At 66.9% G+C, this 55,909-nt stretch carries 56 protein-coding genes and 4 pseudogenes (2 of these 60 cut by a window edge); 39 read left to right on the forward strand and 21 right to left on the reverse strand.

What is annotated here, in order from left to right:
• Positions 1 to 316 carry the 3' portion of a universal stress protein gene (locus IPG97_14420; protein MBK6857697.1) on the forward strand. Its footprint begins 98 nt before the window's first position, so 316 of the gene's 414 nt are visible here — the last part of the coding sequence; its start codon lies beyond the left edge, outside the window; its stop codon occupies positions 314 to 316.
• A 26-nt stretch (positions 317 to 342) separates the two neighbouring features.
• On the opposite strand, the gene IPG97_14425 is transcribed toward IPG97_14420, so the two are convergent.
• The 3 genes from IPG97_14425 to IPG97_14435 all read right to left on the reverse strand — a co-directional run bounded on the left by IPG97_14425 (position 343) and on the right by IPG97_14435 (position 3,092).
• A complete protein-coding gene (locus tag IPG97_14425; protein ID MBK6857698.1) occupies positions 343 to 1,182 on the reverse strand; it encodes an enoyl-CoA hydratase/isomerase family protein in 840 nt (279 codons plus the stop codon).
• Between the two features lie 74 nt (positions 1,183 to 1,256).
• Positions 1,257 to 1,631: a hypothetical protein gene (locus IPG97_14430; protein MBK6857699.1), complete on the reverse strand. Its 375-nt coding sequence runs from the start codon at positions 1,629 to 1,631 to the stop codon at positions 1,257 to 1,259.
• Positions 1,632 to 1,688: 57 nt separating this feature from the next.
• Positions 1,689 to 3,092 (reverse strand): acyl--CoA ligase, encoded by a 1,404-nt coding sequence (locus IPG97_14435; GenBank protein ID MBK6857700.1) that lies wholly within the window; start codon positions 3,090 to 3,092, stop codon positions 1,689 to 1,691.
• A gap of 146 nt (positions 3,093 to 3,238) precedes the next feature.
• On the opposite strand from IPG97_14435, the gene IPG97_14440 reads away from it, so the two are divergent.
• On the forward strand, positions 3,239 to 4,459 hold the full coding sequence (locus tag IPG97_14440) for a YcaQ family DNA glycosylase (GenBank protein ID MBK6857701.1): 1,221 nt from the start codon (positions 3,239 to 3,241) through the stop codon (positions 4,457 to 4,459).
• Here IPG97_14440 and IPG97_14445 read toward each other — a convergent pair.
• The 3 genes and pseudogenes from IPG97_14445 to IPG97_14455 form a co-directional block, all read right to left on the reverse strand.
• A complete protein-coding gene (locus IPG97_14445) occupies positions 4,456 to 5,286 on the reverse strand; it encodes an enoyl-CoA hydratase/isomerase family protein (GenBank protein ID MBK6857702.1) in 831 nt (276 codons plus the stop codon). The two genes, IPG97_14440 and IPG97_14445, sit on opposite strands and share 4 nt — an antisense overlap.
• A 212-nt stretch (positions 5,287 to 5,498) precedes the next feature.
• Positions 5,499 to 6,736 (reverse strand): annotated as a pseudogene (locus IPG97_14450) (amidohydrolase).
• A 229-nt stretch (positions 6,737 to 6,965) separates the two neighbouring features.
• A complete protein-coding gene (locus tag IPG97_14455; protein ID MBK6857703.1) occupies positions 6,966 to 7,871 on the reverse strand; it encodes a hypothetical protein in 906 nt (301 codons plus the stop codon).
• Between the two features lie 243 nt (positions 7,872 to 8,114).
• Here IPG97_14455 and IPG97_14460 point away from each other — a divergent pair, with 243 nt between their 5' ends.
• The 14 genes and pseudogenes from IPG97_14460 to IPG97_14525 all read left to right on the forward strand — a co-directional run bounded on the left by IPG97_14460 (position 8,115) and on the right by IPG97_14525 (position 19,734).
• Positions 8,115 to 9,455 (forward strand): ABC transporter substrate-binding protein, encoded by a 1,341-nt coding sequence (locus IPG97_14460; GenBank protein ID MBK6857704.1) that lies wholly within the window; start codon positions 8,115 to 8,117, stop codon positions 9,453 to 9,455.
• Complete coding sequence (locus IPG97_14465; protein MBK6857705.1) at positions 9,452 to 10,348, forward strand: ABC transporter permease; 897 nt, start codon at positions 9,452 to 9,454, stop codon at positions 10,346 to 10,348. The genes IPG97_14460 and IPG97_14465 overlap by 4 nt, the downstream gene beginning before the upstream one ends.
• On the forward strand, positions 10,345 to 11,145 hold the full coding sequence (locus IPG97_14470; GenBank protein ID MBK6857706.1) for an ABC transporter ATP-binding protein: 801 nt from the start codon (positions 10,345 to 10,347) through the stop codon (positions 11,143 to 11,145). Before IPG97_14465 ends, IPG97_14470 begins: the two co-directional genes overlap by 4 nt.
• A gap of 174 nt (positions 11,146 to 11,319) precedes the next feature.
• Positions 11,320 to 11,850: a DUF2269 family protein gene (locus IPG97_14475; protein MBK6857707.1), complete on the forward strand. Its 531-nt coding sequence runs from the start codon at positions 11,320 to 11,322 to the stop codon at positions 11,848 to 11,850.
• 95 nt (positions 11,851 to 11,945) lie between these two features.
• Positions 11,946 to 12,572 carry a cysteine hydrolase gene (locus tag IPG97_14480; protein ID MBK6857708.1) on the forward strand — a complete coding sequence of 209 codons (627 nt, stop codon included), beginning with the start codon at positions 11,946 to 11,948 and terminating at the stop codon, positions 12,570 to 12,572.
• A 168-nt stretch (positions 12,573 to 12,740) separates the two neighbouring features.
• Positions 12,741 to 13,143: pseudogene (locus tag IPG97_14485) on the forward strand (AMP-binding protein).
• A gap of 15 nt (positions 13,144 to 13,158) precedes the next feature.
• Complete coding sequence (locus tag IPG97_14490; GenBank protein ID MBK6857709.1) at positions 13,159 to 14,553, forward strand: AMP-binding protein; 1,395 nt, start codon at positions 13,159 to 13,161, stop codon at positions 14,551 to 14,553.
• Between the two features lie 17 nt (positions 14,554 to 14,570).
• Entirely contained in the window at positions 14,571 to 15,074 is a 504-nt protein-coding gene (locus IPG97_14495; protein MBK6857710.1) for a DoxX family protein, read from the forward strand.
• A 167-nt stretch (positions 15,075 to 15,241) separates the two neighbouring features.
• Entirely contained in the window at positions 15,242 to 15,802 is a 561-nt protein-coding gene (locus tag IPG97_14500) for a TetR/AcrR family transcriptional regulator (GenBank protein ID MBK6857711.1), read from the forward strand.
• A 188-nt stretch (positions 15,803 to 15,990) separates the two neighbouring features.
• Complete coding sequence (locus IPG97_14505) at positions 15,991 to 16,929, forward strand: TIGR03619 family F420-dependent LLM class oxidoreductase (protein MBK6857712.1); 939 nt, start codon at positions 15,991 to 15,993, stop codon at positions 16,927 to 16,929.
• A gap of 120 nt (positions 16,930 to 17,049) precedes the next feature.
• The gene (locus tag IPG97_14510) at positions 17,050 to 17,832 is read left to right on the forward strand and encodes an SDR family oxidoreductase (GenBank protein MBK6857713.1); all 783 of its coding nucleotides are present in this window, start codon (positions 17,050 to 17,052) and stop codon (positions 17,830 to 17,832) included.
• Complete coding sequence (locus IPG97_14515) at positions 17,832 to 18,290, forward strand: EthD domain-containing protein (protein MBK6857714.1); 459 nt, start codon at positions 17,832 to 17,834, stop codon at positions 18,288 to 18,290. Before IPG97_14510 ends, IPG97_14515 begins: the two co-directional genes overlap by 1 nt.
• Positions 18,290 to 19,093, forward strand: coding sequence for an SDR family oxidoreductase (locus IPG97_14520; protein MBK6857715.1), 804 nt, complete (start codon positions 18,290 to 18,292; stop codon positions 19,091 to 19,093). Before IPG97_14515 ends, IPG97_14520 begins: the two co-directional genes overlap by 1 nt.
• Entirely contained in the window at positions 19,090 to 19,734 is a 645-nt protein-coding gene (locus IPG97_14525; GenBank protein MBK6857716.1) for a hypothetical protein, read from the forward strand. Before IPG97_14520 ends, IPG97_14525 begins: the two co-directional genes overlap by 4 nt.
• Positions 19,735 to 19,846: 112 nt before the next feature.
• Here IPG97_14525 and IPG97_14530 read toward each other — a convergent pair whose 3' ends face one another.
• Complete coding sequence (locus tag IPG97_14530; GenBank protein ID MBK6857717.1) at positions 19,847 to 20,581, reverse strand: alpha/beta hydrolase; 735 nt, start codon at positions 20,579 to 20,581, stop codon at positions 19,847 to 19,849.
• Between the two features lie 231 nt (positions 20,582 to 20,812).
• Here IPG97_14530 and IPG97_14535 point away from each other — a divergent pair, with 231 nt between their 5' ends.
• Positions 20,813 to 21,400 carry a DUF1211 domain-containing protein gene (locus IPG97_14535; protein ID MBK6857718.1) on the forward strand — a complete coding sequence of 196 codons (588 nt, stop codon included), beginning with the start codon at positions 20,813 to 20,815 and terminating at the stop codon, positions 21,398 to 21,400.
• Positions 21,397 to 22,569: an amidase gene (locus IPG97_14540; GenBank protein MBK6857719.1), complete on the forward strand. Its 1,173-nt coding sequence runs from the start codon at positions 21,397 to 21,399 to the stop codon at positions 22,567 to 22,569. The genes IPG97_14535 and IPG97_14540 overlap by 4 nt, the downstream gene beginning before the upstream one ends.
• Positions 22,570 to 22,631: 62 nt before the next feature.
• On the opposite strand, the gene IPG97_14545 is transcribed toward IPG97_14540, so the two are convergent.
• From IPG97_14545 to IPG97_14555, 3 genes are all read right to left on the reverse strand, one after another.
• The gene (locus tag IPG97_14545) at positions 22,632 to 23,039 is read right to left on the reverse strand and encodes a type II toxin-antitoxin system VapC family toxin (GenBank protein ID MBK6857720.1); all 408 of its coding nucleotides are present in this window, start codon (positions 23,037 to 23,039) and stop codon (positions 22,632 to 22,634) included.
• Positions 23,036 to 23,269 carry a type II toxin-antitoxin system Phd/YefM family antitoxin gene (locus tag IPG97_14550; GenBank protein MBK6857721.1) on the reverse strand — a complete coding sequence of 78 codons (234 nt, stop codon included), beginning with the start codon at positions 23,267 to 23,269 and terminating at the stop codon, positions 23,036 to 23,038. Before IPG97_14550 ends, IPG97_14545 begins: the two co-directional genes overlap by 4 nt.
• A 120-nt stretch (positions 23,270 to 23,389) precedes the next feature.
• Positions 23,390 to 24,256: a crotonase/enoyl-CoA hydratase family protein gene (locus IPG97_14555; GenBank protein ID MBK6857722.1), complete on the reverse strand. Its 867-nt coding sequence runs from the start codon at positions 24,254 to 24,256 to the stop codon at positions 23,390 to 23,392.
• Between the two features lie 768 nt (positions 24,257 to 25,024).
• Here IPG97_14555 and IPG97_14560 point away from each other — a divergent pair.
• The 5 genes from IPG97_14560 (at position 25,025) to IPG97_14580 (ending at position 30,099) form a co-directional block, all read left to right on the forward strand.
• Complete coding sequence (locus IPG97_14560) at positions 25,025 to 25,219, forward strand: hypothetical protein (GenBank protein ID MBK6857723.1); 195 nt, start codon at positions 25,025 to 25,027, stop codon at positions 25,217 to 25,219.
• A 153-nt stretch (positions 25,220 to 25,372) separates the two neighbouring features.
• Positions 25,373 to 26,590: an amidohydrolase gene (locus IPG97_14565; GenBank protein ID MBK6857724.1), complete on the forward strand. Its 1,218-nt coding sequence runs from the start codon at positions 25,373 to 25,375 to the stop codon at positions 26,588 to 26,590.
• A 223-nt stretch (positions 26,591 to 26,813) separates the two neighbouring features.
• A complete protein-coding gene (locus IPG97_14570) occupies positions 26,814 to 28,262 on the forward strand; it encodes an aldehyde dehydrogenase family protein (protein ID MBK6857725.1) in 1,449 nt (482 codons plus the stop codon).
• Positions 28,263 to 28,269: 7 nt separating this feature from the next.
• A complete protein-coding gene (locus tag IPG97_14575) occupies positions 28,270 to 29,337 on the forward strand; it encodes a Zn-dependent alcohol dehydrogenase (GenBank protein MBK6857726.1) in 1,068 nt (355 codons plus the stop codon).
• Positions 29,338 to 29,445: 108 nt separating this feature from the next.
• A complete protein-coding gene (locus IPG97_14580) occupies positions 29,446 to 30,099 on the forward strand; it encodes a class I SAM-dependent methyltransferase (protein ID MBK6857727.1) in 654 nt (217 codons plus the stop codon).
• A 34-nt stretch (positions 30,100 to 30,133) separates the two neighbouring features.
• On the opposite strand, the gene IPG97_14585 is transcribed toward IPG97_14580, so the two are convergent.
• From IPG97_14585 to IPG97_14605, 5 genes and pseudogenes are all read right to left on the reverse strand, one after another.
• A complete protein-coding gene (locus IPG97_14585) occupies positions 30,134 to 30,775 on the reverse strand; it encodes a TetR/AcrR family transcriptional regulator (protein ID MBK6857728.1) in 642 nt (213 codons plus the stop codon).
• A gap of 5 nt (positions 30,776 to 30,780) precedes the next feature.
• Positions 30,781 to 30,927 carry a hypothetical protein gene (locus tag IPG97_14590; protein MBK6857729.1) on the reverse strand — a complete coding sequence of 49 codons (147 nt, stop codon included), beginning with the start codon at positions 30,925 to 30,927 and terminating at the stop codon, positions 30,781 to 30,783.
• Positions 30,924 to 31,367, reverse strand: coding sequence for a DUF393 domain-containing protein (locus IPG97_14595; protein MBK6857730.1), 444 nt, complete (start codon positions 31,365 to 31,367; stop codon positions 30,924 to 30,926). The genes IPG97_14590 and IPG97_14595 overlap by 4 nt, the downstream gene beginning before the upstream one ends.
• Before the next feature lie 27 nt (positions 31,368 to 31,394).
• The gene (locus tag IPG97_14600; GenBank protein MBK6857731.1) at positions 31,395 to 31,937 is read right to left on the reverse strand and encodes a hypothetical protein; all 543 of its coding nucleotides are present in this window, start codon (positions 31,935 to 31,937) and stop codon (positions 31,395 to 31,397) included.
• 188 nt (positions 31,938 to 32,125) lie between these two features.
• A pseudogene (locus IPG97_14605) lies at positions 32,126 to 33,858 on the reverse strand (ABC transporter ATP-binding protein).
• A gap of 165 nt (positions 33,859 to 34,023) precedes the next feature.
• Between IPG97_14605 and IPG97_14610 the strand changes: the two are divergent.
• The 5 genes from IPG97_14610 (at position 34,024) to IPG97_14630 (ending at position 40,289) form a co-directional block, all read left to right on the forward strand.
• A complete protein-coding gene (locus IPG97_14610) occupies positions 34,024 to 35,139 on the forward strand; it encodes a hypothetical protein (GenBank protein ID MBK6857732.1) in 1,116 nt (371 codons plus the stop codon).
• Between the two features lie 104 nt (positions 35,140 to 35,243).
• On the forward strand, positions 35,244 to 36,155 hold the full coding sequence (locus tag IPG97_14615; protein ID MBK6857733.1) for an SDR family oxidoreductase: 912 nt from the start codon (positions 35,244 to 35,246) through the stop codon (positions 36,153 to 36,155).
• A gap of 238 nt (positions 36,156 to 36,393) precedes the next feature.
• Positions 36,394 to 37,821 (forward strand): right-handed parallel beta-helix repeat-containing protein, encoded by a 1,428-nt coding sequence (locus tag IPG97_14620; GenBank protein ID MBK6857734.1) that lies wholly within the window; start codon positions 36,394 to 36,396, stop codon positions 37,819 to 37,821.
• A 23-nt stretch (positions 37,822 to 37,844) separates the two neighbouring features.
• Positions 37,845 to 38,813, forward strand: a complete 969-nt coding sequence (locus tag IPG97_14625) for a DUF1996 domain-containing protein (protein ID MBK6857735.1) — start codon at positions 37,845 to 37,847, stop codon at positions 38,811 to 38,813.
• 66 nt (positions 38,814 to 38,879) lie between these two features.
• The gene (locus IPG97_14630; GenBank protein ID MBK6857736.1) at positions 38,880 to 40,289 is read left to right on the forward strand and encodes a right-handed parallel beta-helix repeat-containing protein; all 1,410 of its coding nucleotides are present in this window, start codon (positions 38,880 to 38,882) and stop codon (positions 40,287 to 40,289) included.
• 298 nt (positions 40,290 to 40,587) lie between these two features.
• On the opposite strand, the gene IPG97_14635 is transcribed toward IPG97_14630, so the two are convergent.
• Complete coding sequence (locus IPG97_14635; GenBank protein MBK6857737.1) at positions 40,588 to 41,052, reverse strand: cupredoxin domain-containing protein; 465 nt, start codon at positions 41,050 to 41,052, stop codon at positions 40,588 to 40,590.
• A gap of 94 nt (positions 41,053 to 41,146) precedes the next feature.
• On the opposite strand from IPG97_14635, the gene IPG97_14640 reads away from it, so the two are divergent.
• The 4 genes from IPG97_14640 to IPG97_14655 are packed head-to-tail and all read left to right on the forward strand — an operon-like array spanning position 41,147 to position 44,784.
• The gene (locus IPG97_14640; protein MBK6857738.1) at positions 41,147 to 42,277 is read left to right on the forward strand and encodes a GNAT family N-acetyltransferase; all 1,131 of its coding nucleotides are present in this window, start codon (positions 41,147 to 41,149) and stop codon (positions 42,275 to 42,277) included.
• A 32-nt stretch (positions 42,278 to 42,309) separates the two neighbouring features.
• Complete coding sequence (locus tag IPG97_14645) at positions 42,310 to 43,533, forward strand: acyl-CoA dehydrogenase family protein (protein ID MBK6857739.1); 1,224 nt, start codon at positions 42,310 to 42,312, stop codon at positions 43,531 to 43,533.
• Entirely contained in the window at positions 43,530 to 44,318 is a 789-nt protein-coding gene (locus IPG97_14650) for an SDR family oxidoreductase (protein MBK6857740.1), read from the forward strand. The genes IPG97_14645 and IPG97_14650 overlap by 4 nt, the downstream gene beginning before the upstream one ends.
• Before the next feature lie 4 nt (positions 44,319 to 44,322).
• Positions 44,323 to 44,784 carry a MaoC family dehydratase gene (locus tag IPG97_14655; GenBank protein MBK6857741.1) on the forward strand — a complete coding sequence of 154 codons (462 nt, stop codon included), beginning with the start codon at positions 44,323 to 44,325 and terminating at the stop codon, positions 44,782 to 44,784.
• A 191-nt stretch (positions 44,785 to 44,975) separates the two neighbouring features.
• Here the strand turns inward: IPG97_14655 and IPG97_14660 are convergent, their stop codons facing one another.
• Complete coding sequence (locus IPG97_14660) at positions 44,976 to 46,175, reverse strand: lipid-transfer protein (protein ID MBK6857742.1); 1,200 nt, start codon at positions 46,173 to 46,175, stop codon at positions 44,976 to 44,978.
• Positions 46,175 to 46,648 (reverse strand): OB-fold domain-containing protein, encoded by a 474-nt coding sequence (locus tag IPG97_14665; protein ID MBK6857743.1) that lies wholly within the window; start codon positions 46,646 to 46,648, stop codon positions 46,175 to 46,177. Before IPG97_14665 ends, IPG97_14660 begins: the two co-directional genes overlap by 1 nt.
• 140 nt (positions 46,649 to 46,788) lie before the next feature.
• Here IPG97_14665 and IPG97_14670 point away from each other — a divergent pair, with 140 nt between their 5' ends.
• From IPG97_14670 to IPG97_14680, 3 genes are read left to right on the forward strand one after another with little or no spacing between them, the layout of a single operon-like run.
• Positions 46,789 to 47,955: a DUF2889 domain-containing protein gene (locus IPG97_14670; GenBank protein ID MBK6857744.1), complete on the forward strand. Its 1,167-nt coding sequence runs from the start codon at positions 46,789 to 46,791 to the stop codon at positions 47,953 to 47,955.
• The gene (locus IPG97_14675; GenBank protein ID MBK6857745.1) at positions 47,952 to 48,098 is read left to right on the forward strand and encodes a hypothetical protein; all 147 of its coding nucleotides are present in this window, start codon (positions 47,952 to 47,954) and stop codon (positions 48,096 to 48,098) included. Before IPG97_14670 ends, IPG97_14675 begins: the two co-directional genes overlap by 4 nt.
• 16 nt (positions 48,099 to 48,114) lie before the next feature.
• Entirely contained in the window at positions 48,115 to 49,317 is a 1,203-nt protein-coding gene (locus IPG97_14680; protein ID MBK6857746.1) for an amidohydrolase, read from the forward strand.
• On the opposite strand, the gene IPG97_14685 is transcribed toward IPG97_14680, so the two are convergent.
• The gene (locus tag IPG97_14685; protein ID MBK6857747.1) at positions 49,296 to 50,555 is read right to left on the reverse strand and encodes a hypothetical protein; all 1,260 of its coding nucleotides are present in this window, start codon (positions 50,553 to 50,555) and stop codon (positions 49,296 to 49,298) included. The two genes, IPG97_14680 and IPG97_14685, sit on opposite strands and share 22 nt — an antisense overlap.
• 109 nt (positions 50,556 to 50,664) lie before the next feature.
• Complete coding sequence (locus tag IPG97_14690; GenBank protein ID MBK6857748.1) at positions 50,665 to 51,429, reverse strand: SDR family oxidoreductase; 765 nt, start codon at positions 51,427 to 51,429, stop codon at positions 50,665 to 50,667.
• 120 nt (positions 51,430 to 51,549) lie between these two features.
• Between IPG97_14690 and IPG97_14695 the strand changes: the two genes are divergently transcribed.
• Genes IPG97_14695 through IPG97_14705 form a run of 3 tightly spaced genes read left to right on the forward strand, consistent with a single transcriptional unit; the run spans position 51,550 to position 54,046 of the window.
• A complete protein-coding gene (locus IPG97_14695; protein ID MBK6857749.1) occupies positions 51,550 to 52,311 on the forward strand; it encodes an enoyl-CoA hydratase family protein in 762 nt (253 codons plus the stop codon).
• Complete coding sequence (locus IPG97_14700; GenBank protein ID MBK6857750.1) at positions 52,308 to 53,264, forward strand: CoA transferase subunit A; 957 nt, start codon at positions 52,308 to 52,310, stop codon at positions 53,262 to 53,264. Before IPG97_14695 ends, IPG97_14700 begins: the two co-directional genes overlap by 4 nt.
• Positions 53,261 to 54,046 (forward strand): CoA-transferase, encoded by a 786-nt coding sequence (locus tag IPG97_14705; protein ID MBK6857751.1) that lies wholly within the window; start codon positions 53,261 to 53,263, stop codon positions 54,044 to 54,046. Before IPG97_14700 ends, IPG97_14705 begins: the two co-directional genes overlap by 4 nt.
• Before the next feature lie 40 nt (positions 54,047 to 54,086).
• On the opposite strand, the gene IPG97_14710 is transcribed toward IPG97_14705, so the two are convergent.
• A complete protein-coding gene (locus tag IPG97_14710) occupies positions 54,087 to 54,749 on the reverse strand; it encodes a hypothetical protein (GenBank protein ID MBK6857752.1) in 663 nt (220 codons plus the stop codon).
• 299 nt (positions 54,750 to 55,048) lie between these two features.
• On the opposite strand from IPG97_14710, the pseudogene IPG97_14715 reads away from it, so the two are divergent.
• Positions 55,049 to 55,909, forward strand: a pseudogene (locus IPG97_14715) (IS110 family transposase); it runs 194 nt beyond the window's last position.

Raw genomic sequence — 55,909 nt, forward strand, 5'->3', positions numbered from 1 at the left:
CCGGTGTGTGCTGACCTGGACCTACCTGGGTCAGAAGGGAAGCCAGCTCGGGCCGCTCACCACAGAGGATGATGCCCAGCGATTCCTCTCCGATTTCGTTGATCGGGTGGCAGGCGAGCGCAGCGGTCTGGTCGACCCGGTTACCGTCAACGACCTTCCGGCTCAGGGCCTGCTGGATCAGGCGGCATCGGGGGCGGCGCTGATGGTGGTTGGATCGCGAGGACTTGGTGGCGTGAAGGGCATCGTCCTCGGGTCGGTCAGCCGGACGGTGGTGGAGCGTTCACCGATCCCGGTGGTCGTGGTCCCCCACGCCTGAGCGGCCCAGCACGCGGCCGGGTCCGGTCACCAACCTCGGTAGACCGGTTGACGGCGTTCCACGAAGGAAGCGACACCCTCGTTGGCGTCGACCGTGTTCATGTTCATCTCCTGAGCCACAGCCTCCTCGTGGAACGCGGTGGCGCGGTCTGAGTCCAAGGAGCGGTTGACCAGCCATTTGGTCAGGGCCAGCGACCTTGTGGGGGCCTGGGCAAGGCGGTCGGCCCATTCCTCGACGGCAGCGTCCAGCTCATCGGCTGGCACGACCCGGTTCACCAGGCCCAGGGTGGCAGCCTCGTCCGCGGACAGATCGTCGCCGAAGAACAAGAGCTCCTTGGCCTTGCGGATGCCCACCATCCGAGGCAGGAGGTAGGCGCCACCGCCGTCGGGGACGAGACCTCGACGGACGAACACCTCGATGAAGCGGACGCCATCGGCGGCGACCACCAGGTCACAGGCCAAGGCCAGGTGGGCCCCGATCCCAGCCGCGGTTCCGCCTACCTTGGCGATCACCGGCTTCTCGCAATCGAGCACCGCGGTGATGAGCGCCTGCGCGCCCTCGCGGATCATTTTCGCCACCTCGCCGGTGGCCCGCTTGGGGGCATCGTCAGGCCGGGGAGCGGGGGGCCGTGGGGCTCGCAGGTCGGCGCCGGTGCAGAACGAGTCGCCCGAGGCGGAAAGGACCACCGCTCGCACGTGGAGGTCGGTGCTTGCCTCGGCCAGCAGCGCGATCACCCGGTCGCGCTGGTCGGGGCTGATGGCGTTCTTGACGTCAGGCCGGTTGAGGGTGATCCACGCCACGCCCCGGTCGTCGACGTGGTGAAGGACCTGCTCGGTCAGGGGAAGGTCGATCGAAGGGGTGGTCACGGCGCACTCTCCTTGGCTTGGGTGGAGGGAGCGTACGCCGTGACCTGACGACCCGTCAGATCAGGTGGTGGCGTTCAGAACTGGAACGGGTTGAAGCCGCACTCGGCTTCGATCACCTTCAGGAGACGCTGGAAGGCAGGCTGCATTGCGGTGCTGCGCTCCTGGATGCCAGCTGCGTCGGCCGGGTTCTCGTCGCGGTACTTCACGAAATCGATAACCAGTTGGAAGTCGGCCTGGAGCTCCTCGGGAGCAGCGGCCATCTGGGCCTCGGCAGACGCCAACTGCTCGGAGGTGGTGGCGTTCTGGCCTTCTCGAGCGGCTTCACAGAGCTTCTCGTACTCGGAGCGCACCCCGGAGGACTCTTCCTTGGAGTCCTTCGAGCAGCCGACCATCAAGACACTGGCGGCAAGTGCGGCAGAAAGCAGGATTCGGGGGGTGCGGTTAGCCATGGCAGTAGAGCTTGTCACACCAAGGGGGTCCCGCTATCGACACCGTCGTCCTCTCCGTCAGCGGGTGGGCGTCGGCGTTCCGGGGTCGATGAGCTGGCCCAACGCAACCCGGTCCACCTTCTGCATGGCGGTCAGTGGCAGTGACGACACCAGGACTAGGTCTTCGGGCAGCTTGAAGTGGGCAAGGTGTCCAGCACCGTGAGCTCGTAGATCTGCCAGTGCGGGAGGTTGGTCGGGGTCGACAGGGACGACGACGGCCACCCCCACCTCGCCCAACACGTCATCAGTTCGGGGCACCACCGCCACCTCGGCCACGGCCGGGTGAGTGCCGAGCACGGCAGCTACCTCAGCAGGGAAGACGTTGTAGCCGCCGCGGATGTACATCTCGCTGAGGCGCCCGGTCATGGTCACGTTTCCGCCGGCGTCGATGGACCCCAAGTCTCCGGTTCGGAGCCATCCGTCGACCAGGACATCGGCGGTCGCCTCGGGATCACCCCAATAACCCGAGGTGACGGCCCGGCTCTTCAACCACAGTTCGCCCACCTCTCCCGGCGGGACCGGTGACCCCTCGGGGTCGCGGGCCTCCACGTACATCCCCGGTCGGGGTCGACCCACCGTGTGGAGGGCGATCGCGTCGGGGTCGTCGGGTGATGTGGCCGTTCCCACCCCGCCGCCCTCGGTGGAGGACCAGCGGATGGAGTAGCCGGAGTTGAAGCGTTCCCGGGCGTCGGTGACCAACGCCGGTGGAGAAGCGGCACCACCCACCACCAGCAGCTTCACGCAGGCGAGGTCTCGTCGATCGAAGTCGGGATCGCGCAACAGCAGCGCGATCTGAGGGGCCACCGCCCCAATGGTTGTGATCCCGGTTCGTGCCACCAGATCCAGGACATCGCCGGCCCGCCACCGATCCAGTAGGTGGGTGGTGGTACCCATGCGCAGGTACCAGGCCAGCTTGGTGGTGAACCCGACGTGGGCGAACTGGGTGGAGCCGTACTGGGCTATGGGCGCTGATCCCCACCTTTCGCCCACGTCGTAGTTGGTTATGGCCGTCAACTGCCGGTCGGTGAACCACGCCCCCTTTGGTGTACCGGTGGTGCCGGAGGTGAACACGACGGCGACGGGTCGGTCGGGGTCGTTGGGCGGGGTGTCGGGCCGGTGTCCACGTCGGGCAAGCCCGGTTACGTCTTCGGGGGAGGCCAGCACCAGATCGGGTTCGACCCGGGCCAGGCATGCGTCCCTCTCGGATGCGGTCAGCCTCGGGTTCACGCCGGCGGTGGTGGCCCCGACCTTGGCCGCGGCGATCTGGGCCAGAACCCACCACGATGTCGAGCCGAGGGTCAGCGAGGCGATCTCGTCGGAGCGCTCGTGAAGCTCTCGGTAGGTGAGGTTGGTGCCGTCGTGGTCCACAAACGCTGGACGGTCACCGAAGCGATGAGCTGCTTCGGCGACGGTGGCGGCCAGGTAGCCAGCGCGGGTGGTTCCCGGGGCCAACCAATGCGTCGGAACCGAACCCGCGCCCGGTTCGGCCCGGGTAGGCCAGGTGGGGTCGGAGGTCACGACTCGACGGTAGCGCCGCTCGGGCCGGGGCTAGCCGCCAACATGGGGTGGTGACTCCCGGTGCACGTGGATCCGAATCGCTGTCGATCGGCCAAGCCCGTCGCCTGGCCCTGTCGGCCCAGGGATTTGCCGACCCGGCACCGACGGGTCGAGTCGACCGCCGTCACGGTCGCCGGTTGTTGTCTCGGGTCGGTGTCATCCAGATCGACTCCGTCAACGTGGTGTGCCGAGCCCAGGAGTTGGCCCTTTTCGCCCGCCTGGGCAGTCATCGTCGGAGCCTGCTCAGCGAGATGACCGAGCGCAGCGACATCTTCGAGTACTGGGCCCACGAGGCGTCCCACGTCCCGGTGGAGATGCATCCGTTGCTGAGATGGCGGATGGACGACGCCCGGGCTGGGATCGGGACCTGGGCTGGAGTGGCCGCCGTGGCGACCCAGGACCAGGGTTTGGTCGGCTCCGTGTTGGACCAGGTCGTGGACCGGGGTCCGATGACCATCGGAATGTTGGAGGGGGGCGGGCCGCGCACCTCGGGAATGTGGGGGTGGAGCCAGGGAAAGCTGGTCTTGGAGTACCTGTTCTGGAGTGGCCAGGTCACGGCTCGTAGAGGACCCAACTTCGAGCGGCTGTACGACCTGCCAGAACGGATGCTTCCGGCCGAGGTCCTGGCCGCGGCGACACCGACCCGACACGACGCCCTCCGGGCTCTGCTGGAACGGGCGGCGCGTGCTCACGGTGTGGGCACTGCTGGGGACCTGGCTGACCATTTCCGGTTGCCGGTCCGCCTCTGTCGGCCCTTGTTGCAGGAGTTGGTGGAGGATGGTCAGCTCGCAGCGGTGACGGTCGAGGGATGGCGTGAGGTCGCCTACCGCCATCGGGGCGTGGTGTTGCCCCGGACGGTGTCGGCACGGGCGCTGCTGTCACCGTTCGACTCGCTCATCTGGGAACGTTCCCGGACCGAACGCCTATGGGACTTCCGCTACCGCGTCGAGATCTACGTACCCGCCCACAAGCGGGTCCACGGCTACTACGTGCTGCCGTTCCTGTCGGGGGACAGGCTGGTGGCGCGGGTCGACCTCAAGGCCGATCGCAGCACCGGCAGTCTGCGGGTCCGGGCTGCGTACGCCGAGTCGGGCGTCGACCAGGGCGAGTCGGCGAGGGAACTGGCGTTGGAGCTGGGCGGGATGGCGCGGTTTCTCGGTCTGGACGAAGTGGTGGTGGAGCCAGTGGGTGACCTGGCGAAGCCGCTGGCCGCCGCAGTGAGTTCGGTCTAACGGATGCGGGGTTCGACTCGGCCGGCAGCGAAGGTCTTCTGGCCTTCGGCCAGGTCATCCTCGTTCATGCCCAAGTTCAAGAAGGTGTTGCCCAGGTCGAGCGCCTGACGACGGCTCAGCTCCCGGCCAGCCCACAGAGCGCGCAGCGTGGCCTGCATGGGGCGAGTCGGGGCCGAGGCGATCGTGTTCGCCAGCCAGCCAGCCCGTTCCTCCAGCTCGGTCGCCGGGCAGATCTCGCTGACCAACCCGATCTGGTGAGCCCTCTCGGCCGACATGCGTTCGTGGTTGCCGAGCAGGCTCAGCCGGAGTATCTCCCCGAAGGGCATGCCGCGGTGCAACATCAACAGCGGCTCGTAGACAGCGGGCATGCCGTAGGTGACGTGGGGATCGAAGAAGGTTGCGTGGTCGGCGGCCACGATGATGTCGACCTCGCCCAGCAGGTAGAAGGCGCCGCCGCAAGCCATGCCGTTGACGGCACACACCACCGGCTTCCAGAAGTCGTTGGCCTTCGGTCCCAGCAACTGGCCGGGGTCGTCGTAGGTGAACGGCGTGAACTCGTAGCTGGCCCCACCTTCGGCAGGAACGAAGTCCCGGTCTATGCCGGTGCAGAACGCCTTGTCTCCTGTGGCTGTCAGCACCACAGACCGAACCGAATCATCGGTGCGCAGATGGCGCCACAGACCCGACAACTCGTCGCACAGGACCTTGTTGAAGGCGTGGTAGCGCTCGGGCCTGTTGAGGCTGATCCAGGCCACCGCGCCGCGCTGCTCGTAGAGCAAGGTGGTCAGGTTGGCGGTCGGGTCGGCGGCGGCAGGGGTGTCGGTCATCGGGTGACGGTACCTTCGGGTTGGTCCGGCCTCGATCCATATCACCGGTGGTGTGGATCTCGAGCTCGGGTAACGGTCTGGGGACTGCGGTGGACCCCCTGGTGGACGCGACGGTGGCCGGGTCGTCGTTGACCCGGCCACCGTCGAGATTCTGCTGGTTCCGGCTGACGGTCCGGTGGACCTTCACCCGCTGTGGTGATCGGCAGGTCGGATCAGTTGCGGGGCCCGGCGGGCGCGCGCTCAGGCGTCGGGCGGTCCTTGTCGAGGTCGAGGTTGAGCAGGCGGATGGCGTTGCCCCGAACGATCTTGTAGATCTGCTCCTCGGTGAGGCCCTCCATCATCTTGGTGGCGACCTCCTTGGAGGTGGGCCACGTCGAGTCGGTGTGGGGGTAGTCGGTCTCGAAGGTGACGTTGTCCTCGCCGATTACGTCCAGCGCGGTGAGGCCGAAGTTGTCGCGGAAGAAGCAGCCGTAGATGTTGCGGTAGTAGTAGGTGCTCGGCGGCTCGGGGATGGTGTCCTTCACCCCTCCCCAGGCGCGGTGCTCGCGCCACACGTCGTCGATCCGTTCCAGCATGTAGGGGATCCAGCCGATCTGGCCCTCGCTGTAGGCCAGCTTCAGGTTGGGGAACTTCACCAGGTTGCCGCTGAAGATCCAGTCGGTCATCGAGGCCATCGAGTTGTTGAACGACAAGGACGCGGCCACGGCGACGGGGGCGTCGGGGGAGGTGGCGGGCATGCGTGATGAGGACCCGATGTGCATGTGGATGCCCATGTCGGTCTCCTCGCATGCGGCGAAGAACGGTTCCCAGAAGCCGCCGTGGATCGAGGGCAGCCCGAGGTGGGCAGGAACCTCGCTGAAGCACACCGCGGTCACGCCCCGTTCGGCGTTGCGCCTGACCTCGGCCGCGGCCAGCTCGGCGTCCCACAGCGGGACGATGATCAGGGGGATCAGGGCACCGTCGGAGTCGCCACACCACTCCTCGACCATCCAGTCGTTGTAGGCCTTGACGCACGCCAGGCCCATCTCACGGTCGGGGTGTTCGGTGAAGGTCTGGCCGCAGAACCGGGGAAAGCTGGGAAAGCACAGCGACGCCTCGGTGTGGTTCATCTTCATGTCCTCGACGCGGGCCTTGGGGTCGTAGCAACCCGGGCGCATCTCCTCGTAGGTCATGGGGGTCATGGTCATCTCGTCGCGGCTGTAGCCCACGGCGGCCACGTGACGCTTCTGGATGTAGACAACGTCGCCGAACACCCAGCAGTCGGCCGGGGTGCCGTCGGGGTCGAAGGTCTGTTCGTAGGCACCGCCGCCGATGTGCTTCATGTGGCCGATGCCGCGCCGCTCCACGCGGGGCCGTCGGCCCGGAACTTCTCGGGCAGCCAGGTCTGCCAGACGTGGGCCGGCTCGACGACGTGGTCGTCAACGCTGATGATCTTCGGCAACTCGCCCATGGGAATCCCTTCGATGGCGCAGCAGGTGCTGGGGTGGCCTCCGTCAGTTTCTGACGGTCCGTCAGATCTTATCCTGACGAACCGTCAGAGACCATCGCGTCGATGGGGGAGCGCAGGTCGAACTCACCAGGCAACCGTGTAGGGCGTCACGCTGGACCGCTGAAGATCGGCCGCCGCCGCCACCACAAAGCTGCAACCCGGACCTGAAGCCACGCACGACACGGGCCCATCACCACTCATCTGGGGGCACAACCGTTGGTAGCGCGGTGAAGGTGAAGCGAGCCACACCTTGTGGGTCGGCATGCCTGGTCATACCCTCCACGGTGCGCGAGATGACGGCGGTCATCGCCTCGGAGTCGACAGGACTGCACGTCGTGGTGGCAGCTCGAGCCGGAAACCCAGCGCAATGGGCCAACAGGATCGGCTCGTTGGGCCGGAACCCCGACGCCACAACTTCGACCGTTGATCCCGAGGCGAGCGCTTCGAAGGACGGAGGCACGGTGGGAAGCATCAGAGACTCGGCACGAACCGTGGCCGTAACCAGGTTGACCGGACCCAGGTTCGTTCGGAAGGCGAGGGGTTGGCCCCCTGAAAGGTCGTAGTCCCGGGCATCGGCAGCTACCAACACACAGTTGGTGCCCGGCGACGCGCAGTCATGGGCTCGGCCCTGCACGGTGATGACTCGGGGAACCGGGTAGGTCGCCGAGAACTGGCCATCTGGGCCCACCGCGAACCGGGCAGCTCGGACGGTGTCACAGGCCTTCACCCCGGCCGACTCCGTATCGACGGCCTCGAGGCAAACGGCCAGCCCCACCACGTGATAGGCCGGAAATGCAGCGCTGGTGACGGTAACGATCGTTTGATCGACAAGGTCCCGTGACGGTTCGACCGTGACCGCCACGCGAGCGGAGCCGGAGCCATCGCCGCGGGTTGGCTCGAACTCGAGTACCCGTACTTCGCAGCTGGACAACCACACCGCCAGGCTCCCCAGCACCAACAATCCGATGGCCAGCGCCCCGATTCCACACCCGAGAGCAGTCCCGGCCAGTCGCCTGGGACGGTGTGCACCAGCTAGGTCGCCACCAGATTCGTGAAATCCATGGCCCATGATCTCACCGCCTTTGTCGCTGGCCACGCTATGCCACCGGTCCCTGCCCTGGGTGTCACAACTACTGCTCGGCTCTCAGCCGTGGGAGGTTGGTGTCGTCGGACCTTCGTTGGTGGTGGCAGGGGGAGAGATCTGTGTCGGGTGGCTCACCGGTGGATCAGGTGCGGCGTCAACACCACACCCGACCCTCGAATCGATGTGCGGCCGTGGCACAGGACCGTTCACCGCCGTGATACTGGCTGGCAAACCCCTGTTCTTAGGTTCACCTCCATGAACCAAGAACCAGCCATCACTGAACGTTCGGCCGGGACCGGTCTCACCAACTCGTCTCTCGGCCGCCGTCGATTCATTCAGGGCATCACCGCTACAGGCGTCGCCGTGGCCGCTGGCGGGTTGGCGTCCGGGTGCGGTTCGTTGGACGACTCGAACAGCTCGAGCGGATCGACGGGAACCGCGGCGGGTGGGTCGGCATCGGGCGGCAACACCGCCAAGGTCACGCTCGGATTCATCCCGCTCACCGACTGCGCTCCGTTGGTGATCGCCAAGGAGAAGGGGATCTTCGCCGACCACGGAGTGGACGTGACGCTGGAGAACGGCAAGTCGTGGCCGGGAGTGCGAGACAAGCTGCTCAACGGTGAGTTCGCGGCGGCACACTGCCTGTTCACCATGCCGCTGTCAGTGGCCACCGGCGTCAGCAAGATCGAGGGTTCCAGTGACAAACCTCGAAGCCTGCGGGTGGCGATGATGCTGAACCAGAACGGGCAGGCCATCACCCTGGCCTCGGATCTGGCCGATGCCGGCTACGACGACCTCGACGCGGCCAAGGCGGTGCTGAAGGAACGCAAGCCCAAGAGCCTGGCCATGACTTTCCCCGGCGGGACCCATGACCTCTGGCTTCGCTACTGGTTGAAGGCGATGGGCATCGACCCGGCCGAGGCGGGAATCGAGATCAAGCCGGTGCCGCCGCCAGACATGTTCAACAACCTCAACCAGGAGAACGTTCGGGGCTACTGCGTGGGAGAACCATGGAACGCCCGGGCCGTACTCAAGGGCAAGGGTTTCACGGCCATCACCTCGCAGGACATCTGGGCCAACCACCCCGAGAAGGCGCTGGTGACCAGCGCCGGGTTCGCAGAAGAGAACCCCGAGACCCTCGAGAAGCTGATGCTGGCCGTCTTCGAAGCTCAGAAGTGGCTGGATGACCCGGCCAACGTGGCCGAGACGGCTCAGATAATCGGCGTCCCCAAATACGTGAATGCCACTCCTGAGGAGATCAAGGGTCGCCTGGCCGGCACCTACGACCTGGGCGGCGGTCACGGCGACAAGGAGTTCGGTGACCTGCGCATGAGGTTCTTCCGTGACGGGGAGGTCAGCTTCCCGGCCCCGGGGTACCTGGTGTGGGCGATGGCCCAGTACGTGCGGTTCGGTTACCTGCCAGAACTGCCCGACACGGCGCTGGCCGATGAGCTGATCCTCACGGACCTCTACGCCTCGGTGGCGGCCACGGCCGGGGTGACGGTGCCGGACACCGCCATGGCCCCGATCGAGGTCGCACTCGACGGCGTCACGTTCGATCCCACCAAGCCTGAACTGGAGGCGACCCGATCATGACCATCACCTCACCCGACGTCCCCATCGCTCCGATCGGTGTGGTGGACCGTCCTCGGTCCACGGTCGACGCCGAAGCCCAGCCACTCATCGAGCCTGACGTCCCAGCCCTCGGCAAGACCCGGGCCCGGTTCGAGCGCATCGGGTGCGGCCTGGCCGGCTTCGTCGTTCTGGGCCTGGCCTGGCAGTTCGCCTCGACCCGGGCCGAGGGCCTGCCAGGCCCGATGCCCACCTTCGAAGTGCTACATACCCTGCTGGCCGACGGACTCGCCCCCGACGGTCCGGCCGGCAAGGGGATCATCCTCCAGTTGGGCGACTCGTTGGCCAGAGTGGTCAAGGGCTTCGCCATGGCCGCGGTGATCGGTGTGCCGGCCGGGTTCGCCCTGGGAACCTCCAGGCGTCTTCACCAGGTGTTCGACCCGCTGGTGCAACTCCTCAAGCCGATATCACCGCTGGCGTGGTTCCCGATCTGCCTGACGATTCTGGTCAAGACCGAGCCCGCCGCCATCTGGGTGATCTTCCTCGCCGCCCTGTGGCCCGTCGTCATCAACACCGCAGCCGGGGCCGGGTCGGTGCCGACCGACCAGTCCGACGTGGCCCGGGTGTTCCGGTTCTCGCCCTACACCCGCATCCGCGAGATCGTCGTCCCGCACGCTCTGCCGTCGATCATCACCGGACTGCGACTGTCGATGGGGGTGGCTTGGATGGTCATCGTGGCCGCCGAGATGCTGGCGGCATCGAGCGGAATCGGCTTCTACATATGGCAGTCCTACAACGGCCAGGGTCTGGCCTACGTCCTGTCGGCTGTCATCCTCATCGGTGGCACCGGCGTCGTCCTCGACCTGGCCTTCCAGGCCCTCGGTCGTCTCGTCAACCACACGGAGGCACGGTCATGAGCTTGCAGATCGAAGGGGTTTGGAAGGGGTTCGCCCACGGTGGGTCCCGTCAATGGGTCCTGCGGGACGTGAACCTGGAGGTCCAACCCGGTGAGTTCGTGTCGCTGATCGGCCACTCGGGCTGTGGCAAGAGCACGCTGCTCAACGTGCTGGGAGGGCTCGGTACCGCCGACGCCGGTGAGGTGCGCCTCGACGGGGAGGTGGTGGCCGGACCCAGTCCTGACAGGGCCATGGTGTTCCAGAGCTATTCGTTGCTGCCCCGGCTCAGCCTGGTGCGCAACGTCCATGCCGCCGTCCGCTCGGCACGACGGGACTGGTCGGCCGAGAAGGTCGACAGCGCCGCCGAGCGGTACTTGCAAGGTGTCGGGCTGTGGGAGCACCGGGACAAGAAGCCCCATCAGGTGTCGGGCGGCATGCAGCAACGGTGCGCCGTGGCTCGGGCATTCGCCGTGGAGCCCCGGGTGCTGTTGTTGGATGAACCCTTCGGGGCGCTCGACGCCCTGACCCGGGCCCGTCTCCAAGCTCAACTGATCGACCTGTGGTCGAGTGAGTCCGAGACCGAGATGGTGGTGATGGTCACCCACGGCATCGACGAGGCCATCCTCCTGTCCGACCGGGTGGTGGTCATGTCCAACCCGCCCGGCCGTTCGGTCAGCGCGGTGATCCCAGTGGACATCCCCCGGCCTCGGGATCGGGTGTCGATAATCGACGACCCCCACTTCCGTGACGTGCAGACCGAACTGCTCGCTCTGTTGTACCGGGATCAGGCCCGAGAGGTGGAGGGTGCCGTGGCCTGACCCGGTTCGGGTCGGGGGTGGCGGCCGAGGCGGGCGCCGCCACCTCTTGCGGGGGTGGCGGTCGAAGTGGGCGCCGCCATTCCTTCACTGGGTTTGGCGGTCGAGGTCGACCACGGGCGCCAGAACTCCGGCTACGGTCGGCGCACACAGCGCTCGTGACGAAGGGACCCCGAGATGGTTTTGGCTTTGACCCCTGATTCCGGTCTGTACCAACTGGTCGTGTTCGCTCACATCCTCACTGCGATCGTGGGCTTCGGTTCCACCTTCGTGTGGCCGATGCTCAGCGCCAAGGTCCGCAAGAGCGGCGATCCAGCCCTGATGCTCAAGGTGAGCGAGATGATCGACGAAGCCGGCCACGTCCTTACGTCGCCGTTCATCTGGGCGTCGGGAGCCTTCGGGCTCCTGGCCGTCGTCTTGGCCTCGGGTATGGACGGGACCTACATCGAGTTCTCCGACATGTGGATCAGCATTGCCATGACGTTGTACCTGGTGGCGCTCGGTGTGTCGTTGGGGTTGCACTACCCCAACCTCAAGGCGATGCTGGCCCTCCAGCGAGAGATGGCCGCCGCCGGCCCACCCCAGGGCGGGCCACCCCCGCAGTTGGCCGAGCTGCAAGAACGAGGCAAGAAGGCCGCCATGTTCGGCGGAATCCTCCACCTCCTGTTCGTCCTCATCCTCCTGGACATGGTCTTCAAGCCCACCTGAGGCTGCCGCCTACTCCTCGGGTGACTCGCTGGCTCGCCCTGAACGGCGGGCCACCTACGGTGTCCTGACGCGGCGTCAGATACGCTCGGCGGTCCATGGCTGTTGACCTTGCTTCCCTTGTTGACCCTGCCCACACGGCCGTCGTCACCTCTGAAGTTCAGAACGGGGTGGTGGGGGAGCGTTCGGCCCTTCCCGCGCTGGCCGAAGCGGCTGGACCCATTGTGGAACGGTTGTCGGTGCTGCTGGACGCCGCTCGGCCCGCCGGTGTGCGGGTGATCCATGCCACCGCGGCTCGACGGGCCGATGCCGCCGGGTCCAACACCAACGCCCGCCTGTTCGCGGCGGTGAAGAAGTCGCCGGTGGCTCTGCTGCCGGGCTCTCCCGAAGCCGACGTGGTCCCGGCCCTGGGCCCCTCACCCGAGGACCTGGTGTTGTGTCGCCTCCACGGTCTCAACCCCATGGCCGGCACCGACCTGGACCCGATCCTTCGCAACCTCGGCGTCCGGACCCTGGTGGTTACCGGCGTGTCGGTGAACGTGGCCGTCACCAACTTGGTGATGGACGCCGTCAACCACGGCTACCAGGTGGTCCTGCCCCGAGACGCGGTGTGCGGCATCCCCGCCGCCTATGCCGATGCGGTGATCGACAACACCCTTTCCCTGCTGGCCACCCTCACCACCGTGGATGACCTGGTGGCCGCCTGGTCGGGAGTCGGTTCTTGAGCAAGATCGGGCGACATGCCGACCACTTCTTGCCCAAGAACGGTTTCGGCCTTGGCGCGGGTCGGAACTGGGGCGAGATCTGGTTGGCGGGCGACCACTTCTTGCCCGAGAACAGGTCGGATTCTTGCCCAAGAACGGGGTGGGGGCAGCTGGCGCTTGGAGGGTCGGATGACTACTGAGAATGAGAACAGCGACGGGGACGACCCACGGGCGGACCGTCGGTGGGTGACCATTCCGGCTGCGGTCGTGGACGTAGCGGCTCGGCTCGGTGACCGGGAGGCGATCGTCGACCAGGACGGGGCCGGGGGTTTCCGAACCTGGACCTGGGCCGAGGTGGCCCGAGAGACCGATCGGGCTGCCGCGGCCTTTCTGGCCGCAGGGGTCGAACGAGGCGACCGGGTGGCGGTGTGGGCCCCGAACTGTGCCGAATGGGTGATCGCCCTGTTCGGGCTTCAGAGCGTCGGGGCGGTGCTGGTCCCGCTCAACACCCGCTACAAGGGGGGCTGAAGCCGCCGACATCATCGAGCGGAGCCGGGCGCGGATCCTGGTCACCGTCGACGGGTTCCTGGGCAACCACTACCCGGCCATGCTCGCCGGGCACGACTTGCCTCACCTGGAGCGGATCGTGGTCCTGCGGGCCGAGCCTGAGACCGGTGCTGGTACCCAGGACGACCTGACTGGCAGTGCGGGCCAGGGCGACCAGAAGGGCCCGGAGGACCTGACTGGCAGTGCGGGCCAGGGCGACCAGGAGGGTCAGGGCGGTGCCGCTGGTCAGGGCGGTGCCGCGGGTCAGGGCGGTGCCGCGGGTCAGGCGGGCCGAGTGCCAACCGAGACCTGGGAGGAGTTCCTGGCTGCTGGCGAGGCCGGGGTCACCGTTGTCCAGGTGGCCGAGCGGCGCGCCGAGGTGCAGCCCACCGACACCGCCGACCTGTTGTTCACCTCGGGAACCACCGGCAAGCCCAAGGGTGTCATCTGCAACCACAGTCAGGTGCTGCGCACTGTTGCCACCTGGGCCAACGTCGTCGGACTGAACGAGGACGACCGGTACCTGGCCATCAACCCGTTCTTCCACTCCTTCGGGTACAAGGCCGGCATCGTGGCCTGGCTCGCCACCGGCTGCGTGCTGGTACCCATGCCGGTGTTCGACGTGCCCGAGGCCATGCGCCTCATCTCCGAGCAGCGCATCTCGATGGTCCCGGGACCGCCGACGCTCTACCAGACCATCCTCAACCACCCCGACCGGTCCCAACTCGACTCGTCCAGCCTCCGCTTGGCGGTCACCGGTGCCGCCAGCGTCCCCGTCGCCCTCATCGAGCAGATGCGCACCGACCTCGGCTTCGACACCGTGATAACCGCCTACGGGCTCACCGAGGCTTGCGGCTTCGCCACCATGTGCCGCCGGGGCGACGACGCCGTCACCATCGCCACCACCTCGGGTCGGGCCATGCCCGGGATCGAGGTGAAGGTGGTCGACGACGACGGTAACGAGATGGCTGCGGGGGAAGCCGGCGAGGTGGTGGTGCGGGGCTACAACGTGATGGCTGGCTACTTCGAGAACCCCGAGGCCACCGCCGAGACCATCGATGCCGAGGGCTGGCTTCACACCGGTGACGTCGGGGTGATGGACGAGCGTGGCTACCTCCGCATCACCGACCGCAAGAAGGACCTGTTCATCTCCGGCGGGTTCAACGCCTACCCGGCCGAGATAGAGAACCTCCTGCTGGCCCATCCCCACATCGCCCAGGTCGCGGTGGTCGGCGTGGCCGACGAACGCCTCGGGGAAGTCGGAGCCGCCTTCGTGGTGGCCGCCACCGGCACCACCCCCGACCCGGCCGAGATCGTGGCCTGGGCCCGCGACCACATGGCCAACTACAAGGTCCCCCGCATCGTGCGGGTGGTCGATGCCCTTCCGTTCAACGCCGGCGGCAAGGTGATGAAGTTCGAGCTCCGCGAGCTCCTGGACAGAGAGACGACGCAGTGACGAACTACGCCGACCAGATGGACAACATCATGTTGTTGGTCCGCATCTTCTTGGGCTTCACCCTGGCCTTCCACGGCTACTGGAAGTTCTTCAAGGGAGGCAAGATCGCCGGTACCGCGGGCTGGTTCGACTCCATGGGCATGAAGCCCAACGGCAAGGTCCATGCCTACCTGGCCGCCTCCACCGAGCTGGGTTGCGGGGTGCTGATGGCCGTCGGCTTCCTCACCCCGTTGGCCGCGGCCGGCTACGTGAGCCTGATGATCGTGGCGGCGTGGACCGTGCACCGGGCCAACGGGTACCGCAGCGGGATCGACGGCTGGGAGTACAACTCGGTTCTGGCCGTGTTCGCCGCCTACGTGGCCGCCACCAGCCCCGGACGTCATTCGATCGACCACGCCATGGAGCTCTCGTTCGCCTTCAAGCCCTACACCGCCTTCGGCATCGCCATCGGGGTTGGAGTCGCCGGTGCGGTCGGCCTGTTGGCTGCCTGCTACCGGCCGCCGGCCAAGGCCGCTGAGTAGGCGATGGCGGTGCCGGACCGATCCGCCTCCTATCCTGACGCCCCGTGACATCTGACGCCCCGTCAACTTTGCCCGACGACGAAGTCGAGCCCCGCGCCGCTGACGGGCGCGTCCCGGGACGGCGAGGCCTGGCCACCCGCCAGCGCCTCCTGGAGTGCACCACCGAAATGTTGCGCTCCAGCTCCTACCGGGATCTCAAGGTGGTCGACATCGCCCGGGAAGCGGGGACGTCGCCCGCCACCTTCTACCAGTACTTCCCCGACGTCGAGTCAGCGATCCTGGTGTTGGCCGACGACATGGTCGACGCTGGTGTGGAGCGCTTCGCGGCCGTCATGTCCGACAACTCGTGGAAGGGCCGCGTCGGTTACGAGGCGGCCGAGGCGTTGGCCGACGCCGTCCTCACCTTCTGGGACGAGAACCAACCGGTCCTCCGGGTGGTCAACCTGGCCACCGACGAAGGCGACAAGCGGTTTGCCACCGTGCGCACCCGGCTTCTGCGGGATCTGAACAACGCTCTGTCGGCCGCCGCTAAGGACCACCAGGCCAACGGCAAGGGGCAGCCCGACGTTGCCCCCGACGCTATCGCCGGCGTGCTGGTGGCCATGCTGGTGCATGTGGCCGCCTATCGGGTTGGTTTCGAGTTCTGGGGGGTGCAGGCCCCAGACCTGCGCACGGTCATGGCCCGCATCGTCTACTGGTCGATCACCGGAGTGAAACCTCCGGCTTGATTGGTCCACCGAAAGGCGAAGCCTTCCGGCGTCGCTGCTTCGAGGCGGTGGTCGGCACCAGTTCGAGGCACGGTGGGGTACCCCAGGGTGCTGGTGTGTCTGTGGGTGGAATCGGCATCCTCGACTGAGGTGACCTGAAGGGGCGTACGATCCGGGGCGATCCCGGACCCTCAGGCAAGACAGGAACCATGGCATTTTCCCCTACTTCGGGAACCCTGGCGGTGGGCATGCAACTGCCCATCCAGTCCAAGTCCACCAACTTCGCCGAAGCCTGGGAGGCAGACGCCGGGGCCGCCGAGTTGGCCCGAGTGGCCCGGGCCGCCGACGCGGCCGGGTTCGCCTACATCGCGGTCTGCGACCACACCGCCATCCCCTCCGAGAAGGCCCCGGTCATGGGCACCGAGTGGTGGGACACCGTCGCCACCCTGGGCTGGCTGGCGGGGATAACCGAGCGGACCCGGCTCCTCAGTCACATCTACGTCCCCGCCTACCGTCACCCGCTCCAGGCGGCCAAGGCCTTCTCCACCCTCGACGTGGTGTCGGGCGGCCGGGTCATCTTGGGTGTGGGGGCAGGGCACGTCCGAGAAGAGTTCGAGATGCTCGGCCTTCCCTTCGAGGAACGGGGCCGACTGCTCGACGAATCGATCGACGCGCTGCGAGCCGCCTTCGCCGAGGACTACCCGACGCTGCCCGGACCCCGCTGGCCCGCCGCCGACATGGGTCAGCACCCCCGTCCGATCCAAGAGGATGGCCCTCCCATCTGGATCGGCGGCTCCTCCCCGGCTGCGCTGCGGCGAGCGGCCGAGCGCGGCGATGGCTGGCTGCCCCAGGGGCCCGTCGATGCCGAGATCCTCGGCCGGTTGGCAGACCTGCGGGCCGCGGCCGGGCGTCACGAGCCCTTCACCGTCGGTGCCCTGCTGGGTGCCACCTACGTGGGAGCACCGAGCTGGGATCTGGGTCAGCCGGTTCTGAGTGGACCGGCCGAGAAGATCGCCCACGTGCTGGACAAGTTCGCGGGCCTGGGTGTTGATCAGGTGCAGGTCCGGTTGCGTTCCCGCAGCGTCGACGAACTGGTCGAACAGATCGAGCGGTTCGGATCCGAGGTGCTGCCCCTTCTGAGGGCGTGAACCTCACCTCGGACATGGATCGGGGGCGGTCTCGGGATGGGGCTGGGCACGTCTCGATGGCGGACGAGGGCTGGTAGCTGGTGATGACCATTCGGTACTGACAACGAGGGAGATGATCTGGTGCTGTTGGAAGGAAAGGTCGGGCTGGTATCGGGCATCGGGCCGGGCATGGGTCGAGACATCGCCTTGGCCTTCGCCCGCGAAGGTGCCGACGTGGCGCTGTTGGGACGGACAGAGGAGCGCCTGCGGTCAGTGGCCGAGGAGATCGAGGCGCTGGGTCGCCGAGCCTTGCCCGTGGTCTGTGACATCGCCGATGAAGCTGCGTGTGGAGCGGCGGCAGTAGCGGTGGCGGAAGGGCTGGGTCGGATCGATGTGCTGGTCAACAACGCCTACCACGGCGGCGACGCCAAACCGTTCATGGAAGCCGACCTCGCCGACTGGCACACCACCATGGAGGTCAACCTGTTCGGATCGCTGTACCTGACCCGAGCGTGCGTCCCCCACCTCGAGGCGTCGGGTGACGGGCGAGTGGTGATGATCAACACCATGTCGGTCCAGCGCATCGAACGGCGGTGGGGGGCCTATGTGGCCTCCAAGGGCGCGCTGGCCGCCATCACCAAGACCCTGGCTCGCAAGCTCGGAGCCAAGGGGATCAGAGTCAACGGGGTGCACCCGGGCTACATCTACGGCGACTCGGTGGAGTGGTACTTCAACCACCAGGCCGAGAAGCGGGGCATCACCTTCCAGGAGGTGTACGACGAGGTGGCGGCCGAGACCTGCCTGGGCTACCTGCCCCACTCCGAGGAGATCGCCGGGACCGTCGTGTACTTCGCATCCCCGCTGTCGCGGCCGGTGACCGGTCAGATGATCGGTGTCAACGCCGGTCACTGGTTCAACGGCTGATGGCCGAGTCACATGGCCCTGCCCGGCGTGGAGTACCCACCGCTGAGGACGGCCCTGTCCAGTTGGTCGCCTTCGTGAAGCGACGAGCAGGAACCAGCCGAGCCGAGTTCTTGGACCATTGGCGCAACCACCACGCGCCGCTCATCAGAGATACCCCTGGCCTGGCCCGCCACATCCAGCGCTATGAGCAGATGGCGGCCCGACCCGATGACCGATCGGGCTGGGATGGTGTGGCGGTGCAGCAGTTCGTGTCCTGGGACGCCTTCGTGGCCATGTTGTCGGACCCCGCAGCCGCCGCCATGCGAGCCGATGAGGACGCCTTCTTGGACCCCGCCTCCACAAAGGTGGTCTTCACCGCTGACCGAGTGGTGGTGATCGGCGAAGACGCACCCGCCTTGCCGACTGCCCCAACCGAACAGGACCTACCCGCGGCCCATGATTCAGCGGACGGGCCCTGATGACCGGCGAGCGAAACCCGCGGTTCTCTGGGGCCAGAGCCCTGGTCACCGGGGGAGGTTCAGGAATCGGGGAAGCGACCTGTCGCCTCCTATCTGCAGAGGGGGCCGAGGTGACGGTGCTGGACCGCAACGCCGAGTCCGCCAGCCGGGTGGCCTTCGACATCGGTGGCCGAGCCATTGCCGCCGATGTGGCCGACAGCGAGGCGATGAACCGGGCCGTGGCCGATGCCGCTGCCGTCATGGGTGGGCTGAGCATTCTGGTCAACAACGCCGGGGTCGGAATGGCGAAGCCCTTGGTCGACTACACCGACAAGGACTGGTCACTTCTCATCGGCGTGAACCTGACCGGGACCTTCAATGCCATCCGATCCGCGGCCCCGATCATCGTCGACAGCGGCGGTGGCGCCATCGTCAACAACACATCGCTCACCGGTCTACGCCCCACCCGCGGTGAGGGCCCGTACTCGGCGGCCAAGGCCGCGGTCATCAACCTGACCCAGACCGCGGCTCTGGAACTGGCTCCGCTGGTGAGGGTCAACGCCGTAGCCCCAGGGATGATCTCCACCTCGCTCACCGAGGTGGTGGTCGACAACCCGACGTGGCGGGCGGCGGCCGAGTCCGGTACCCCGATGGGACGAATCGGCGATGCCGACGAGGTGGCTCGGGTCATCGCCTTCCTGGCCGGCCCCGACGCCAGCTATGTCACCGGTCAAACGATCGTGGTAGACGGAGGCTCGGTGCTGCCCAGCCTCCAGTCCGATGCCCTGCTGAGGGCTTTCACCGATCCGGGAGCAACACAATGACCGCGGCTGACGAGCTCCGCCCCCTGCTGTTCGGCAACGTTCCCATGGACAACTGGCCCGCCGGGGACGACGCCACCGCGGAGCCTTGGACCACCTTCGTACGGGCCCGGCGCCACCTGGCCAACGGAGACCTGGACCTGGCCATTCGAGACTGGGGCCACATCTCCATGTTCGACATGTTCGAGCCCCGGCACCGCCTTCAGGCCTGGACGTTCCTGCGCGCCAACGGTATCCAGCCCGACGCCTCCATAGCCTGCACCGTCCTCGGCATGGTCGCTGAGATCGCGGTTGGTGCGGGCCACGACGCGCTGGCGGTGTACGCCGATGGCTCGATTCGCTACCTCAACCACGGCGGATCGGTTCTGGTGGTCGACAGCGCCCGCTACGACCTGGTCATGGGGGCATCGGCCCTCATCGAGGTGGGTCAGGAACTGGCCGACGAGCTCGGGCCCTGGGCTGGCCCCGAACTCCCACCACTGGACCCGGGGGAGTCGCGGTTCACCCTGCTGACCCCTGGTGGTCCGGTAATCGGTCAGGGGCCCGACGACGCCCTACGCGCCGACCCCATGGCCCAGCCGCTGTATGCCGCTGCCACCGCGCTGCTGATCGCGGTCCTGGACGAGGGGCCACCCACGGTTTAGCCCCGATCCGCCGATGGGCAGAGCCTACCGGCGGGGTTCGGTCGCCGGTGTGCTGGCCGACGCCTTCGCTGCTACGACCGGCAGAAGCCGATCGCTGCACCGGCGTGCCTTCTCAGCGGGCGCGAGCCCAGAACTCGGTGAGGAGGGCGGCGGCACCCGACGGGTCTTCTACGGCCCAGAAGTGGCGCCGACCTTCCAGGGTGCCCACCTCGGCTCCGAGCATCTCGGCCACCTCGACTGACTTGGGCGTACTGGAGAAGCCGTCTCCGGTGGCGTCGATCACCATCCCGGGTCGGCCGACGGGGCCCATCTCGGCGCCCCAACTGGCGTAGGTGTTGGGCACCGCGGAGCGGTACAGGTCGAGGATGCAGGCCCCCATGGTGGCGTCCATGGCCGACACGGTGGCCAACGCCGCCTCCCGGGTCATGCCCATTTCCTCGAACGTCGGGGCCTGATCCTCTGGGGGAGTGGCGAGTTGGGCTTCGATGAACGCCTCACCGTCACCAGGCGTTTGCCACACCTGGGCGAAGTCGTGCCACTTCTGGTCGGGGTGCACGATGGTCGCCACATCGGCGGCCCAGGTTCGCACCAACTCGGGATGCGTCGTCACCAGCCGATAGGTGAACCCGGCACCCCAATCGTGGCCGACCAGGTCCACGGGCTCGTCCATGGCCGCCAACTCCCCGACCAACCAGTCGACGTATGCGTCCTTGGTGGCCGTGAAACCATCGGGTCTCTGGCACCCGAACCCAGGCAGGCTGAGCGCCACCGACGGCTCATCGATCTCGGCCCGAAGAAGATCCCAGTAGGCCGCGGTCTCGGGCACCCCATGCACGAACACGATCATCGCCGGACCATACCGGCTGGCAAATGTCAGCCCGGCGCATACTGTCGACCCATCGTCGGCCCAACTGGTCAGACAGCCCGATACCCTGCTTGCCGGTCTGGATCCGAGTCCATCGTCTCGATTCCCGGCGGCGCTCTTGTCACCCTTCGGTGTGGGAGACAAACGAGGAGCTTTCGCCCAGGCTGGACCGGCTGTGTGGGCATCTGACGGACATCGCTAGGAGGCGTGAAGGTGAGCACGGCGAGGCTGGAGGCCTTCAGCGACGGTGTCCTGGCCATCATCATCACGATCATGGTGTTGGAGCTACGACCACCCGAAGGAGCTGCTCTCGCCGATCTGCGTGCCCTGTGGCCGGTGTTCATGTCCTACGTGCTGAGCTTCGTCTACGTCGGGATCTACTGGAACAACCATCACCACCTGCTCCGAGCAGCCGACCGGGTGAACGGGGCGATCATGTGGTCGAACATGCACCTGCTGTTCTGGTTGTCGTTGTTCCCCTTCGCGACCGCATGGATGGGTGAGCACAGCTTCGCCGGTGACACTGCGGCGTTCTACGGACTGGTTGCCCTGATGTCAGCGATCGCCTATTTCATCCTCCAGTCAGCAATCGTGAGCGAGCACGGCCAGGACTCAGAGGTCGCTCGGGCGTTGGGCAATGACCTGAAGGGCAAGGTCTCGCCCGTCGTCTATGCCGTCTCGGCGGGCCTGGCCTTTGTCAACCAGTGGTTGGCCGTAGCTGGATACGTGGCGATGGCTGTCCTCTGGTTCATCCCCGATCGCCGCCTGTCCGGCACTTCTAGAGAGATGGGCGGCCAATGACCGACGTCGGAGGTGACGTTCCACGAGATTCCACCTTCATCACGAGGATCGATCCTGAGCAGGATTCTCAGGCCCGTCCTGATGGCATCCGCCTGGCGGTCAAGGACTGCATCGACGTGGCAGGCGTGGTGACGACGGCAGGGTCACCGGCGGTGGCCGACGGTGCCGAGCCGGCGGTGGCCGATGCCGAGTGCCTGGCTGGTTTCAGGGCTGGCGGTGCTCGTCTGGTGGGAAAGGTGAACCTGCACGAGCTGTGCTTCGGTTCCAGTGGGGTCAACCCTCACTACGGCACGCCCGTCAATCCACTCGACCCTCGACGAGTGCCGGGAGGTTCATCGAGCGGATCGGCTGTGGTCGTGGCCGTCGGCGACGCCGATGTTGCGCTGGGAACCGATACGGCCGGATCCATCCGCAACCCAGCGACCGCCTGCGGGGTGGTCGGGCTGAAGCCCACCTTCGGGGTGGTGTCGGTGGTGGGCACCCGTCCTCTGGCCCCGTCGCTCGACACCATCGGAGTTCTGGGTCGCACGGTCCGAGACGTTGCCGTTGGCGCCACGATGCTGAACGGCCAGCTCACCGACGGCGATGTCACCGCGGTCCACGCGGTGGCCCGGCTACGCCTGCCCGGGACCGATCCCACTATCGATGCCGCCATCGACTCGGCGCTCATCGCCGCGGGGATCGAGACCACAGACGTAACCGACGTGCTCGCCGTCGGGTGGGAGGCCGCGCACCGTGCCGCAATGGACGTCCTCTTCGGTGAAGCCCTGATGGTCAACGACGACATCTGGCGCCATCACCGACACCAACTGGGTGCCGATCTGGTGGAACGGTTCACCTTCGCCCAAACCATCAGCCCGACCGAACTGGCGGAGGCCCGGGCGAGGAGGGTCCCGTGGCGGGCCGAGTTGGCCGAGGTGTTCGGAGCTTTCGGAGTGTTGGTCCTGCCGACCATGACCGCCTACCCGGCCCGGCTCGGCGAACACGGCGTCGGGCCGAACCCGGCGGCGGCGGCGGTGAACCTGGCTGGCCACCCAGCCATGACCGTGCCAGTCCCCAGCGGGGGCTTGTTGCCAGCTGGCCTTCAACTGGTGGCTCCAGACCACCACGAACCCCGCCTTCTCGCCACCGCCGCGGTCATAGAAGCAGCGGTGACACCTCAGCGCTAGTCCGACGCTGGCTGGTGAAGGGCGTCTTTCTGGGGTGGCTGGTAGCTGGCGGGCGAATGGATTCAGCGACCGGGGTCGTGATCGCCGACGAGCAACGTGTCGACCGGGTATGCGGACACGGTGGCGTCGGCGGTCAGCAACGGAACCGAGAGATGTCGAGCCTGGGCGACGAGCAGCCGGTCGAAGGGGTCGCGGTGGATCAGTGGGAGGTCGGCCACGGCGAGGGTGTCGTGGTGTTCGACGGGAATCGGGGTGCCTGAGATCCGGCTGATTCGATCAGGGACGTAGCGAGATGGGGGTTCAGGCAGATCAAGCCTCCCCAGGGCGTACTTGATGGCGATCTCCCACGACGTCACGGCTGACACCAGCAGTTCTGTTGTCGGGTTCTCCGCCAGCCCAAGGTGGTCCCCGAGACGTTCCGGGGCAGTCTGGAGCCAGAGGAAGATGTGCGTGTCGAGCAGGACCCTCATGCTTCGAACGCGTCGAGGACCTCGGCGGGGAGTGGAGCGTCGAAGTCCTCCGGCACCTCGAACACACCGCGGTCTGATCCCAGCGTCCTCCCCTCGGTGTTGGTGACGGGTATCAGACGGGCGACCGCGACGCCGCGGTTGGCGATGATCACCTCCTGTCCGGCGGCGACCTCGGCGAGCAACCGGGACAGGTGGGTCTTGGCCTCGTGGACCCCAACGGACTTAGTCACATAGCTAGTTTATATCCTTGGTGGGCCCTGTCTGCCCAGGATGCACGCCACAGGCTCTCTTGCAGCGCCAACGCAAGCTCCAGCGGACTCTCGGTTGCTTACCTCGGCGGTGGGTCCGGGTTAGAGCCCTCTGCTGTTGCCGAGGAGGTCTGGGAAGTTGGGGTCGCGCTTTTCGCCCTTGGCCATGAAGGTCTCGAGCATGTCGGCAGGTTGGAACATTCCCGACTGCCAGGCGGACATGTGGTTGAGCGAGTCAGCTACCGAGTGATCCCTGGCGAAGTTGATCATCTCCTTGGTGCCCCAGATGGCCAACGGGCTCTTGGTGGCGATCTCCGCGGCCACCTCCAGGGCGCCGGCCACGAGGGAGTCGTGGTCGGGGAACACCTCGTTCACCAGGCCTACCTCGGCGGCTCGGGCGGCAGGGACCCGGTTGCCCCGGTAGGCCCACTCCCGAGCGATGCCTTCGGGGATGATCTTGGGGAGCCGCTGGAGCGTGCCAACATCAGCGGTCATGCCGATGTTGATCTCCTGGATGCAGAAGAAGGCGTCCTCGCTGGCGTAGCGGAGGTCGCAAGCCGAGACCATGTCGACCGCCCCTCCGATGCAGCCGCCCTGGATGGCGGCGATCACCGGCATCCGGACCCGTTCCAGCGCGGTGAACGATTCTTGGAGCACCCGCACGCTCTGGAGTAGCCGAGCCCGGGCTCGGCCCTGTTCGGCGGCTGAACCATCGGCCGACGGGCCGCCGAGGGCGTCACCGCCTCCTGAGGCGAACACTCCCAGGTCCATTCCCGAGCAGAAGTGCTTTCCGGTGGAGGAGATGACGATGGCGCGCACCGAACCGTCCTCATCGAGGTCGCGCACCACCGCGGGCAGCTCCGACCAGAACTCCTTGATCATCGAGTTGTAGACATCGGGCCGGTTGAGACGCACGTGGGCGACCTTGCCGATTCGTTCGACGTCGAAACAGGTAGGCGATTCGCTCATGACGCCATCCTTGCCCAACGACGGCACGTCGGCGGTCTCGAAACGTGCACGGGGGTCGGGCGGGAGGCGAGTGGCGAGTGGCGAGTGGCGAGTGGCGAGTCCGGGGTCGGACAGGCAGAATGAAACCTGTTCTAGTTTCACCCTTTGGGTGAGCTCACCGGATCAGGGGATATGCGTGCAGGATCTCGGCAGTGGCAAGACCGATCAGCGTCCGGTGCGGCTGGGGGGCGCACTGGTCACGCTCGTGGAACCGCACCGTGGTTCCGAGGTGGCCTACAACCGTTGGTACGAGCGGGACCACTTCTACGCCGGCTGCATGATCGGCGCTTGGACCATCAGCGGAGCACGCTTCGTGGCCACACGTGACCTCAAGGAGCTGCGTTACCCCGCCGACTCACCGGTGGCACCCGACTCGGCGGCAGGTTCGTTCCTGGCCTTGTACTGGGTGTTGGCGGGCCGGTTCGGTGAATGGATGCAGTGGGGGTCCGAGCAGGTCAAGTGGTTGCACGAGAACGGGCGGATGTTCGCTGACCGTGACCACATCCACACCCTCATGTACCGGTTCCGCACCGAGTACGAGGCCCCCGATGGGGTGCCGGTGGAGCTGGCCCTGGATCACCGTTCGCCGTACGTGGTGTTGGTGATCGGAGAGCCGGCCGATGGCCGCACCCTCGACGACGTCGACGCCTGGTTCGGTGAGCAGCCGCTACCCGGGGTCGTGGGGCCGAGTTCACCGCCATCCCGCTGCCGGGGGACTCGGCTCCCGGGGTGCGCGCTGACAGCGCGGCCAACCGTTTCAGTCAGCTCTGGTTCGTGGACGACGAGATCACCGACATCTGGGACGAGACGTTCGCCGGGCTTGGCGAGCGTTTCGCTTCGGCGGGGCTGGGCCGCCTGGTGCTGGTGGCGCCGTTCCGGGCGACGGTTCCCGGAACCGACACCTACACGGACCAGATCTGGTGATCCGGAGAGGTTTGCCCAGATGTTCCCTCAGAATGGCTTCGGAAGCGCCGACGCCCACCGCCGCCCGGCGTGGACCAGGCAGTTCTACCCCGACCATTGTTTCCAACCACCCGTTTCAGTTTCTGACGACCCGTCAGATTGTGAGGTAGCATCATGACCATGACTGACGCAGGCACCCCCAACGCCGACGACTTTCCCAAGATCATCTCGGTCGACGACCACGTGATCGAGCCGCCCAACGTGTGGCTCGACCGCCTTCCCAAGAAGTACCACGACGTCGGGCCCCGGACCGTGCGAGAGCGCGGGACCATGAATTTCGTTGGAGGTGTGTTCAGCTACGAACCCTCCGACGACGGCGATCTGTGTGACTGGTGGATCTATGAGGACAAGAAGATCCCCCAGACCCGCCTCGCCGCCGCGGTGGGATTCGACCGTGACGAGGTGAAGGTCACCGGCGTCACCTACGAGGAGATGCGCAAGGGGTGTTGGGACCAAGAGGCTCGCTTGGCGGACATGGATGCCAACTGGACCGACATCCAGATGTGCTTCCCTACCTTCCCCCGCTTCTGCGGCCAGACGTTCATGGAGGCCCAGGACAAGGTCCTGGCCGACCTGTGCGTCAAGGCCTACAACGACTGGATGGTGGAGGAGTGGTGCGGCGGCACCAACGGCCGTCTTCAGCCGCTGATCATCGTGCAGCTCTGGGATGCTGATCTGGCCGCCGCCGAGGTGCGGCGCAACGCCGAGCGCGGCGTGCGGGCGTTGGCCTTCAGCGAGATCCCGCCGTACCTGAACCTGCCGTCGATCCACACCGATTACTGGGAACCGCTGTTCCGGGCGTGTTCGGAGACCAACGTCGCCATCCACATGCACATCGGCTCGTCGTCCAAGATGCCCTCGACGTCCGCCGATGCCCCCGCCGCCGTCGGCTCGACCCTCACCTTTGGCAACGCCATGAGCTCCATGACCGACTGGATGTTCTCGGGGTGGCTAGCCAAGTTCCCCACCCTCAAGCTGGCCTACAGCGAGGGCCAGATCGGGTGGATCCCCTACATCCTCGAACGGGCCGACCGCGTCTGGGAGGAGAACCGGGGTTGGGGCGGTGTCAGCGACATCGTCAAGGAGCCGCCGTCGACCTACTACTACCAGAGCATCTACGGCTGCTTCTTCGCCGACCAGTACGGCTTGGAGAACATCGAGAAGGTCGGTCCCAACAACGTCTGCTTCGAGACCGACTACCCCCACTCGGACTCGACGTGGCCGCACTCGCGTGAGGTGGCCATGAAGATGATGGACGGGCTCTCCGACGACATCGTCTACAAGCTGGTCCGAGGCAACGCCATCCGCCTGATGGACCTCGACATCAAATAACCAACCGCCTCTCCGGGACTTCAAGCCTCGCTTTGGGTGGCTTGATCCTCCACGGGGACTCGGGCTGGTTGGCCTCGGTAACTGCTGTTGCCGGTGGGCCTCCTGTTGTTGGTTGCCTGGCGGCCAGGGCTGATGCATTCGGGTTCGGTTGGATTCGTGAGCGTTTGGGCCTGGCTGCGGTGCAAACTCGTCTGTTCTCATCTCTCGATCGGTGACCATTTTCATGTCTGACTCTTATTCGTTGTTGATTGGGGGGGAGCGGGTTGCTGCTGCCGCCGGGTACGAGGTGATCAACCCCTCGACTGAGGCGGTGGTGGGCTTGGCTCCCAACGCTTCGGTTGAGCAAGCCGAAGCGGCGTGCGCTGCCGCTCGTGATGCGTTCGACTCGTGGAGTCGCACGCCGATGGCCGAGCGCTGCGCCACCTTGGACCGGATCGCCGACGTGCTCGACGCCCACCGCGACGAGTTGGTTCCGGTGGTCCAGGCCGAGACCGGGGCCACCATGCGGGTGGCCAAGACCATGCAGGTGCCTCAGGCCGCGGCTCGCTTCCGTCGCTACGCCGAGGTCGAGTCGAACCTGGTGCCGCTCCCTCCCGCGGTCATGCCCACCACACCCCTGGCCCCGGGCGGGATCATCGGTGCCGTCGAGCACCGTGCCCCGGTCGGGGTGGTGGCCGCCATCGCCGCCTACAACTTCCCGGTCACCAACATGGCCGGCAAGATCGCCCCCGCCCTGGCCATGGGCAACACCTTGGTGGTGAAACCCCCCACCCAAGATCCGCTCGGCGTGATCCGGATGGTCGAGTTGTTCGAGGAAGCCGGGCTCCCGCCGGGAGTGGTCAACACCGTCTCCGCCGACTCGGTGGAGGTGGCCGAGGTCATCACCTCGTCGCCCGACGTCGACATGATCTCGTTCACCGGGTCCACCGGGGTTGGGTGTCGGATCGCCGAGGTGGGGGGCCGGACCATGAAGCGACTGCTGTTGGAGTTGGGCGGCAAGGGTGCAGCCATCGTGTTCGACGATGCCGACCTGAAGAACGTGATCTCCAACGTGTCGAGCACCTGGACCTTCCACTCCGGCCAGATCTGCACGTCTCCCACCCGAGTGGTGGTGCAGCGCGGCCTGTACGACGAACTGGTGGGCAAGCTCACCGCCATGGCCGCGCACCTCAAGGTCGGTGATCCCTTGGAGCGGGACACCGTCGTCGGGCCGGTCATCTCCGGTGCTCACCGCGACCGGGTGGAAGCCATGATCCGTACCGCCACCGAGGAGGGGGCAACGCTGGCCACCGGGGGCACCCGACCCGAGATCGACACCGGCTTCTACGTGGCGCCCACGTTGGTGGTCGATGCCACCAACCAGATGACCGTGGCCCGCGAAGAGGCCTTCGCCCCCGTGATCACCGTGATCCCCTTCGACACCGAGGACGAGGCGATCGCCATCGCCAACGACAGCCAGTACGGCCTGTACAACTACGTCTTCACCGCCGACAGCGGCAAGGCCATGGAAGTGGCCAAGCTCCTGCGATCGGGCAACGTCGGGATCAACACCCTTCAGCGCAACCACGAGGCGGCGTTCGGTGGGTTCAAGTACAGCGGTGTTGGGCGAGACGGTGGGTCCTGGGGCCTGCATGCCTACAGCGAGATGCAGTCGATCATGTGGAAGGGATGACACCGCGATGAAAGCAATTGTCTGGACCGGTTCGCTCGAGGTGCGAGACGACGTAGAGGTGCGGGACCTGCGTCCCAATGAAGTGAGAGTTCGGGTTCACGCCACCGGGCTGTGTCACAGCGACGTCTCGGTGGTCAACGGCACGATCCCGTTCCCGACCCCGGCCGTGCTCGGCCACGAGGGGGCGGGAGTGGTCGAAGAGGTCGGTGGAGCCGTCCGCAAGGTGAAGGTGGGTGACCACGTCGTCCTCACCACCCTGGGCAACTGCGGCCAGTGCGATGCCTGTGACCGCGGTCAGCCCACCCATTGCCGTGACACCGCTGGTCGCCTCAGCGCCCCGTTCACGGTGGGGGGAGAGAAGGCGTTCCAGTTCGCCAATGCTGGGGTCTTCGCCGAGACCACCGTGGTCAAAGAGACCCAGGCCGTGGTTATCGACCCCGAGGTGCCGCTCGCCTCGGCCAGCCTCATCGGCTGCGCTGTGCTCACCGGCACAGGCGCAGTGCTGAACCGGGCCCGTCCCCGGCCCGGACAGTCGGCGCTGGTGATCGGCATCGGGGGCATCGGGCTCAACGTCCTGCAGGGTCTGGCCATCGCCAACTGCGGTCCGATCATCGCCGTCGATGCCAACCCGGCCAAGGAAGCCGCGGCCCGCCAGTTCGGGGCCACCCACTTCATCGCCGCGGGGCCCGACGTCGACACCGCGGCCGCGGTCAAGGAGATCTGCCCCCAGGGCGTGGACTTCGCGTTCGAATGCGTTGGTCACCCGGCCCTCATCCGCCAGAGCATCGACCTTTTGGACTGGGGTGGAAGCTGCGTGCTGCTCGGAGTCCCGAAGCTGGGCAGCGAGGCCAGCTTCGTGGTGAACAGCCTCTACAACGACAAGTCGATCCTCGGCTGTCGTTACGGGGCGGCCCGTCCCCACCACGACATCCCCCTGTTCATCGACCTGTACAAGTCGGGGCGGCTCAAGCTCGACGAACTTGTGTCGGCCACCTACCAACCCGAGCAGGTGCAAGAAGCGCTGGACGCCATGCACGGCGGCGCCCTGAACCGCGCCGTGCTCACGTGGGCTTGACCTCGCGGGTTGCTCGACGGTGTCGAGCCGCGCCGTCGAGCGGGTCGTCCAACCAGCGGTGATGACCGGGTGCGAGGTGGGGTCGACGGCGCAGACGGAGCTGGCTCGATGAGTGAGCCCCGCTCGACCCACGCGGCAAGGGGGGTCTCTCCGGTCCGCCGGGTGCTCGCCCACGCCGAGGAACTGGTGGCCGAACGTCGGGACCGGGGTGCATGCGAGGCCCGGGTGCCGTTTCTGCGGGAGGTGATTCCACCTGCGGGTGTCGGCGCCGAGATCGGCGTGTTCAAAGGCCGGTTCTCCCCGGTGCTGCTCCGGGAGACCCGGGCCGTGCAACTGCACCTGATCGACCCTTGGTACCTGCTGACCCCCGAGTGGCATTGGGGGCGCGGCGACCGCAGCACGGTCAACGCTCTACGTCGGATCCTCGGGCGATTTCGCCCCGAGATCGAGGCCGGCACGGTGGTGGTGCATATCGGTGACGACCGCGAGGTGCTGGCCCGATTCCCCGATGCCACCTTCGACTGGGTGTATCTCGACTCGTCCCACGCCTACGAGCACACCCGACAGGAGCTGGCCATCCTGCGCCGCAAGGTGAAACCCGGTGGCTTGATCGCCGGCGATGACTGGCGTCCCGCACCGGCGCATCCTCACCACGGCGTGTTCCGCGCCGTCCAGGAACTTGTCAGCGAGCCCGGCTGGGCCCTGATCCACGCCGACGAACAGACCCTCCAATGGGCAGTCCGCCTCCCCGGGCCAGGCTGACCGACGAAAGGGACTGCCTTCGGCGGATCCAGACCTAGATCTGGGGGTGGAGCAGCAGATCGACCAGGCCCGATACTGCGTCGAGGCTGGTGAACAGACTCTCCAGGCGGGTGTCGTCTCCGTCTACGCCGCCCATCAGTTCGAGCCCCAGGAACAGTGACGCAATTGCGTACGCGATGTCGGCAAGCGGCACCACCGCGCCGAGCGGTGTGTCGGCCAGGACCCTGGCCAGTGCGTCCTCCACCAACGTCGTCCAGGCCTGCATTCCGTCCTGTACCGCGGCGCCGAGTTCGGGTGACGACGCCGCGCCGGCGACCAGTTGCGCCAGCACCGCGGTGTTCCCTTCGGCGAACTCGACCTGGTGGATCTGGTGGCCGACCGACACCAGATCCTTGAGGGTCTTCACCCCCGCCAGTCTCTCGGCGTAGAGCAGGGCCCGACGTTCGGCGTCGGTTCGGGCCACCGCCTGCAACAGACCGTCGACCGATCCGAAGTGGTAGAAGACCAGCGCCTGGTTGAGGTCGCCGTGGCGGGCGATGGCCCGGGCGCTCACGCCGGCGATACCGTCCTGGCGGAGGCAGGCGCGGGCCGCGGCCTGAAGGCGATCGCGGGTTTCGGCCCCGGACTCGCTGGCGGTGCGATGGCTGCCAGTTGGTGTTCGTCTGGCCGCAGGCATGGGTGTCATCTTTCCAGACCCCCCGACCGTGACCCCGCCATGCGTGCGACCAGCCTCCACAGCGCACGCACGACGAAGGCGGCGGCGCACACCACAGAAGCGACGACTAATAGGTACCCGTACACGACGATGGTCAAGAGAACGGCTCTCATGATGGAGCACCTGTCGGGATCGGCGTGTGGGCCAGGCGCGGGGGTCGGTGGGCACAGCGATCGCCGGAGCATTCGGGGGGATCGAGGCGGCGTCCGATCCGGTCCCGGTTGGCCGACACGAGGTGGAAGAAGCTCTCGGCGGCGGGGGCAAGGCCGGGCCTGCTCAGGTTCCACGACCACTCCCGGTACCGGACCGTGGCCCAGAGGCACACGATGAACCCGGCCGGGCCGATCCACGCCGCGCCCTCCTCGGAGCCCCCGCGTGCCACGACCACGAGCTCCTGGCCTAGCCACGGGAGTTGGGGGAGGAGTCGGGCCGCATCGGCGGCATCGGCCTCAACGAAGCGCAGCGGGAGATGGGTGGGCTGGGTTTCCAGCCACTCGCGGCACCGGCGACACAGTGCGCAGTGGACGTCGTAGTACACGGTGAGTGATTCCATTGCGGTCTCCGGTCTGTCAGCCCTCTCTCAGGCGGGGGTCGGTCCGAAGCCACCAGGTCCGGCGAGCGTTCCCGGGCCGGCGAAGGTTCCGGCTCCGCCGTAAGGGCCGGGTGCCGCGAAGGGGCCCGGTGCCACCGGACGGGCCGGAGGCGGCGGCAGGTGGCTGGTGGGAGGATCGATCGGGCGCACGGTGACCTGCGGGGCGACGGGCGGGACCAGGTTCGCCTGGCGTCGACGGGCGGCGAGCCGGTGGAAGACGTAGAGGTTGACGAAGTGCACCGCGGCCAGGCTGCACAGCAGCAGGCCGAGCTTGCGGGCCAGGATCTCGAACGCCTCGGTGCTGGTGGTCGCCTGGTTGGCCTTCATCATGAAGAAGCCGTAGCCGAGGTTGACCATCGCGAAGCCGGTGACCAGCAGGTGGTTGACCGCCTCGGCCAGTTCCGGCCTGTCATCGAACACGTCCCTGAGGAACAGGGCACCGTTGCGGTAGAGGGTGCGGGCCAGCCAGGCGCAGAGCGCCACGGTGGCGATCAGGTAGGTGGTGTACACGGGGACGAGGTAGCTGTTCACGGCGGTCTCCTTGGTTGAGTAAACGCTTTGAGCGTTCGCTTAGTGCATGTGCATTGAGCATACGCTCAAGTGCGTCCACCTTGTCAACCCCTTGGCCCCAACCGGTGTGGTGTCGACCGGAGGCGGACGCCCGAAATGCGCCCGAGTGCGGTCAATCCGCCAGATCTGGGTTCAGGCCAGATCTGGGTTCAGGCCAGAGCTGCCTCTCCGGTCTGGACCCGCCACAGCGCGGCGTACAGGCCACTGAGCGCCACGAGTTCGTCATGGGTCCCGGCTTCGACGACCCGGCCGGCCTCCAGCACGTGAATGCGGTGGGCATGACGAACGGTGGAGAGGCGATGGGCGATCACCACGGTGGTGCGACCCGCCGAGACCTTGGCCAAAGACCGTTGGATGGCGGCCTCGGTCTCGTTGTCGACTGCGGAGGTCGCCTCGTCGAGGATCAGCACCGCGGGGTCACGCAGGATGGCCCGGGCGATGGTGAGGCGCTGGCGCTGCCCGCCCGACAGCTTCTGCCCCGTTCGCCGACCAGGGTGTCGAAACCATCGGGCAGGGCGTCGATGAAATCGGCGGCTTCAGCCAGCTCCGCAGCCCGTCTCAGCTCGGCCTCGGTGGCATCGGGCCGTCCGTAGGTGAGGTTCTCGCGCACCGTGCCGTGGAACAGGAACACGTCCTGGGCCACCAGTCCGGTAGCGCCCCGCAGCGAAGCGAAGGTCAGGTCCGAAATGGAACTCCCGTCCAGGGTGATCTGCCCCGATGTGGGTTCGTACAAGCGCAGCAAGAGCTTGACCACCGTGGACTTGCCCGATCCGGTGGGCCCGACGATGGCGTGGGTCTCACCCGCGGGGATGTCCATCGACACGCCCCGTAGCACCAGTCCGTCCTCGGCGGGCGAGCTTTCGGAGCCGCCAGGGCTGCTGTCATAGGAGAAGGTGACGTTCCGGAAGCTGATGTCGCCACGCACCGGTTCGGTCAGAGCAGTGGCGCCCGGCAGGATCCGGGGTTCGGCCCGCAGCACGCCGAAGATGCGCCGGCACGAGGCCATCGCCCGCTGATACTGGTCCAAGGTTTCGCCCAGGGCGGTGAGGGGCCACAGCAGTCGCTGGGTCATGTACACCAGCATCGAGAAGACACCAATCTCGAGGTCTCCACGCAAGGCGGCCCGGCCGCCGACGATGAGGGTCATGGTGAACCCGGCCAGAACCGCCATTCGGATCAACGGGTTGAACGCCGTCGAATACCGGATGGCGTCACGGTTGGCCTGGCGGTAGGCGTCTGAGTCGACCTCCACGCGTTCGACCTCGCGGTCCTCGGCGTTGAACGCCTTGATGGTGGCGATGCCTCCGAGGCCGTTGGTGAGGGTGTCCCCGATGACCCCGGCCGAAGCCCGCACCGCGGCGTATCGAGGTTCCAGGCGGGTCTGATACCACAGCGACCCGACGATGATCACCGGGATGGGAAGGAAGGCCAGCAGAGCCAGCAGGGGCGAGACCACCAGGAACGTGATGCCGACGAAAACCACGTTGGCGGCGGTGATGATCAGCTTGTGAGGACCCAGGTCCAAGAACCGTTCGAGCTGGTTGATGTCGTCGTTCAGCACCGCCATGAGGCCACCTGACGTCCGGTCCTCGAAGTAGGCCATCTCCAGGCTCTGGACGTGGCGGTAGGTGTCCATGCGGGCTTCGTGCTGAATGGTCTGGGCCAGGTTGCGCCAGGTGATCACCGCCGCGTATTCGGTGGCCGACTCGGCCAGCCAGATCACCACGGTGACGGCCACCAGCACGCTCAGCTGGGTGAAGCGGTCCTCGGTTCCCAAGATCCGGCCTACGAAGGACTGCCCGTCGGCCTTCACCACGATGTCGACGGCGGCACCGATCAGTAGTTCGGGGGCGATATCGCAGATCTTGTTGAGCAACGACATGGTGACCGCCAACCACCGCTGGCCTCGATGGGCCCGGCTGTAGCGGAGAAGCTCACCCAAGGGCGGATCTGTGCTCTCGGTGATGGACGGGGCGTCGTGCAGACGGGAATTCACCCGACAGGCATACCTGACACGAGGTCGGCGCGCTGACACAATTGTCGGGTCATGGGTGAGTTCCCCCCAGTTCGTGGACCGCGTGGAGTCCGTTTCGGAATCGTCGCCGCCGCAGTGGTCACGGTGATCGGTGTGGTGACGGCCACGGTGATGTCCTGGGACCGTGGCGTGGCCGATCCTGTTCCCGCCGACCGGGTCGCGAGCGTGGCGGCAGGGGCAGCGGTCAGCTCTCCGCCCGTGGTGCGCTCGGAGCCAGCACCCCAGGCCCAGCCCGCGCCCTCGGTGCCCGATCCCCGCTGTCGGGCGGCCCGGCGCCTGTTCTTGCGCGCAGCTATCGACCCTGATCCGGCGGGTTCGGGCGCCGACGTCGACGTGGACCACCTCCTCGACCAGGTTGAGGTGATGGCTGAAGGGCCGATATCGGCCGACATGGAGGCTGTGCGGGAGCTGGCCCAGCGCATCAGGTCGTCGCCGCAGTCCATCTCCGACGCTGATCAGGAGGCCTCGATCGCTCGGATGGAACGGCTCTTGATCTGGACCATGACGACCTGCCCGCCCCCGCAACGCCCGGTCTGGGGCTGCGCCGCGCCGGTGATCCTGGGCAGCCCGGACTACTACCTGGGGACGACCTTCTTGGCGTCAGGCCAGCTCGTGCCGGACGACGCCGTGATCGACCGCCTGGGTGAGCCCGAGGGAAAACGGATAGAGCTCGCCCGCAACCCGAGCCGGGTCGTATACGCCTGGACCGATCCGTTCGGCTTGGTTCGGCGGCGCGTGGAGGTCCAGCGCGTGCTGGACCTCTGGTTCGTGACCGACGCTCGCCGGTGTGCGGAGCCGGTGGATCTGGAGCACCCGCTCGATGGTCAGGAGCCGATCGTGGAGGAACTGCCCGACGGTGCCGACGGTCCCGAGTACGCGCCGACCACCACCACAACCGCCGTTCCGGGCCCGACGGTCCCGGGGACTGTGTCGGGTTGTGGGTATGACCCTGGCAACGCCACTGACGCGTATGGCTCGCTCGGTGACTACATGTCGAACGGACCGGGTGAGGCCGCGTGCTGGCAGTTGCTGTCCGCAGCGGGGAGGGCTTGTGTGAACGAGGTGACGGCGTCGGCCCCGGCCGGGAACCCCGACGCCGACGAGCTCTACGCCTGCTTCGACCTGTGACCGACGCACCCCCTTAGCGGCTAGGGGTCAGGGCCATCTAGGATCTGACGACTAGTCAGAAACCGTCGGTGGTGTCCGACGGCTCACCTCGGAGGCACACACCCATGGGCATGCTCGACGGCAAGGTCGCGATCGTCACCGGAGCGGGACACGGCATCGGCCGAGGTCACGCGCTCGAGCTGGCCAAACACGGGGCCAAGGTCGTGGTCAACGACCTCGGGGTGTCGGTCACCGGTGAGGGCCAGGGGCGTGACGCCGACCTGACCGTCGACCTGATCACGCAGCGAGGTGGCGAGGCGGTGGCCAACTACGAGAACGTCGCCGACTTCGAAGGTGCCGGTCGCATGATCGCCCAAGCCGTTGATGCCTTCGGTCGCCTCGACGTGTTGGTCAACAACGCCGGCATCGTTCGAGATGGGGCCATCTGGAACATGTCCGAGAGCGATTTCGACGCCGTTATCAACGTTCACGTCAAGGGCACGTGGGCGCCCTGTCACCACGCGGCGCGCCACTGGCGGGAACGGTCCCAGGCTGGTGAGACCTTCACCGGTCGGGTGATCAACACCACCTCGGGTGCCGGCCTGGTCGGCAACTTCGGCCAGACCAACTACGCCACCGCCAAGGCGGGGATCGCTGGTCTCACCCAGACCCTGAGCCTGGAGCTGTTCAAGATGGGCGTCACCGTGAACTGCGTAGGCCCGGCTGCGGCCACCCGCATCACCGGCACCATGCCCGGTGCCCCCGAAGTGATCGAAGCCAACGACGTCCCCGAGGGCGAGTGGAACCGCATGGATCCCTCCGTGTCCTCACCGCTGGTGGCATGGCTGGCATCAGACGAGTCCCAGCACGTCACCGGTCAGGTCATCCGGGCCGTAGCCGAGAACATCATCTGGATGAAGGGCTGGGCCGATGGCCCGACGCTCAGCAACGGTGGGAAGCGTTGGGATGCCACCAAGCTGGGGGCCCAGCTCGCCACTGACATCTTCGGTACCCGCGCCCCCGGTCTGCGGTACTGACCCCGCGCCGTAAGGGTCCTAGCGGATAGGTCCGGTCGTCGTCGCTACCAGGTTGACCAGACCGAGGCTTCGCCTCGGTTCAACCATGCCGTGCTTATGGGTCGGCTCGCCTATCCGCTCGCCTCCTAATCAGCGCTATCGAATGGAGCGATCCGAGCCGATACTCGAGTTGTGACAGGATCACGGTCGAACCCGGGGCCATTCGCCTTGACCCGGGGCATGTCGAGGGGATTTCCAGATGAGCACTCACCATTTCGGTCGTCGACGCGTTCTTGCCCTGGCAACCGCGGTGGCAGTCGTGGCCACGCTGGCCGTGGGCTGCGGGAAGGACGACTCGGGGACCAAGGAGAACAGCGCTACCTCGACCACCGAGGCGACCGGTGGCGAGGGTGCGGTTCTGCGGGTGCCAGAGGACCACGAGACCATCCAGGCCGCAGTGGACGCCGCCAAACCGGGCGACATGGTCCTGGTCGGTAAGGGCGTCTACGAGGAAGCCGTCGACGTCGAGACCGACGATGTCACCATCCGCGGAGTCGACCGCAACGAGGTGATCCTCGACGGTGGATTCGAATTGGAGAACGGCATCCGGGTCCTCGATACCGACGGTGTGGTGGTCGAGAACATGACCGCACGCAACTACGTCTCCAACGGCTTCTTCTGGACCGGCTCGGATCGCTACCGCGGCTCGTATCTGACCGCATACCGCAACGGTGACTACGGCATCTACGCCTTCGACTCCTACCACGGCCAGTTCGACAACAGCTACGGGTCCGGTAGCCCCGACGCCGGGTTCTACATCGGTCAGTGCTTCGAGTGCGACGCCGTTCTCGACAACGTGGTGTCGGAGTACAACGGTCTCGGCTACTCGGGCACGAACTCGGGTGGCGAGCTGTACATCGTCAACTCGACCTTCCGGAACAATCGGGCCGGCATCGTCCCCAACTCCGGTTCCTACGAGCTGTGCTACCCGGGTCGGTCGAATGTGATCGTGGGCAACATCATCCACGACAACAACTACATGGACGGTCCCGGAATCGATGTGTCCCTGCTGGCCCAAGGCAACGGGATCTTGCTGGCCGGAAGCATCAACAACACCGTCGAGCGCAACCTGGTGTTCAACCACGACAAGGCTGGCATCGCCGCCTTCCCCTTCCCTGAAGAGGACGCAAGCGACGAGCCTCCCGCCGTGGACGAGTTGGACATCCCCTGCGTTGAGACCCTCGACGACGAGATCCCCACCGAGCCGGTCGGTCTGGTCATGTGGAACGCCACCGGCAACCGGATCGTGGGCAACGTCATCGAGGCATCGGGCCAGGCCGATCTGGCATCGGGCACCCTGTCCATCGAGGACGGCGACCTCACTACCGCCGAGTTGAACAACTGCTTCTCTGGGAACACCTTCACCACCTCGGCCCCCACCGACTTGGAGAAGCTGGCGCCGTGCGACGGCACCGGCAGCGGTGGTGACTTCGAGGCCGGAGCCTTCGACCTGATGGGTCTCATCGCCAGCCAACCGGCCAAGCCGCCCAAGGACTCGTACAAGACCACACCCGAGCCCGGCCTACAACCATCGATGCCCGATGCCGAGACCGCGCCTCACCCCCGTTTCGAGGGGCCCGAGAAGCCTGATGTCGCCTCGATCGAGGTTCCCGCCAAGCCGGCGTGATCGCGCAGGATCGCTAGCAACCCATGTCGTCTCCGGCCCGCACGAGGTTGCTAGCCGTGGTCGTGGTGGTGGCGTTGGTCGCCATGGTCGCGATCTTGGTGCGCGATCGTGGCGGGTCTGAGCGATCAGGTCCGGTAGCCGCGGAGACCGATGACCGCGACGTCGCCGACACGGACCGACCAGCTCAAGGCGGGATCGGACCGGAGCGTCATGTCGGACCCCAAGGGCGGGTCGGGCAGTTCGTGGTCCACTGCGACTACAGCCATTCCGCGCCCGACGACCCGATCGTGCACTTCGGTCACTCAGGTCGCTCGCATCGCCACGACTTCTACGGCTCGGACATCATCAACGCCGACAGCACCGCTGAGTCGTTGTTGGAGGGGGGCACCACCTGCGACAAGACCGCTGACAAGGCTGGCTACTGGCATCCGACCCTGTTCGACCACGGTGAGATCGTGGTCCCAGTGTCGATCGCGGCGTACTACCGGGCTGCGCCCGGCGTCGACCCGACCGACCTGGTCACCATGCCCACCGGACTTGCCCTGATCGCCGGTGATCAGACCGCGGAGACCCCCCAAGCCGGCGAGGCCACGGGGTGGGTGTGCGGGAGTAGGACCAGGGTCGCCGATGATCCGCCCGAATGCCCAGCCGGAGCCCCGCTCCACCTGATCCTCACCTACCAGGACTGCTGGGACGGCAAGAACGTGGACAGCGCCGATCACCAGTCACATGTGGCCTACTCGGTCGACGGTGCCTGCCCAGCCACCCATCCCGAGAACATCCCCCAGCTCACGGTGTCGGTCAACTTCGCCATCTCGGGACCGGACCACGACCTGAGCCTGGCCTCGGGCAACATCTACTCGGCCCACGGTGACTTTTTCAACGGATGGGAACCCGCCGGCCTGCAACGCGAGATCGACCGGTGCATCAAACGCAACGTCGTGTGTGACCTGGCCTCCAACCGTGAAGAAGAGCCGTTGTTCAGCAGTTGACCGCTCTGTGACACCATTCTCGTCGTGAGTCGCCAGCATCACCGAACGGATCGTTCCCGCTTCGTCATGGCCCTGTTGGCGGTGCTCGTCGTGGTGATGTCGTCGGCGTGCTCAGGTTCGGATGGGTCCGAAGGTGCGGGTAGCGATGCCTCGGCGAGCGCGTCGACGAGCCCGAGCACCAGCGGTGCCCATCCCGGCGAGGTGGTGCGGGTCCCTCAGGACCACGAGACCATCCAGGCCGCGGTCGACGCCGCTCGTCCCGGGGACATGGTCCTCATCGCTGCGGGGGTTTACGCCGAGTCGGTAGATGTCGAAACGGAGGACATCACCATTCGGGGCGTGGACCGCAACCAGGTGATCCTCGATGGTGGGTTCAAGTTGGAGAACGGCATCCGGGTGCTCGATACCGACGGCGTGGTGGTGGAGAACCTGACCGTTCGCCAGTTCACCGGCAACGGGGTGTTCTGGACCGGATCGGATCGGTTCAAAGGCTCGTACCTGACCGTCTATCGCAACGGTGATTACGGCATCTACGCCTTCGACTCCTACCACGGTGTGATCGAGCACAGCTACGGCTCTGGGAACATCGAATCGGCGTTCTACGTGGGGGAGTGCTTCGAGTGTGACGTGGTGATCGACGACGTGGTGTCGGAGTACAACGGCGTCGGCTACTCGGGCACCAACTCGGGTGGTGAGCTGTACATCGTCAATTCCACGTTTCGGAACAACCGGGCCGGGATCCTGCCCAACTCGGGTTCCTATGAGCTGTGCTACCCCGGCCGGTCCAATGTGATCGTGGGGAACATCGTCCACGACAACAACTTGCTCGACGGTCCCGGTTTCCCCACCTCGCTCATCGCTCAGGGCAACGGGATCCTGGTGGCGGGCAGCATCGACAACCGGATCGAACGCAATCTGGTCTACAACCATGCCCGAACTGGGATATCGGCCATCCCTTTCATCGAATCAGACGCCGCCGACACGCCACCTCCAGCCAGCGAGCACGAGCGGCCGTGCCGTGAGACCCGCGACGACCCGCTCCCAGAGGAGCCGGTGGGCAACGTGTTGTGGGATGCCACCGGGAACCGGATCATCGGCAACCACGTCAGTGGATCCGGAATCGCCGATCTGGCCAGCGGCTTCATTCGCAACCCGATCCCCGGCGTAGCGGTGGCGGCCGACCACAACTGCTTCTCCGGCAACGAGATCACCACCTCGGCCCCTCCCGGGCTCCAAGAGATCGTGCCGTGCGATGGTGAGGGCAACGGTGTCGACCTGGAGGTGGGGGCTTTGGACTTCGGTCTGTTCATCACCGAACAGCCCCCGACCCCGGCCGAGGATGCCTACCAGCGGACCCCGGTACCCGGGCCGCAGCCCATCATGGCCAACGCGGCGACCGCGCCCCACCCTCGCTTCGTTCGGCCGGTACGTCCCGACGTGGATGCCATCACGGTGCCAGGTCGACCCGCAGCCTGAATCCACCGAAAGGCAGAGCCTTGCGGCGGAGTTCGGTCGCCGGCCTGACGGCCGACGCCTTCGCTGCTACGACCGGCAAAGCCGATCTCCGCAGGTCGGGGGCTCCGCCACAAAGGGCTCTGCCCCCGAACCCCCGCCCGGTCCTGTTGCCAAAGCTCGTCAGACAGCCGAACACCAATGGTGGTCACATGGAGGACCCGGGGCACCTGGGCACGGCATGGCTCAACAGAGGCGAAACCTCGCTCTGATTGCCCTCGCAGCGACGACGACTGGACCCAATCCGCTCGGGTCCTGAGCGCTACTCGACCACCCGGATGGCGCCGACCATGCCCTTGGTCGCGGTGCCGTGCAGAGAGCAGTAGTACGGGTAGTCGCCGGGGGCGGTGAAGGTGACTTCCTGCTTCATGCCCGGTTCGAGCTCTTCGGCTTCGATCGACTCGAATCGATCCTCGGGGACGGCCAAGACGTTGTGTTGGTTGCGTCCCCTGTTATTGAAGGTGACGGTGGTGCCAGCCCTCACCTCGATGTAGGGCTTCACGAAGATGTTGTCTCGCGCCTGGACCGTCACCACGTCCTTGTCGGTGAGGTCCGTCCACTCCGCGTCGCTCAGGTCGGGGGTGTCCCCGGTGGCAGCGGTCGTGGAGGTGGCGCCGTCTTCGACCTTGGTGGCATCCCCGCCGTCCCCACATCCACCTAGAAGCAGGGCAGAGAACGCCAAGGCGGCGAGGCGAAATGCGATCTGGTTGGTGCTGGCGGAGCTCATCGTCTCAGACAGTAACGGTGGCGCCGCTGTTGTTCTTGGTCGATGGCCCGTTACGGGCATGTGAGCGGAGGTGTGCTTCGGTCAGACTGGCGCCGTGTCCGACATCGTCGAGGTCCCCGAAACCGAGCGGGCGTTCTATGTAGCCGAGTTCGCCGGGGGCACGATCGTTGTGTCGCTGCCCCACCGCCATTGGCTGACGCCTGAGGTGGTCGAGGCCGTAGCCGGTTCCCTCGACGAGGGGGGCGCCCGTCTGGTGCTGGTGGAGGGGGTAGATGACCTTGAGCCGCGCCCCTCGACCACCGAGTCCATCCCTGGATCGATCCCTGAGTCGATCGTAGGGTCGGCCGAGGTGTGGCTGCCCTCTGAGGAGCTCGACCCGGCTGGACTGGCCTCGCTCTGGTTGGCGGTCGCCGACTCCGCGGTGGTGACCGTGCGAACACGTCGCGCCCGGTGCCCGTTGGTGGCAGCCCACGTGGCCGCCTCACTACGGGCACTGAAGCTGGTGATCACCGACCCGGCTGGTGGCTGGGGTCGCCCACCGCGGAGCTTCGCCGATGTAAGCACCCATCGTGACGCGTATCGAGCCCAACTGGGCGAACGTCAGGACGGCATGGTGGTGGAGGCGCTCGAGGTGGCTCTTTCCGGAGGGGTGAGCAGCGTCAACCTCTGTCGGGCAGCGGACCTGGAGCGTGAGCTGTTCACCTTCGACGGAACTGGAACGCTCTTCACCAGCGGTGGTTACGTGGCGGTTGCGCCGCTGCGGATCGATGATCTGGCCGCGGTAGAGGACCTGGTGGCTCAGGGCACCGCCGATGGGCTGCTGCGTCCGAGAACGCGGCTGGAGGTGGCCCGTCTTGCTGCCACCGGGATCGGGGCCAAGGTGGTCGGGAGCGGACACCTGGCCGGCGTGGTGGGGCTCGAGACCGACGCCTACCGAGAAGACAACGTGGGGGAGGTGGCGGGCCTGTACACCGTCAGCCGGTTCTCCGGTTCCGGAGCCGGAGGTGCGCTCATCGACGAGCTCCTCGCTCGGGCCGGAGGTCTCGGACTGAGTGCGGTGTTCGCGGTCACGGTGGCGGAACCGGCAGCGGCCCTGTTCGAGCGCAAGGGGTTCGTGGAGGTAGACCAGGCTGTACTGCCCACGTCCAAGTGGGCGGACTACGACGACGCTCGACGGAGTCGGGCTCGCGCCTTCTGGATCGACATCGAGGCCGGCCGTTTCTGACGCTCCGTCAGGTGGGCGTTACGCTCCCGGGAATGGATCTGCGGTTCTCCGATGAGGACGAGGAATTCCGGGCCGAAGCCCGGAGGTGGCTGACCGAGCAGCTCGACGGCGATTTTGCCGGGGTGAGAGGCAGAGGCGGACCAGGCGACGAGCATGCCTTGTTCGAGGAACGTCTGGCGTGGGAGAAGCACCTGGGCGCCAACGGCTGGACCTGCGTCGGGTGGCCCACCGAACACGGGGGCCGGGGGCTCAGCCTTCACCAACAGGTGATCTGGTACGAGGAGTACGCCAGGGCCGGAGGCCCGGGGCGCCTCGGCCACATCGGTGAAGGCCTGGCCGGTCCCACGATCATGGCCTTCGGCACCGCCGACCAGCAGGCCCGGTTTCTGCCCGGCATCGTGGCCGGGACCTCGCTTTGGGCCCAGGGCTACAGCGAACCCAACGCCGGCTCGGACCTGGCCAACGTGGCCACCAGGGCCGAGCCCGATGGGGAAGATTGGCTGATCACCGGCCAGAAGGTTTGGACCTCTCTGGCTCATTGGTCGGACTGGGTGTTCGTCCTGGCCCGCACCGACCGTGATGCCACCCCCAAGCACCGTGGGATCACCTACTTCCTAATGCCCCTCCACCAAGACGGCGTGGAGATCCGACCCATCCGCCAGGTCACGGGCACCTCGGAGTTCAACGAGGTGTTCTTCGAAGGGGCGCGGGCGCTGGCCGTCGACGTGGTCGGTGGGGTCAACAACGGCTGGAAGGTGGCCATGGGCACCCTGGCCTTCGAACGGGGAGCCTCGACGCTGGGTCAACAGCTCAGCTTCCGCAACGAGCTGGACACCATCGTTGGCGAGGCACGCCGCAACGGGAGGATCGACGACCCCATTATCCGTCAGCGTCTGGCCGCGGCCCACGCTGGCTTGGAGGTGATGCGGTGGAACACCCTGCGTGTCCTGTCTCAGGCCGAGGGTGCAGACCTACCCCGGGAGGCCATGATCACCAAGCTGTACTGGTCGAACTGGCACCGTGACCTCGGCGAGTTGGCCATGGACGTGTTGGGTGCCGAAGCATTGCTGGCCGAGCAGGACGTTGCTCCCGAGGATTGCCACGGCGAGGGCTACGAGCTCACAGCCCTGCAGCGGCTGTTCTTGTTCACCCGCTCGGACACGATCTACGCCGGCTCCAACGAGATCCAGCGCAACATCATCGGAGAGCGGGCACTCGGACTGCCCGGCGAACCCAAACCTGCCCCGAAGGGATGACCGTGACCACTGTTCCCCCCTACGTTCCCGGTCACGGCCTGCTCGCGGGCAAGACCGTCGTTGTCACCGCCGCTGCCGGAACCGGCATCGGCTCGGCCGTGGCCCGGCGAGCCATAGAGGAGGGTGCCTCGGTGCTCATCTCGGACTTCCACGAGCGACGCCTTGAGGAGACCGCAGACCGCTTGGACACCGAGACCGGTACTCGTCCGCTCACCCAGGTCTGCAACGTCACCGACGAGGACCACGTTCAGGCCTTGGTCGGGGCCGCGGTGGATGGTCTCGGTGGTATCGACGTGATGATCAACAACGCCGGTCTGGGTGGATCGTCGCTGCTGGTCGACATGACCGACGACCAGTGGAACACCGTGCTCGACGTCACCCTCAACGGGACGTTTCGTTGTACCCGTGCTGTCCTGCGCCACATGATCGAGCGCGGCCAGGGAGGGGTCATGGTCAACAACGCTTCGGTCCTGGGGTGGCGAGCGCAGACCGAGCAGGCCCACTACGCCGCGGCCAAGGCCGGGGTCATGGCCCTCACCCGCTGCGCCGCGGTGGAGGCCGCACCCCACGGCGTTCGCATCAACGCCGTCGCACCGAGCTTGGCCATGCATCCGTTCCTGGCCAAGGTCACCACCGATGAACTGCTGGACGAGCTCACCAAGCGGGAGGCGTTCGGGCGCTACGCCGAACCTTGGGAGGTTGCCAACGTGATGGTCTTCTTGGCCAGTGACTACTCCAGTTACATGACCGGTGAAGTGGTGCCGGTCAGCTCACAGAGGGCGTGATCTGATGGCCGTGACCACCTTCAACGGAGTCGACGAGGTGAGGGCCGCGGTGGGTAGGCACCTCGGCTACAGCGACTGGGTGACCGTGACCCAAGACCAGGTGAACACCTTCACCGAGGCCACCGGCGACAATCAATGGATCCACGTCGACGTGGAACGGGCCCGAGCCGAGTCGCCCTTCGGTGGCCCGATCGCCCACGGCTACCTGACGCTGTCGCTCACCAACCTCTTCCTACCTCAGGTCGTCGATGTCCAAGGCGTGTCCATGGGGGTGAACCGGGGCACGGGGAAGGTGCGGTTCCCGGCGCCGGTGCCGGTGGGCTCTCGCCTACGGGCCGGGGTGGAGTTGACCGAGGTGGTCGACGTGAACGGTGGGATAGACACCACCATGGTGATCACCGTGGAGCGTGAAGGCTCCGACAAGCCGGTGTGCGTGGTGGAGAGCCTCAGCCGCTACCTGGCATAGGGCGGAACCCGTGCGTTGTGGGTCGTCGATCGTGGCGCGAGGATGGACCCATGACCGAGGTTCACCAGTGCCCGTTCTGTGAGCTTCGCTTCGCCCTGGTGACGGAGCTTCAGACCCACATCCACGTCGACCATCCCGAGCGCAAGGTCCCGGATCGAACCAACTGAGCGGGCGTTCGGATCGAGCGTTGTTCAGCGGGTGAGGAGAACCGCGGAACCGTGACCGAAGAGTCCTTGGTTGGCGGTGATGCCCGCGGTCGCGCCTTCGACCTGACGGCCAGTGGCCTGACCGCGTAGCTGCCAGGTGACCTCGCACACCTGGGCGATGGCCTGAGCCGGGACCGCCTCGCCGAAGCAGGCCAGGCCCCCGCTGGGGTTGACCGGGATGCGCCCGCCCAGGGAGGTGTCGCCGTCGTTGAGCAGGCGCTCGGCCTCACCCCTGGGGCATAGGCCGATGTCTTCGTACCAGTCCAGCTCCAATGCGGTGGACAGGTCGTAGACCTCGGCCAGCGACAGGTCGTCGGGGCCGACACCGGCCTCCTCGTAGGCGGCGTGGGCGATCGATTCCTTGAACGGGCGCGCCGGTGCCGGGACGACCGCGGTGGAGTCGGTGGCCATGTCGGGGAGGTCGATGACGGTGTTGGGATAGGTCGGGGTGACCGTGGAAACGGCCGCGATGCGAACCTGGTTACCGGCCGACGCGGCATGTCGTTGAGCGAACTCCATCGACGACAACACGATGGCGGCGCCGCCGTCGGAGGTGGCGCAGATCTCCAACAGGTGGAGGGGATCGGCCACCACCGGGCTGGCCAGAACCTCTTCCACCGTCACCGCCTTTTGGTAGCGCGCGTTCGGGTTGGTCAGGCCGTTGCTGGCGTTCTTGACCTTCACCCGGGCGAAGTCGGCGCTGGTGGCCCCGTAGAGGTCCATTCGGCGCCTGGCAGCCAGGGCGAAGTAGGTCGGGTTGGTGGCCCCGATGAGGCGGAACCGCAGCCAGTCGGGGTCGGTGGGTCGGTCGCCGGCGTTGGGGGCCAGGAACCCCTTGGGTGTCGTGTCGGCACCCACCACCAAGGCGACGTCGCAAAGACCGGCCAGGATCCGGGTCCTGGCCGCCTCGATGGCGGTGACCCCCGAAGCGCAGGCGGCGTAGCTGGAAGCCACCCGGGCTCCGGTCCAACCGAGGGCTTGGGCGAAGGTGGCCCCCGCCACGTAGCCGGGGTAGCCGTTGCGCATGGTGTCGGCCCCGGATACGAACTGGACGTCGGCCCAGTCGATGCCGGCATCTCGGATGGCGTCTCGGGCCGCGGCCACGCCGTACTCCACGAAGTTCCGGCCCCACTTGCCCCATGGGTGCATGCCCACGCCCAGTACGGCGATGTCGTTGGCGCTCATCAGTTGCTCTCCTCGGCGGTCGCGGCCGGGTCCGAAACCGGCTTCCACTTCCAGATCAGGTGATCGGTGTCCTCGTCGCTGAACAACACGTCCACGACCAACTCGACGGGCGTGCCCACCCGGAGGTCTTCCACGGCTACGCCGGGCACGACCTGCCCCATCACCACGATTCCCTCGTGCTCGAGGTGGACAGCGGCGATGGCGAACGGAACGTGCTCGTCGGTGGGGACCACGTACGGCGGCGGGGGCTGGTACCGGGCGTCGGTGTAGCTCCAAACCGTGCCGTGGCGTGACAGCGGGACCTCGTCGAAGACGGTCCCGGTGCAGGCCGGGTTGGGGCACCCGTAGTCGGCCTTGGGAAATGCGTAGGTGCCACAGCTGGCGCACTGCTGGCCGAGGAGGGTTGGCTCCTGAGCGTCGGGGGTGAACCATCCCTCGGCGCCCAGCGCGGGTACGCGCATCCTGGTGGTCATGCCGGCTCCCGTAGGTGACGGTGGCTCCCGAACCGTTCGGGGGCGAGTTTCTGATGGTACGTCAGATCCCTGGTTGGACCACAAGAGGGCAAGCCGCCGGGCAAGGTGGCAGATACCGGCCGGTCCGCTAGAACGGTCTGGTGCCCACCGACGACGAACGCCGCTGGCCGGGAACCGAACCGCCCGTCCACGGATCACCGAGACGGAGACGAGGATCGGTCCGGCGCACCACCATCGTCGACATGGTTCGGCCCGATGGTCTCGCCGGACCTCTCGTCATCGGGGGCAACGGGCGAGACCTCGCCACCGGCATAGATGGTGAGCCCTACCTGATCGGTGCGGCGGCTACATCGGTGACCGTGGCCGCCGGACCCGATCGCGCCATCACCGCAGTGGCGGCCCAGTCGGTGATGGACCGAGACGCTGGCGGTGATCATCACCACCTCGACGGCCTGATCGGGGTAAGGGCCGGTTCGGGATTCCGGCGGGCCTTGGCCGAAACCGCTCCCGATCTGGTTGTGGGTGGGTCCTTGGTTCACCTGCTCCTCGATGACACACCGCCGGCGGCGCTGATCGCAGGCTCGGTGCTGGTGCGCGCCGGCCTGTTGAGCAACCTGGCATCGGCGTTGCCCGTCGGGGGAAGCGCCGCTGGTGGCAGCGCCGCTGGTGGCAGTGCCGCCGGCGGAACGCCATCTAGCCCTCGATCTCGTCCCCGCACCCTTCCGGTGGGGATCTGTGCCGGGTGGGCGCCCGACGGGGCCATGGTCAGAGCAGTTGTCGAAACCGGGATACCCCTGCTGGGTTGGGGACCTCCCGCGCCCGATCTCAACTGCGGCCCCGATGGCTCTCCCGACCTAATGGCCTGGCAGGCTACCGAGCCCTTGGCTCCCGAGTCGATGCGTCGCCGCCGCCTGATCGACCTGTGGCGGGGCGTGGGCACCGACGGCCGGACCGCTTCAGCCCCGTTGCGGGTCGAAGTCCGCTTTCGTGACACCTACGGCGAGCCTGACGATGTAGGAGAGACGGTGGTGCACGAGTACGGCTTCACCGCCCGGATCGACCCCTCGACGTGGCTGATCACGGCCGCCACCGCCACCCCGGGCCCACTTCCCGCTCCCGAATGCCCATCGGCGGCAGCCAGCGCCGAACGCCTGGTCGGCCTGCGAGTGGATGATCTGCGAACCCGGGTCCGAGACGACCTGACCGGCACGTCGACGTGCACCCACCTGAACGACCTGTTCCGATCCCTGGCCGACGTTCGCTCGCTGTGGGACTCGGCTGCCTTGGCCCGTGGAGAGTCACGATGACACCAGACCAGAACCGTGCCCGCCGGGCCAGGCCCCCACTGGAGGCCGAGCGTCCACAACATCCGGCCGGACCTGCGCTGATCCTGGTGCTAGTCGTGGTCTTGTTGATCGTGGCCCTTTCGGTCGCCAGCGTCTATACCTGAACGTAGGCTCGCCACCATGTCGATCACTCCTGACTGGGCCGCGCTGTATGAGGACCTTCACCGTCACCCCGAGCTGAGCTTCGAGGAGAACCGCACCGCGGGGATCGTGGCCGATTCGCTTCGAGAGTCGGGTTTTGAGGTGGAGACCGGCGTCGGCCGGACCGGCGTGGTCGGTGTGATGCGCAACGGTGACGGACCGACGGTGCTGGTTCGGGCCGACATGGATGCCCTGCCTGTCACCGAGGACACCGGGCTCGCCTATTCCAGCACCGTCGAAGGCGTCGCCCACGCCTGCGGCCACGACGTCCACGTCACATGCCTTTTGGCGGCCTGCGCCGAGCTGGCCACTAGCCGTGATACCTGGGCGGGCACCCTGCTGGCGGTGTTCCAGCCGGCCGAAGAGCTGATCCTCGGAGCGCGGGCCATGCTCGACGACGGTCTCTACGAGCGATACGGCACGCCATCGGTGGTGCTCGGCCAACACGTCGCCCCCATACCCGCCGGCACCATCGGGCTGCACACCGGCCCGGCCTTCGCAGCGGTGGACGGCCTGCGCATCACCATGCACGGGAGCGGTGGGCACGGCTCGAGTCCTCACACCACGGTCGACCCGGTGGTGATGGCGGCCTCCACGGTCATGCGGTTGCAGACGGTCGTGTCCCGTGAGGTCGATCCGGCCCAGACCGCGGTGGTGACGGTGGGAAGGCTCGAGGCCGGCACGAAGTCGAACATCATCCCCGATCAGGCCCGGATGGATCTGAGCATCCGCACCTACCAAGACGATGTTCGGGCGCGCGTCCTCGCCGCCGTGGAACGCATCGTCAAGGGAGAGGCGGCAACGGCGGGGGCGCCCAGAGACCCCGAGATCGTCATCACCGAGAGCGGAGATGCCGTCGTCAACGACCCGGCCGCATGCGAGGCGACCAGGCCCGCCCTCGAATCGATCGGAGCCCTGGTGCTGGACCCGGGTGCGGTGTCGGGGAGTGAGGATGTGGGTCTGTTCGCCACGGCGGCCGGATCTCCGTGCGTCTACTGGTTGCTGGGCGGGGCCGATCCCGCCCTGTTCGAAGGTCTGACCACCGTCCGCCAGTTCGTGGAGAAGGTGGCTTCGCTGCCAAGCAACCATTCACCCCGGTTTGCCCCGGTGCCCCAGCCCACTCTGGACGTGGGGCGTTCAGCCCTGGTGGCTGCGGCCCGTCATTGGCTGCCTGTCGGCTGAGGTCGGGCCCCGTGGGGCCGGTGGCTGGCATGGTCGTGGCGGTGGTGGCCGGGCCGGTGCTGGCGTGAGGACCGATGGCGGGTACCCACCCCCACAGGGCGGTGCTTGTGGAGCGTCAGCGCCCGAAAGGCCATGGCGGCCATGATCCCGCCGGTGGCCAGGGCCAGCAGCCACCGCCGAACAGGTCCCTCCAGTTGTTCGCCGGCGGCCTGGGTCAGGGGCAGCATCGAGCCCTGGGCGACCACCAACGCGGTGGAGCGGAGGAGCAGCGGTGCCACCATGGCCACCAAGACCGCGCCGACCACCGTGATCGTGCTGATGGCGGTGACTAGACGCAGGCGGTGACGTGACCGGGTCACGGCCCAACCCAGACCGGCGAGGGCAAGCACCGGGGTGACCAGGGCGGCGTTGCGGGCCAGGCTCACCATGTGGCGAAGCTGGGTGGTGTAGCGCTCGGCCACGTTCGACGTACGGGCATCGATTGGACCCTCGGGCCCGGGCCCTGAGCCCGAGGCGCTAACCAGCAGTTGATCCCAAGCTCGGTCGGCATCGGGGCCAGCCACCAGCCGCTGCGACGACCGCTCGATCTCAGCTCGCTCGGCGGCGCCCACAATCCGTCCGGCCACGAGCGCGTCGGCGACGTCGATCGCCATCTGGTCCAGCACCCGCTGGTCGTTGCGCAACGGACCCATGGTGGCCACGAAGCGGTGGGGAGGAACCACGTAGGACCGTACTGCCAGGGATGCCACCGCCAACACCACCAACAGAGCGGCGGTGGTGGCGATCCTCAACTCGGACCGCGACAGCGTGGATGTGGCCGTTGCTCTACCGAGCCGGCGAAGCGCTTCGGCCCCCCGGGCCCGGTAGCTGACGCGTGGGATCGTTCCAGTCGGTCGGACCACGCGGGCCAAGCGGGAGCGACGCCGTCGGCGCCCGTTGATCCGAGCGTGGAGTGAATGGCGGGAATGGTCCGGGTGGTCGATGTGGTCCCACCCCTCCCGCTCGATGCGGGCCAGGTCGATCACGACCTCGGGGACCTCGACGGCGACCTTGGGGACCTCGGGGATCTCGCGGTCCCCGACGACTGAGCTAACCGGAGCGGACCGGCCTCGAGCAGTAGAGGATGGGCCCAGCGTTGGGGGTGGGACGTAGAGCCGGAACCTGGGGAGGTTGGGTCTCGTCGACCTCGGTTCGGTCGACCGGTGGTGAGGGTGGTGGGTGTGACTTTCGACCGCCATCGGGCCAGGATAGGTCGAAAGGCCTAGGCGTGCATCGGGTTTCGTCGAGTGGGAGGTAAGGGGACAGCCGACCGGACCACTCCGAGGCGCCACGTGCGGAATCGGATGATCAGCCGACCTGGTGATCGAAGAACTTCAAATGCTCGCCACCGCCGTGGACGACCAGGTTCGCCCCGGTGACGTAGGAGGCCAGGTCGCTGGCCAGCCAGACCACCGCGTTGCCCACGTCGGTGGGGGTGGCCACCCGCCCCAAAGGAACGGTGGAGGCAACTGCGGCTGCTCCTTCGGGGCCGCCGTAGTAGTCCTCGAACATCTCGGTACGGACCATTCCCGCCGACACGCAGTTGATCCTGACGGTCGGTGCCCACTCCATGGCGAGGCTGGTGGTGAGGTTGATCAGGCCTGCCTTGGCCGCGCCGTACACGGCGGTTCCCGGCGATGGGCGCATGCCCGAGAGGCTGGTGACGTTGACGATTGATCCGCCCGAGGCGTTGGTCTGCATGACCCGGTTGGCGGCCTGGGCCACGTGAAGGGCAGAGGTCAGGTTGAGGGCCAGGATCTTGTCGCTGAAGCGCGGCGATGCGGTGGCGGCATCGGTGCCTGGGCTTCCGCCAGCGTTGTTCACGGCCACATCGAGGTGCCCGTGGTCCTCCACGATTCCGTCGACCAGGGTGTTGACCGAGGCGTGGTCGGTCACGTCGACGGGCACGAAGGTCACCCCGATTGGCAGGGAAGTGGGGTCGGGTGCGGAACGGCCGCAGATGACCACGGTGGCCCCCGCATCGAGGAGCCGTTGGGTTATTCCACGACCCACGCCGCGGGTCCCGCCGGTCACCAGCGCCACCCGTCCCGATAGGTCGATCTCGATCGTCATGGACGCGCACCGTACCGGAGGGTGTAGGTCGGTACAGGACCCGGCCGAAGGGTTGGCTGCGTTCGGCCTGGGCTACGGTGGCCGCGGAATCTGACGACCTATCAGAAAGTCTGGAGCCCAATGGGGATCACGTCGCACGTCGACGAGCAGGGCATCGCCGAAGTGGTGATGGACAACCCGCCCGTCAACGCCCTCAACGTCGCAGGCTGGTTTGAACTGGCCCACGTCATCCGTCGCCTGGGAGATGATCAGGCGGTCCGAGTGGTCGTGTTGCGAGCCGAGGGGAGAGGCTTCAACGCCGGCGTAGACATCAAGGAAATGCAGGCCACCGAAGGGTTCAACGCCCTGATCGGGGCCAACCGGGGATGTTACGAGGCCTTCGCTGCCGTCTATGAGTGCAAGGTTCCCGTCATCGCCGCCGTCAACGGGTTCTGCGTTGGAGGTGGCATCGGTCTGATCGGCAACGCCGACGTGATCGTGGCCGCCGATGACGCCACCTTCGGGCTACCCGAGGTGGACCGGGGCGCCCTCGGTGCCGCCACCCATTTGAGCCGGTTGGTTCCCCAACACAAGATGAGGGCGATGGTGTACACCTCGGCCACCGCCACTGCCCAGGAGCTACACGCCTTCGGCTCGGTGTTACGGGTCGTGCCCCAGTCCGAGCTGCGAGACGCAGCGTTCGAGGTGGCTGGCCAGATAGCAGCCAAATCACCCACCGTCATTCGTGCCGCTAAGGAATCGCTGAACGGCATAGACCTGTGGGACGTGAAGCGGAGCTACCGCTTCGAGCAGGGCTTCACCTTCGAACTGAACCTGTCTGGTGTTGCCGACGAACACCGGGATGCCTTCGTGGCCAAGCGCGAAACCGACGTGACCAAATGAGCGACCGACCTGTGAACGACACGACCGCCGACGAGAACTGGCCGGCTCCGCGAGACAAGCGCCTCGACGAGAACGAGGTTGTCGGCCGACTGCGGTCGGGCATGACCATCGGGATCGGTGGATGGGGAAGCCGCCGCAAGCCCATGTCGCTGGTACGGGCCATCCTGCGTAGCGACCTGTCCGACCTGCACCTGGTCACCTTCGGCGGACCTGAGGTGGGCATGTTGTGCGCTGCGGGCAAGGTGGCCCACCTCACCTTTGCCTTCGTGGCCCCAGACATCGGCCCGGCCGCTGTGCTCGAACCGCACTTCCGTGCTGCTCGCCAGTCCGGGTCCGTCGAGTGCACCGAACTCGACGAGGGGATGCTGCTGCTGGGGCTTCAGGCCGCGGCGTGGCGGGTCCCGTTCCTGCCCACCCGCGTCGGGCTCGGTTCTGACCTCAACCTTGTCAACCCTGGTCTGAAGACGGTTCGATCCCCCTACCCCGGACCCGGTGGTGGTGACGGGGAGGAGCTGATCGCCCAACCGGCGATCGAGCTGGATGCCGCGCTGTGCCACCTGAACGTGGGTGACACCCGCGGCAACGCCGCCTTCACCGGTCCCGATCTCTACTTCGACGACTTGATGCTCGAAGCCGCTGCCGATGGCGGGCGATTCATCTCGGTGGAGAAGGTCGTGTCCACTTCCGACCTGGTGGAAGCCGCGGGCGACGTCACCAGGCTCCGGGTCAGTCGGATGTTCGTGGATGGCGTGGTGGAGGCTCCCAACGGATGCCACCCCACGTCGTGTGACCCTGACCGAGTGCGTGACGAGGCATTCCAGAAGGAGTACCTCGCCACCGCCAAGGACCCCGAGATGTGGGCGTCGTTCCGCTCGGACTGGCTTTCATTCCCAGACGAGGCGGCCTACCAGGCCGCCCTTGCCGCCCGCCCGGCCGAGGAGGCCCGCTCGTGACCACCACCGACCTTTCGACTCTGGTCAAGCGCGCTGACGTGTGCGCGGTAGCGGTAGCCGACTGTTTCCGAGGCGATGGCGAGATCCTGGCCAACCCCATCGGCACCATCCCGATGATCGGCGGACGGCTAGCTCGCGCCACCTGGGAACCAGACCTGATGATGACCGACGGCGAAGCGGCGCTGATCGCCAACGACGAGGCGGTGCCAGCCCGAGGTGACCGTGTCTATGAGACCTGGAACCCCTACCGCCGAATGTTCGACGTGGTGTGGAGCGGCCGTCGTCACGTGATGATGGGCGCCACCCAGGTCGACCGGTACGGCAACCAGAACATCGCCGCGTTGGGCGGTACACCGACCCGTCCCAAGACTCAGCTCCTCGGTTTTCGGGGTGCGCCCGGCAACACCATCAACGACGTCACCTCGTACTGGGTGCCAGCCCAGGGCCCGAAGGTGTTCGTGGAGGCGGTCGATGTGGTCACCGGCGTTGGATACGACCGCGCTGGTCAGCTCGGCGCTGAGGCCGCTCGATTCCACGAGATCAGGAGGGTGGTGTCCAACCTGGCGGTGTTCGACTTCGAGAGCCCGGATCATTCGATGCGGTTGCGGTCTCTCCACCCCGGCGTCACCGTCGACGAGGTGGTGGCGGCCACCGGGTTCAGCCTGGTCATCCCTGACGACGTTCCCACCTCACGGTTGCCGACCCCAGGCGAGCTGAGGTTGCTCGATGAGGTCATCGACCCGGCCGGAACTCGACACCGTGAGGTGCCCGACCCCGTCTGAGCGGTCCGGGGTTGTCGCGGTCATCGGTGGTCCTCTGCGGTCAGCAGCGGGTGACCTGGCTGGTGGTGATGATGTCGAGCTCATCGATGTCGAGCCTCACACAGGGAGGTCCGGCATCGGGCACGAAGAGGATCGCGGCACGACCATCCTCCACCGCGATGTCGGCCACGGCGGCCCCGTCCACAGCCAACACCGCTTTGATCGGATCAGCGGCGTCCTCACGTCCTGAAGTCACCGCCATCATCCAGAACTGCCTTTCCTGACGCAGATGGTCCACCTTCTCGACGGTCAGGTCGGCTCGACGGGCTGCGACCTCGATACGGGTCCGCAGCTGGTCGATACGGGCCCGATCCTGGGCCGAGGTGATCTCGAACCAGAGCCCGAAGGCCACCAGAGCGGTCACCATCACCGCCAGGACCACGTTGGCGGCCACGAAGGCGGCGCGGCGGGGTAGGGGAGAAGGCTCCAGCGGGTCGGGTTCGGGGTCCCGTGCCCGGCGCCAGGCGCCGCCGGTCATCCACCCCCAGAACAGGCTTGCTCCCGCCACGCCCACCAGCACCTGGAACGGTGACCCGGTGCCGCTGTCCACCGTGATGGCCAGTGCCCACAGCCCGCCGACGACGGTGGCCAATGTGATCAGGCTGCCCAGCGCGGCGATTGCCAACCAGCCCCACCGGGGGCGGGGGCCATCGAAGGGATCCACGACGGCGAAGCTACCGCCGGTCGATCACGGCTCACCCATCACGACGTGGGCCTTGGGGGTGCGGTTGGCCCGCGAGGACGGGTCGTCTGGCCTACGCTCGCCTCAGTGTCACTCTGGTCTCTGCCCGGGAGCTTGGCTCCTACGCTCGGTGTCCTTCGTGGGCAGCATGCTTTGTGCCGGCTCCCGGGCGCGCAGAACCGGCCGGCGTGGCTTGATAGGAGCGTGGCATCGCCCCACTGAGGTGTGCCCACCGACCGGTTCTGGTCCGGATCACCAACGTGAAAGGCGACCAGAGCCCCATGATCACCCTCGGAATCGATGCGCACAAGCGCACCCATACCGTCGTCGCGGTCGACGACGTCGGATGCCAGCTCGGCACCAAGACCACGACCGCAACGACCAGCGACGACCACCTGAGATCATCCGGTGGGCTGACCGGTTCGGCCCCGAACGGCAGTGGGCGGTCGAAGACTGCCGGCACCTCTCGCCGTCTCGAGTCGGACATGCTCGCCGCGGGCGAGCGGATCGTTCGGGTGCCACCCAGGTTGATGGCCCACGCTCGCGACGCAGCCCGCACCTACGGCAAGTCTGACCCGATCGACGCGCTCGCCGTCGCTCACGCCGCGTTGCGCAACCCGGATCTTCCCGTTGCGCAGCTCGATGGTCCTGCCCGGGAACTGCGACTGCTGGTCGACCACCGCGAGGACCTGGTGGCGGAGCGGACCCGTTGCCTCAACAGGCTTCGCTGGCATCTCCACGAGCTCGACGCGCCCTGGGATCCGCCCGCTCGATCGCTCACGTCCTACAAGAACCTCGACGCGATCGCTGCCCGGCTGACGAGTTTCGATGGTCCGGTTGCTCGCATCGCAGCCGAGATCGTCGAGCACGCCCGGCACCTGACCGGCGCGAACGCGCCCTCGAACGCGATCACCGGCATCGTCAACAAGCTCGCCCCGACCCTGCTCGCCCTCGCCGGGGTCGGCGCGCTCACCGCCGCCAAGATCGTCGCGGAGACCGCAGACGTTCGCCGGTTCAGCACAAGGGCGCGTACGCCCGCCACAACGGCACCGCACCCCTGCCCGTCTGGTCCGGCAACCGCGAACGCCACCGCCTGTCTCGCACCGGGAACCGCCAACTCAACGCGGCCATCCACCGCATCG

Source organism: Microthrixaceae bacterium (assembly GCA_016702505.1).
GTDB lineage: Bacteria > Actinomycetota > Acidimicrobiia > Acidimicrobiales > Iamiaceae > Aquihabitans.

Bases quoted from the DNA above. Each gene is read 5' to 3' on its own strand.
- IPG97_14430 (MBK6857699.1), bottom strand. From the start codon at position 1,631: ATGGCTAACCGCACCCCCCGAATCCTGCTTTCTGCCGCACTTGCCGCC.
- IPG97_14445 (MBK6857702.1), bottom strand. From the start codon at position 5,286: ATGACCGACACCCCTGCCGCCGCCGACCCGACCGCCAACCTGACCACC.
- IPG97_14460 (MBK6857704.1), top strand. From the start codon at position 8,115: ATGAACCAAGAACCAGCCATCACTGAACGTTCGGCCGGGACCGGTCTC.
- IPG97_14465 (MBK6857705.1), top strand. From the start codon at position 9,452: ATGACCATCACCTCACCCGACGTCCCCATCGCTCCGATCGGTGTGGTG.
- IPG97_14470 (MBK6857706.1), top strand. From the start codon at position 10,345: ATGAGCTTGCAGATCGAAGGGGTTTGGAAGGGGTTCGCCCACGGTGGG.
- IPG97_14475 (MBK6857707.1), top strand. From the start codon at position 11,320: ATGGTTTTGGCTTTGACCCCTGATTCCGGTCTGTACCAACTGGTCGTG.
- IPG97_14480 (MBK6857708.1), top strand. From the start codon at position 11,946: ATGGCTGTTGACCTTGCTTCCCTTGTTGACCCTGCCCACACGGCCGTC.
- IPG97_14490 (MBK6857709.1), top strand. From the start codon at position 13,159: ATGCTCGCCGGGCACGACTTGCCTCACCTGGAGCGGATCGTGGTCCTG.
- IPG97_14495 (MBK6857710.1), top strand. From the start codon at position 14,571: ATGGACAACATCATGTTGTTGGTCCGCATCTTCTTGGGCTTCACCCTG.
- IPG97_14500 (MBK6857711.1), top strand. From the start codon at position 15,242: ATGTTGCGCTCCAGCTCCTACCGGGATCTCAAGGTGGTCGACATCGCC.
- IPG97_14505 (MBK6857712.1), top strand. From the start codon at position 15,991: ATGGCATTTTCCCCTACTTCGGGAACCCTGGCGGTGGGCATGCAACTG.
- IPG97_14515 (MBK6857714.1), top strand. From the start codon at position 17,832: ATGGCCGAGTCACATGGCCCTGCCCGGCGTGGAGTACCCACCGCTGAG.
- IPG97_14520 (MBK6857715.1), top strand. From the start codon at position 18,290: ATGACCGGCGAGCGAAACCCGCGGTTCTCTGGGGCCAGAGCCCTGGTC.
- IPG97_14525 (MBK6857716.1), top strand. From the start codon at position 19,090: ATGACCGCGGCTGACGAGCTCCGCCCCCTGCTGTTCGGCAACGTTCCC.
- IPG97_14530 (MBK6857717.1), bottom strand. From the start codon at position 20,581: ATGATCGTGTTCGTGCATGGGGTGCCCGAGACCGCGGCCTACTGGGAT.
- IPG97_14540 (MBK6857719.1), top strand. From the start codon at position 21,397: ATGACCGACGTCGGAGGTGACGTTCCACGAGATTCCACCTTCATCACG.
- IPG97_14545 (MBK6857720.1), bottom strand. From the start codon at position 23,039: ATGAGGGTCCTGCTCGACACGCACATCTTCCTCTGGCTCCAGACTGCC.
- IPG97_14555 (MBK6857722.1), bottom strand. From the start codon at position 24,256: ATGAGCGAATCGCCTACCTGTTTCGACGTCGAACGAATCGGCAAGGTC.
- IPG97_14565 (MBK6857724.1), top strand. From the start codon at position 25,373: ATGACCATGACTGACGCAGGCACCCCCAACGCCGACGACTTTCCCAAG.
- IPG97_14570 (MBK6857725.1), top strand. From the start codon at position 26,814: ATGTCTGACTCTTATTCGTTGTTGATTGGGGGGGAGCGGGTTGCTGCT.
- IPG97_14575 (MBK6857726.1), top strand. From the start codon at position 28,270: ATGAAAGCAATTGTCTGGACCGGTTCGCTCGAGGTGCGAGACGACGTA.
- IPG97_14580 (MBK6857727.1), top strand. From the start codon at position 29,446: ATGAGTGAGCCCCGCTCGACCCACGCGGCAAGGGGGGTCTCTCCGGTC.
- IPG97_14585 (MBK6857728.1), bottom strand. From the start codon at position 30,775: ATGCCTGCGGCCAGACGAACACCAACTGGCAGCCATCGCACCGCCAGC.
- IPG97_14590 (MBK6857729.1), bottom strand. From the start codon at position 30,927: ATGAGAGCCGTTCTCTTGACCATCGTCGTGTACGGGTACCTATTAGTC.
- IPG97_14595 (MBK6857730.1), bottom strand. From the start codon at position 31,367: ATGGAATCACTCACCGTGTACTACGACGTCCACTGCGCACTGTGTCGC.
- IPG97_14610 (MBK6857732.1), top strand. From the start codon at position 34,024: ATGGGTGAGTTCCCCCCAGTTCGTGGACCGCGTGGAGTCCGTTTCGGA.
- IPG97_14615 (MBK6857733.1), top strand. From the start codon at position 35,244: ATGGGCATGCTCGACGGCAAGGTCGCGATCGTCACCGGAGCGGGACAC.
- IPG97_14620 (MBK6857734.1), top strand. From the start codon at position 36,394: ATGAGCACTCACCATTTCGGTCGTCGACGCGTTCTTGCCCTGGCAACC.
- IPG97_14625 (MBK6857735.1), top strand. From the start codon at position 37,845: ATGTCGTCTCCGGCCCGCACGAGGTTGCTAGCCGTGGTCGTGGTGGTG.
- IPG97_14630 (MBK6857736.1), top strand. From the start codon at position 38,880: ATGGCCCTGTTGGCGGTGCTCGTCGTGGTGATGTCGTCGGCGTGCTCA.
- IPG97_14635 (MBK6857737.1), bottom strand. From the start codon at position 41,052: ATGAGCTCCGCCAGCACCAACCAGATCGCATTTCGCCTCGCCGCCTTG.
- IPG97_14645 (MBK6857739.1), top strand. From the start codon at position 42,310: ATGGATCTGCGGTTCTCCGATGAGGACGAGGAATTCCGGGCCGAAGCC.
- IPG97_14650 (MBK6857740.1), top strand. From the start codon at position 43,530: ATGACCGTGACCACTGTTCCCCCCTACGTTCCCGGTCACGGCCTGCTC.
- IPG97_14655 (MBK6857741.1), top strand. From the start codon at position 44,323: ATGGCCGTGACCACCTTCAACGGAGTCGACGAGGTGAGGGCCGCGGTG.
- IPG97_14660 (MBK6857742.1), bottom strand. From the start codon at position 46,175: ATGAGCGCCAACGACATCGCCGTACTGGGCGTGGGCATGCACCCATGG.
- IPG97_14665 (MBK6857743.1), bottom strand. From the start codon at position 46,648: ATGACCACCAGGATGCGCGTACCCGCGCTGGGCGCCGAGGGATGGTTC.
- IPG97_14675 (MBK6857745.1), top strand. From the start codon at position 47,952: ATGACACCAGACCAGAACCGTGCCCGCCGGGCCAGGCCCCCACTGGAG.
- IPG97_14680 (MBK6857746.1), top strand. From the start codon at position 48,115: ATGTCGATCACTCCTGACTGGGCCGCGCTGTATGAGGACCTTCACCGT.
- IPG97_14685 (MBK6857747.1), bottom strand. From the start codon at position 50,555: ATGGCGGTCGAAAGTCACACCCACCACCCTCACCACCGGTCGACCGAA.
- IPG97_14690 (MBK6857748.1), bottom strand. From the start codon at position 51,429: ATGACGATCGAGATCGACCTATCGGGACGGGTGGCGCTGGTGACCGGC.
- IPG97_14695 (MBK6857749.1), top strand. From the start codon at position 51,550: ATGGGGATCACGTCGCACGTCGACGAGCAGGGCATCGCCGAAGTGGTG.
- IPG97_14700 (MBK6857750.1), top strand. From the start codon at position 52,308: ATGAGCGACCGACCTGTGAACGACACGACCGCCGACGAGAACTGGCCG.